Annotated in this window: 57 protein-coding genes and 1 tRNA gene (1 of these 58 cut by a window edge); 31 read left to right on the top strand and 27 right to left on the bottom strand. The window is 65.1% G+C overall.

From position 1 onward, the window contains the following. The 4 genes from DBV14_RS16485 to DBV14_RS16470 all read left to right on the top strand — a co-directional run. On the top strand, positions 1-1,450 hold the 3' portion of the coding sequence (locus DBV14_RS16485) for an ATP-binding protein (protein WP_124460238.1). 881 nt of this gene lie to the left of the window's left edge; only the last 1,450 of its 2,331 coding nucleotides appear in the window; its start codon lies beyond the left edge, outside the window; its stop codon occupies positions 1,448-1,450. Positions 1,451-1,546: 96 nt separating this feature from the next. Further along, positions 1,547-2,248 (top strand): response regulator, encoded by a 702-nt coding sequence (locus DBV14_RS16480; RefSeq protein WP_124460237.1) that lies wholly within the window; start codon positions 1,547-1,549, stop codon positions 2,246-2,248. Between the two features lie 26 nt (positions 2,249-2,274). Beyond that, positions 2,275-2,350, top strand: a tRNA-Phe gene (locus tag DBV14_RS16475). Between the two features lie 151 nt (positions 2,351-2,501). After that, positions 2,502-4,238, top strand: a complete 1,737-nt coding sequence (locus tag DBV14_RS16470; RefSeq protein ID WP_185546033.1) for a site-specific integrase — start codon at positions 2,502-2,504, stop codon at positions 4,236-4,238. Between the two features lie 190 nt (positions 4,239-4,428). Here the strand turns inward: DBV14_RS16470 and DBV14_RS16465 are convergent, their stop codons facing one another. Continuing rightward, on the bottom strand, positions 4,429-5,130 hold the full coding sequence (locus DBV14_RS16465) for a hypothetical protein (RefSeq protein WP_124460236.1): 702 nt from the start codon (positions 5,128-5,130) through the stop codon (positions 4,429-4,431). 294 nt (positions 5,131-5,424) lie between these two features. Further along, on the bottom strand, positions 5,425-5,679 hold the full coding sequence (locus tag DBV14_RS16460; RefSeq protein ID WP_260397079.1) for a helix-turn-helix domain-containing protein: 255 nt from the start codon (positions 5,677-5,679) through the stop codon (positions 5,425-5,427). Positions 5,680-5,784: 105 nt separating this feature from the next. Between DBV14_RS16460 and DBV14_RS16455 the strand changes: the two genes are divergently transcribed. Further along, a complete protein-coding gene (locus DBV14_RS16455; RefSeq protein ID WP_124460235.1) occupies positions 5,785-6,168 on the top strand; it encodes a hypothetical protein in 384 nt (127 codons plus the stop codon). 176 nt (positions 6,169-6,344) lie between these two features. Here the strand turns inward: DBV14_RS16455 and DBV14_RS16450 are convergent, their stop codons facing one another. Continuing rightward, complete coding sequence (locus tag DBV14_RS16450) at positions 6,345-6,932, bottom strand: recombinase family protein (protein ID WP_124460234.1); 588 nt, start codon at positions 6,930-6,932, stop codon at positions 6,345-6,347. Positions 6,933-7,194: 262 nt separating this feature from the next. Here DBV14_RS16450 and DBV14_RS16445 point away from each other — a divergent pair, with 262 nt between their 5' ends. Then, on the top strand, positions 7,195-7,584 hold the full coding sequence (locus tag DBV14_RS16445) for a hypothetical protein (protein ID WP_124460233.1): 390 nt from the start codon (positions 7,195-7,197) through the stop codon (positions 7,582-7,584). 253 nt (positions 7,585-7,837) lie between these two features. Here the strand turns inward: DBV14_RS16445 and DBV14_RS16440 are convergent, their stop codons facing one another. Next, on the bottom strand, positions 7,838-9,361 hold the full coding sequence (locus DBV14_RS16440; protein ID WP_124460232.1) for a hypothetical protein: 1,524 nt from the start codon (positions 9,359-9,361) through the stop codon (positions 7,838-7,840). Between the two features lie 628 nt (positions 9,362-9,989). On the opposite strand from DBV14_RS16440, the gene DBV14_RS16435 reads away from it, so the two are divergent. From DBV14_RS16435 to DBV14_RS16425, 3 genes are all read left to right on the top strand, one after another. Further along, positions 9,990-12,527 carry a class I SAM-dependent DNA methyltransferase gene (locus tag DBV14_RS16435; protein ID WP_260397078.1) on the top strand — a complete coding sequence of 846 codons (2,538 nt, stop codon included), beginning with the start codon at positions 9,990-9,992 and terminating at the stop codon, positions 12,525-12,527. Positions 12,528-12,776: 249 nt separating this feature from the next. Beyond that, positions 12,777-13,007 (top strand): DUF6538 domain-containing protein, encoded by a 231-nt coding sequence (locus DBV14_RS34215; protein WP_369008193.1) that lies wholly within the window; start codon positions 12,777-12,779, stop codon positions 13,005-13,007. Positions 13,008-14,193: 1,186 nt separating this feature from the next. Then, a complete protein-coding gene (locus DBV14_RS16425) occupies positions 14,194-14,421 on the top strand; it encodes a hypothetical protein (protein WP_124460230.1) in 228 nt (75 codons plus the stop codon). A gap of 37 nt (positions 14,422-14,458) precedes the next feature. On the opposite strand, the gene DBV14_RS16420 is transcribed toward DBV14_RS16425, so the two are convergent. Continuing rightward, complete coding sequence (locus DBV14_RS16420) at positions 14,459-15,223, bottom strand: helix-turn-helix domain-containing protein (RefSeq protein ID WP_124460229.1); 765 nt, start codon at positions 15,221-15,223, stop codon at positions 14,459-14,461. 66 nt (positions 15,224-15,289) lie between these two features. On the opposite strand from DBV14_RS16420, the gene DBV14_RS16415 reads away from it, so the two are divergent. The 3 genes from DBV14_RS16415 (at position 15,290) to DBV14_RS16405 (ending at position 17,415) form a co-directional block, all read left to right on the top strand. Beyond that, positions 15,290-16,156, top strand: a complete 867-nt coding sequence (locus tag DBV14_RS16415; protein ID WP_185546032.1) for a sulfite exporter TauE/SafE family protein — start codon at positions 15,290-15,292, stop codon at positions 16,154-16,156. Positions 16,157-16,275: 119 nt separating this feature from the next. Beyond that, positions 16,276-16,620, top strand: coding sequence for an H-NS family nucleoid-associated regulatory protein (locus tag DBV14_RS16410; RefSeq protein ID WP_124460228.1), 345 nt, complete (start codon positions 16,276-16,278; stop codon positions 16,618-16,620). A 63-nt stretch (positions 16,621-16,683) separates the two neighbouring features. Next, positions 16,684-17,415, top strand: a complete 732-nt coding sequence (locus DBV14_RS16405; protein ID WP_124460227.1) for a glutathione S-transferase — start codon at positions 16,684-16,686, stop codon at positions 17,413-17,415. A 15-nt stretch (positions 17,416-17,430) separates the two neighbouring features. On the opposite strand, the gene DBV14_RS16400 is transcribed toward DBV14_RS16405, so the two are convergent. Beyond that, positions 17,431-17,928 carry a hypothetical protein gene (locus DBV14_RS16400; RefSeq protein WP_124460226.1) on the bottom strand — a complete coding sequence of 166 codons (498 nt, stop codon included), beginning with the start codon at positions 17,926-17,928 and terminating at the stop codon, positions 17,431-17,433. A gap of 100 nt (positions 17,929-18,028) precedes the next feature. On the opposite strand from DBV14_RS16400, the gene DBV14_RS16395 reads away from it, so the two are divergent. Both DBV14_RS16395 and DBV14_RS16390 read left to right on the top strand, forming a co-directional pair. After that, positions 18,029-18,949, top strand: a complete 921-nt coding sequence (locus DBV14_RS16395; RefSeq protein WP_124460225.1) for a LysR family transcriptional regulator — start codon at positions 18,029-18,031, stop codon at positions 18,947-18,949. Then, positions 18,946-19,497, top strand: a complete 552-nt coding sequence (locus DBV14_RS16390; protein WP_124460224.1) for an RNA 2'-phosphotransferase — start codon at positions 18,946-18,948, stop codon at positions 19,495-19,497. Before DBV14_RS16395 ends, DBV14_RS16390 begins: the two co-directional genes overlap by 4 nt. A gap of 7 nt (positions 19,498-19,504) precedes the next feature. On the opposite strand, the gene rsmI is transcribed toward DBV14_RS16390, so the two are convergent. Further along, positions 19,505-20,461: a 16S rRNA (cytidine(1402)-2'-O)-methyltransferase gene (gene rsmI, locus DBV14_RS16385; protein ID WP_124460223.1), complete on the bottom strand. Its 957-nt coding sequence runs from the start codon at positions 20,459-20,461 to the stop codon at positions 19,505-19,507. A gap of 44 nt (positions 20,462-20,505) precedes the next feature. Between rsmI and DBV14_RS16380 the strand changes: the two genes are divergently transcribed. The 3 genes from DBV14_RS16380 to DBV14_RS16370 all read left to right on the top strand — a co-directional run bounded on the left by DBV14_RS16380 (position 20,506) and on the right by DBV14_RS16370 (position 22,399). Further along, entirely contained in the window at positions 20,506-20,880 is a 375-nt protein-coding gene (locus DBV14_RS16380) for a YraN family protein (RefSeq protein ID WP_124460222.1), read from the top strand. Between the two features lie 86 nt (positions 20,881-20,966). After that, positions 20,967-21,611, top strand: coding sequence for an SIS domain-containing protein (locus DBV14_RS16375; protein WP_124460221.1), 645 nt, complete (start codon positions 20,967-20,969; stop codon positions 21,609-21,611). Further along, positions 21,608-22,399, top strand: a complete 792-nt coding sequence (locus DBV14_RS16370; RefSeq protein WP_124460220.1) for a BON domain-containing protein — start codon at positions 21,608-21,610, stop codon at positions 22,397-22,399. Before DBV14_RS16375 ends, DBV14_RS16370 begins: the two co-directional genes overlap by 4 nt. Before the next feature lie 163 nt (positions 22,400-22,562). Here DBV14_RS16370 and DBV14_RS16365 read toward each other — a convergent pair whose 3' ends face one another. Further along, a complete protein-coding gene (locus tag DBV14_RS16365; RefSeq protein ID WP_124460219.1) occupies positions 22,563-23,471 on the bottom strand; it encodes an NAD(P)-dependent oxidoreductase in 909 nt (302 codons plus the stop codon). Positions 23,472-23,568: 97 nt separating this feature from the next. Here DBV14_RS16365 and DBV14_RS16360 point away from each other — a divergent pair, with 97 nt between their 5' ends. Both DBV14_RS16360 and DBV14_RS16355 read left to right on the top strand, forming a co-directional pair. Then, positions 23,569-24,051: a MerR family transcriptional regulator gene (locus tag DBV14_RS16360; RefSeq protein WP_124460218.1), complete on the top strand. Its 483-nt coding sequence runs from the start codon at positions 23,569-23,571 to the stop codon at positions 24,049-24,051. Positions 24,052-24,109: 58 nt separating this feature from the next. Next, positions 24,110-25,660, top strand: a complete 1,551-nt coding sequence (locus DBV14_RS16355; protein WP_124460217.1) for an MFS transporter — start codon at positions 24,110-24,112, stop codon at positions 25,658-25,660. A gap of 24 nt (positions 25,661-25,684) precedes the next feature. On the opposite strand, the gene DBV14_RS16350 is transcribed toward DBV14_RS16355, so the two are convergent. Beyond that, positions 25,685-26,821: a PilT/PilU family type 4a pilus ATPase gene (locus tag DBV14_RS16350; protein WP_124460216.1), complete on the bottom strand. Its 1,137-nt coding sequence runs from the start codon at positions 26,819-26,821 to the stop codon at positions 25,685-25,687. A gap of 30 nt (positions 26,822-26,851) precedes the next feature. Continuing rightward, entirely contained in the window at positions 26,852-27,895 is a 1,044-nt protein-coding gene (locus tag DBV14_RS16345; RefSeq protein ID WP_093247214.1) for a type IV pilus twitching motility protein PilT, read from the bottom strand. A 52-nt stretch (positions 27,896-27,947) separates the two neighbouring features. On the opposite strand from DBV14_RS16345, the gene DBV14_RS16340 reads away from it, so the two are divergent. After that, positions 27,948-28,649 carry a YggS family pyridoxal phosphate-dependent enzyme gene (locus tag DBV14_RS16340; RefSeq protein ID WP_124460215.1) on the top strand — a complete coding sequence of 234 codons (702 nt, stop codon included), beginning with the start codon at positions 27,948-27,950 and terminating at the stop codon, positions 28,647-28,649. A 12-nt stretch (positions 28,650-28,661) separates the two neighbouring features. On the opposite strand, the gene DBV14_RS16335 is transcribed toward DBV14_RS16340, so the two are convergent. From DBV14_RS16335 to DBV14_RS16270, 14 genes are all read right to left on the bottom strand, one after another. After that, the gene (locus DBV14_RS16335; protein ID WP_124460214.1) at positions 28,662-29,402 is read right to left on the bottom strand and encodes a sulfite exporter TauE/SafE family protein; all 741 of its coding nucleotides are present in this window, start codon (positions 29,400-29,402) and stop codon (positions 28,662-28,664) included. Between the two features lie 10 nt (positions 29,403-29,412). After that, the gene (locus tag DBV14_RS16330; protein ID WP_124460213.1) at positions 29,413-30,003 is read right to left on the bottom strand and encodes a malonic semialdehyde reductase; all 591 of its coding nucleotides are present in this window, start codon (positions 30,001-30,003) and stop codon (positions 29,413-29,415) included. Next, positions 30,000-30,857: an alpha/beta hydrolase gene (locus tag DBV14_RS16325; protein WP_124460212.1), complete on the bottom strand. Its 858-nt coding sequence runs from the start codon at positions 30,855-30,857 to the stop codon at positions 30,000-30,002. Before DBV14_RS16325 ends, DBV14_RS16330 begins: the two co-directional genes overlap by 4 nt. A 7-nt stretch (positions 30,858-30,864) precedes the next feature. Continuing rightward, positions 30,865-31,758: a 4-hydroxy-tetrahydrodipicolinate synthase gene (gene dapA, locus DBV14_RS16320; protein ID WP_124460211.1), complete on the bottom strand. Its 894-nt coding sequence runs from the start codon at positions 31,756-31,758 to the stop codon at positions 30,865-30,867. Between the two features lie 36 nt (positions 31,759-31,794). Continuing rightward, entirely contained in the window at positions 31,795-32,601 is an 807-nt protein-coding gene (locus DBV14_RS16315) for an ABC transporter ATP-binding protein (protein ID WP_260397076.1), read from the bottom strand. Continuing rightward, on the bottom strand, positions 32,598-32,999 hold the full coding sequence (locus tag DBV14_RS16310; protein WP_124460209.1) for a VOC family protein: 402 nt from the start codon (positions 32,997-32,999) through the stop codon (positions 32,598-32,600). Before DBV14_RS16310 ends, DBV14_RS16315 begins: the two co-directional genes overlap by 4 nt. A 60-nt stretch (positions 33,000-33,059) precedes the next feature. Beyond that, the gene (locus DBV14_RS16305) at positions 33,060-33,827 is read right to left on the bottom strand and encodes an ABC transporter permease (protein ID WP_124460208.1); all 768 of its coding nucleotides are present in this window, start codon (positions 33,825-33,827) and stop codon (positions 33,060-33,062) included. A gap of 75 nt (positions 33,828-33,902) precedes the next feature. Continuing rightward, positions 33,903-34,433, bottom strand: coding sequence for a VOC family protein (locus DBV14_RS16300; protein WP_221621892.1), 531 nt, complete (start codon positions 34,431-34,433; stop codon positions 33,903-33,905). Between the two features lie 11 nt (positions 34,434-34,444). Then, complete coding sequence (locus tag DBV14_RS16295) at positions 34,445-35,464, bottom strand: ABC transporter substrate-binding protein (protein WP_124460206.1); 1,020 nt, start codon at positions 35,462-35,464, stop codon at positions 34,445-34,447. Between the two features lie 69 nt (positions 35,465-35,533). Then, a complete protein-coding gene (locus DBV14_RS16290) occupies positions 35,534-36,472 on the bottom strand; it encodes a fumarylacetoacetate hydrolase family protein (RefSeq protein ID WP_124460205.1) in 939 nt (312 codons plus the stop codon). Positions 36,473-36,745: 273 nt separating this feature from the next. Next, positions 36,746-37,432 carry a GntR family transcriptional regulator gene (locus DBV14_RS16285; protein WP_124460204.1) on the bottom strand — a complete coding sequence of 229 codons (687 nt, stop codon included), beginning with the start codon at positions 37,430-37,432 and terminating at the stop codon, positions 36,746-36,748. Positions 37,433-37,523: 91 nt separating this feature from the next. Continuing rightward, positions 37,524-37,991: an Lrp/AsnC ligand binding domain-containing protein gene (locus DBV14_RS16280; RefSeq protein ID WP_124460203.1), complete on the bottom strand. Its 468-nt coding sequence runs from the start codon at positions 37,989-37,991 to the stop codon at positions 37,524-37,526. Positions 37,992-38,149: 158 nt separating this feature from the next. Further along, the gene (locus tag DBV14_RS16275; protein ID WP_124460202.1) at positions 38,150-38,608 is read right to left on the bottom strand and encodes a hypothetical protein; all 459 of its coding nucleotides are present in this window, start codon (positions 38,606-38,608) and stop codon (positions 38,150-38,152) included. Positions 38,609-38,789: 181 nt separating this feature from the next. After that, positions 38,790-39,122 (bottom strand): DUF4148 domain-containing protein, encoded by a 333-nt coding sequence (locus DBV14_RS16270; RefSeq protein WP_124460201.1) that lies wholly within the window; start codon positions 39,120-39,122, stop codon positions 38,790-38,792. Between the two features lie 285 nt (positions 39,123-39,407). Here DBV14_RS16270 and DBV14_RS16265 point away from each other — a divergent pair, with 285 nt between their 5' ends. From DBV14_RS16265 to DBV14_RS16250, 4 genes are all read left to right on the top strand, one after another. After that, the gene (locus DBV14_RS16265; RefSeq protein WP_124460200.1) at positions 39,408-40,682 is read left to right on the top strand and encodes a Glu/Leu/Phe/Val dehydrogenase; all 1,275 of its coding nucleotides are present in this window, start codon (positions 39,408-39,410) and stop codon (positions 40,680-40,682) included. 52 nt (positions 40,683-40,734) lie between these two features. Beyond that, the gene (locus tag DBV14_RS16260; RefSeq protein ID WP_124460199.1) at positions 40,735-41,256 is read left to right on the top strand and encodes an alpha-ketoglutarate-dependent dioxygenase AlkB; all 522 of its coding nucleotides are present in this window, start codon (positions 40,735-40,737) and stop codon (positions 41,254-41,256) included. A 134-nt stretch (positions 41,257-41,390) separates the two neighbouring features. Next, the gene (locus tag DBV14_RS16255; RefSeq protein WP_124460198.1) at positions 41,391-42,017 is read left to right on the top strand and encodes a nucleoside/nucleotide kinase family protein; all 627 of its coding nucleotides are present in this window, start codon (positions 41,391-41,393) and stop codon (positions 42,015-42,017) included. 88 nt (positions 42,018-42,105) lie between these two features. Then, positions 42,106-42,795, top strand: a complete 690-nt coding sequence (locus DBV14_RS16250) for a DUF2242 domain-containing protein (RefSeq protein ID WP_124460197.1) — start codon at positions 42,106-42,108, stop codon at positions 42,793-42,795. Between the two features lie 27 nt (positions 42,796-42,822). On the opposite strand, the gene rocF is transcribed toward DBV14_RS16250, so the two are convergent. Then, the gene (gene rocF / locus DBV14_RS16245; protein WP_124460196.1) at positions 42,823-43,743 is read right to left on the bottom strand and encodes an arginase; all 921 of its coding nucleotides are present in this window, start codon (positions 43,741-43,743) and stop codon (positions 42,823-42,825) included. 10 nt (positions 43,744-43,753) lie between these two features. Continuing rightward, positions 43,754-45,802, bottom strand: a complete 2,049-nt coding sequence (locus tag DBV14_RS16240) for a prolyl oligopeptidase family protein (RefSeq protein WP_124460195.1) — start codon at positions 45,800-45,802, stop codon at positions 43,754-43,756. Between the two features lie 180 nt (positions 45,803-45,982). Between DBV14_RS16240 and DBV14_RS16235 the strand changes: the two genes are divergently transcribed. From DBV14_RS16235 to DBV14_RS16205, 7 genes are all read left to right on the top strand, one after another. Beyond that, on the top strand, positions 45,983-47,725 hold the full coding sequence (locus DBV14_RS16235; protein WP_124460194.1) for a wax ester/triacylglycerol synthase family O-acyltransferase: 1,743 nt from the start codon (positions 45,983-45,985) through the stop codon (positions 47,723-47,725). 137 nt (positions 47,726-47,862) lie between these two features. Beyond that, positions 47,863-48,420 carry a hypothetical protein gene (locus DBV14_RS16230; RefSeq protein ID WP_124460193.1) on the top strand — a complete coding sequence of 186 codons (558 nt, stop codon included), beginning with the start codon at positions 47,863-47,865 and terminating at the stop codon, positions 48,418-48,420. Between the two features lie 52 nt (positions 48,421-48,472). After that, on the top strand, positions 48,473-48,997 hold the full coding sequence (locus DBV14_RS16225) for a phasin family protein (protein WP_124460192.1): 525 nt from the start codon (positions 48,473-48,475) through the stop codon (positions 48,995-48,997). 23 nt (positions 48,998-49,020) lie between these two features. Next, positions 49,021-49,656: a TetR/AcrR family transcriptional regulator gene (locus DBV14_RS16220; protein WP_124460191.1), complete on the top strand. Its 636-nt coding sequence runs from the start codon at positions 49,021-49,023 to the stop codon at positions 49,654-49,656. Between the two features lie 92 nt (positions 49,657-49,748). After that, positions 49,749-50,522, top strand: a complete 774-nt coding sequence (locus DBV14_RS16215) for a triacylglycerol lipase (protein ID WP_124460190.1) — start codon at positions 49,749-49,751, stop codon at positions 50,520-50,522. 116 nt (positions 50,523-50,638) lie between these two features. Further along, positions 50,639-51,268 (top strand): hypothetical protein, encoded by a 630-nt coding sequence (locus DBV14_RS16210; RefSeq protein WP_124460189.1) that lies wholly within the window; start codon positions 50,639-50,641, stop codon positions 51,266-51,268. A 103-nt stretch (positions 51,269-51,371) separates the two neighbouring features. Then, a complete protein-coding gene (locus tag DBV14_RS16205) occupies positions 51,372-52,016 on the top strand; it encodes a hypothetical protein (RefSeq protein WP_124460188.1) in 645 nt (214 codons plus the stop codon). Positions 52,017-52,050: 34 nt separating this feature from the next. Here DBV14_RS16205 and DBV14_RS16200 read toward each other — a convergent pair whose 3' ends face one another. Further along, positions 52,051-55,278: a bifunctional cytochrome P450/NADPH--P450 reductase gene (locus DBV14_RS16200; protein ID WP_124460187.1), complete on the bottom strand. Its 3,228-nt coding sequence runs from the start codon at positions 55,276-55,278 to the stop codon at positions 52,051-52,053. Positions 55,279-55,567 lie beyond the last annotated feature (289 nt).

Genomic DNA, 55,567 nt, shown 5'->3' with positions numbered 1-55,567 from the left:
ATACCAGGAGCGGGCGCTCGCACGCGAGGGGTTGCGCCGCATGTACATCGGCACGCTCACGCTGAGCCTGTTTCTCGCCGTGTTCGGCGCGGTGCTGCTGGCCGTGCTGTTTGGCAACCAGCTGGCGCGGCCGTTGCTCGTGCTGGCCGATGGCGTGCGCCAGGTGGCCGCCGGCGACCTGCGGCCCACCGCGGTGCTGCAGGGCAAGGACGAGCTGGGCGGGCTCACGCGCTCCTTTGCCGTGATGACCCAGCAGCTGGCCGATGCCCGTGGCGCGGTCGAAAAAACAATGGACCAGCTGGACGCCGCCCGCGCCAATCTGCAGACCATTCTGGACAACCTCACCTCGGGTGTGATCGTGCTCGACGCCAGGGGCACCGTGCTCTCCACCAACCCGGGTGCCACCCGCGTGCTGCGCGCCCCGCTGGCCGCCTACGAAGGGCAGGCGCTGGTCGACGTGCCGGGCCTGGCCGACTTCGGCGCCAAGGTGCAGCAGCAGTTCGACGAGTTCCAGGTCGAGCGCATGCAGCACGGCCTCGACCATTGGCAGCACGCCTTCGAGCTGCATGCCAGCGGCAACGACCTGCCGCAACAGGACAGCGCCATCAACATCGTCGCGCGCGGGGCCGAATTGCCAGGCGCCGCGCGGCTGCTGGTGTTCGACGACATCTCCGAAATCGTGTCGGCCCAGCGCGCGCAAGCCTGGGGCGAAGTGGCGCGCCGGCTGGCGCACGAAATCAAGAACCCGCTCACGCCCATCCAGCTATCGGCCGAGCGGCTCGAGATGAAGCTCTCGGGCAAGGTCGCGCCGCCCGAGCAGGCCATCCTCGTGAAGTCGGTGAAGACCATCGTCGACCAGGTCGATGCCATGAAGCGGCTGGTGAACGAATTCCGCGACTACGCGCGACTGCCCGCGGCCGACCTCAAGCCGGTCGACCTCAATGCCTTGCTGGTCGACGTGCTCCAGTTGTATCACGCCGACAGCCTGCCCATTGCGTTGCGCTCCGAACTCGACGAGCGCTGCCCGCCGATCCGCGGTGACGAGCAGCAGATACGGCAGGTCATTCACAACCTGTTGCAAAACGCGCAGGACGCAGCCGAGGCCGCCGCAAGCGGCACCGGCAAGGCGGGCGAAGTCGTCGTTCGCACGCGGCTCGGCGATTCGGGCCAGCGCGTTCGCCTGACCGTGCAGGACAGCGGCCCCGGGTTTGCCGAGAACATTCTCAAGCGCGCCTTCGAGCCCTACGTCACGACGAAAACAAAAGGTACCGGTTTGGGCCTTGCCGTCGTCAAGAAGATTGCCGACGAGCACGGCGCGCGCATCGAGCTTTCCAACCGCGTTGTCGACGGGGCTGTGGCAGGTGCGCAAGTCTCGCTATCATTCGCGCTGGCAAGCGAGTCGCGCGCAGCGGCCGCTCACACCGAAGATTCGAAGTCTTCCGCCGCCTGAGCGCGAACGAACGATCCGTCATTCGTTCAGGCGATGGACGGGCCAGCGGACCCTATCTACCTTTGCAGACACCAGCGCATACAACAAGCAGCACTCATGGCAAACATTCTCGTGGTCGATGACGAGCTGGGCATCCGGGACCTGCTCTTCGAAATTCTCAATGACGAAGGCCACAACGTGGAGCTCGCGGAAAACGCCGCCGAAGCCCGCGCGGCCCGGCAACGCGCGCGGCCCGACCTCGTGCTGCTCGACATCTGGATGCCCGACACCGATGGCGTCACGCTGCTCAAGGAATGGTCCACTGCCGGCCTGCTGAGCATGCCCGTCATCATGATGAGCGGGCACGCCACCATCGACACCGCCGTCGATGCCACGCGCATCGGCGCCTTCGCGTTCCTCGAGAAACCCATCACGCTGCAGAAGTTGCTCAAGGCGGTGGAGCAGGGCCTGGCCCGCGAGAGCGCACGCCGCGCTGCCGCGGGCGTGGTGCCCGCGCCAGGCGGTGGCACCACGCCCACCGCCATCACGACCACGGGCGACAGCCTGCTGATGGCGTCGCTGGCTTCGGTGCCTGTGCCCGATGCCGGCCCGCAGTCGACACAGAGCTTCGACCTCGACCGCCCGCTGCGCGATGCACGCGACGGTTTCGAGAAGGCCTACTTCGAATTCCACCTCGCGATGGAGAACGGTTCGATGACCCGCGTGGCCGAAAAAACCGGCCTCGAGCGCACCCATCTTTATCGCAAGCTCAAACAACTTGGTGTGGATCTTTCAAGAGGGCGCAGAAGCGCTGTATAATTTAGGGCTGCACACAATGCAACCGAGGCCCGGTAGCTCAGTTGGTAGAGCAGCGGATTGAAAATCCGCGTGTCGGTGGTTCGATTCCGCCCCAGGCCACCACTCTTCTAAGCCCTTGATTCTTAACGGAATCAGGGGCTTTTCAGTATGTGGCGCCTTGCTACCCGCTTGATTTGGTACACCAAGCAGGTACACCGTGGCATCTACGCTTCATAGAATCGGCGGCGCATCAACTGTTCGCCGACGCTCGTTCATGGCCCAGCCGTTCAAGTCCCCGACTGGGATCTATCAGTTGCGCCGCAAGGTGCCGCCCGAGTTGCGATCTGCGCTCGGTCACGAGTACAAGAGATCGCTCAAGACCCGCGATCCGTACGAAGCGAAGACGAGATTTGCCGAGGAGTGGGCGAGATCGGACGATGCTTTCGCGCTCGCTCGGGCGCAATCAGACGGTCTCGATGCGCTGGGCGAACGAGACATCCAGCAACTGGCCGCGCGATGGTTTCGCTCGGAGCAGCAGAAGCTCGAAAACACAGGTGACTTTCCGTCATGGCTCTTCGAAGCCGAGACCTGGGTCAACGAGCAAGGCAACCAATACCAAGAGTACACGCGCCTTGTCAGTGCCAGGACGGCGTTGAATGAGGGGCTCTTGGAGGAGGAGGACTTCGCGCGTGACGTGAAGCGCAATGTCGCCCAGACGTTGAAAGAGAGCGGCATGCCGATGCCAGCAGATGCTCGCCTGCATGCGCGCCTCGTTCTCGCGTTTCGTGAGCATTGGCTCAGGCTTTCGGAGCTTGCATCGCAGCGTTACGAAGGCAACTGGACGGTCCAACCTGATGTTCTGCCACATGAGCCGCTGACGGTGGAAGCCAAGCGGAAGGCATCGAAGCGGCAAACGAAACTGCTTGATCTTTTCAAGACCTACGGCGCCGACAAGAAGCTCAACGATGGTGACACGCGGGGCGTTCGCAAGACGCTGGACGGCTACGAAGCAACGCTCAAGCAGTTCATCGAACTCTGTGGCGATCTCCCTATCGAGAAGATCAGCCGCGAGACTGTTCGTGAGTACCGAGCCTACTTGGCGCAATTGCCCGCGAAGGGCGACGGCATCCGCAAGCTATCGGCAAAACAATTGATCGCGAAAGCGGAAGCCGAAGGGCTGCCCAGGGTCTCTGCGCCGACCATCCGAAACAAGCTGCGAGCCTTGTCCGCTGTGCTCAGTCACGGTGTGAGGTTGGGGGTGCTTGCGGAAAATCCGGTCATCGCAGGCGGCATTGGCAGAGCCGCAGCCAAGGCCGCTGGCAGTCGCGGCGCTGCATCACGGCGGCGCAAAGATTACACCAAGGACGAACTGCGCAGTATTTTTACGAGCCCGATTTTTACTCAGGTTGATTGGTCTGCGCCCCGTGCGGATTTTGGTCGAGCGTGGTATTGGATGCCGCTGCTGATGTTCTACACGGGGGCACGGCGCGAAGAGCTGGCGCAACTCGCCGTGAGAGACGTGCTGACCAGGGAAGGGATTCCCTGTTTGAGCATCCTGGCGATGCCGGATGACGATGACGCAGATCGAGGAGTGAAGACGGAAGGGAGTCGGCGGATGATTCCGCTTCATCCTGATTTGGTTGAGCGAGGATTCCTTGAATATGCGCAAAGTGTCCCGGCAGGTGGGCAGTTGTTCCCCAAGCTCAAGCCAAGTCCAGCCGGTTTTTACGGCGCAAACTTCGGTAAGCGCTGGGCAGCATATTTGCGCGACGTTGTGGGCCTAGATACTTCAGTTAGCCCTTCGCATGGTTTCCGCCACACATTCAAAACGCTATGCCGAGAGGTGGGCATACCGGAGGACGTACACGATGCGATCACCGGTCATGCCGGGGCTGGGATGGTGGCGCGTGACTATGGGCAAATGCCGCTGGTGCGTATGGCCGCCGAAATCGCTCGCTACCCATCGTTGGATGTGCTGGAAGACAGCGTGCAAGAAATCCAGGGACTGTAGCTTCAAGGCTCTGGCCGGAGTGGCACGGCGCGCATTGACTGCGCGAGCGGCGAGCAAAGGGTGTAAGTCGGCGGGCGCGTACGAGTGAACGTGCTTTCTCTCTTATAGGTGGTCCCGTTTTAGGGGGAGGTCCAATGTCGGCCTTTTCCTGCGGACGCAGACTGGATATGGAGCAAATGACCTGACTGTCTCAAGCGCCGAGATCGCGCAGTTGTTTGATGGTGACGATGATCCTTTGGGTTGTCGGATTGATCTTCCACGCCCTTTTGTTAATGAGAACAGTGTCTGCCGTTAGGGTGATGGTCGCTTTGATCGATAGGCCATCGCCCTGGCGGCTTCGATAAAGCTGCACAGCCTCGCGATGCAGCTTTCTTAGTGTGATGCCCCGTTTCACTTCAATTTCGTTGAACGGCGCGGGGGCATTCCGTACCGCTTCTCGAATTCTTGGCAGTAACCACGCTGGCGTGGGCTTTGTCCAGTCCTTGGGTGCGCCCACACCAAAATACTTCTCAACGTGCTGCCGTATTGCTGTCTGGGTTGAGGCTGCCCCTTCTGGAGAAAGGATTCGCTGAACGATTGCCCGGTTGGCCATGCGAGTCGCGCCGCTGGATTCCGGCAGCACCACGGTCGTTGTCGCAGCCTTCAGCCCGGCGAATTTGACGGGGTTTGCGGTGACGACCTCTTTGATCGCCGCATCTGCAACTCTCTGCAGCTCATTTCGTAGCTCACGCGCTCGTGAGATGACCTTGGTTCTTGTCGCTTTTCGCTCTACCTGAGAGGGGGGAGGCGGCGCAGCGGAATGCTCCTCGATGTCTTCGCCCCAAGCGAGCGACACAATATTTTCGAGGTTCGTCTGCTCGGAAGGCTCCGGCTGCTTGTTGCGATGATTCAAGATGAGCACTCCATACCATTTCCCTCTCATTCCCTTTAGATAGGGAAGGGGAATTTTTACTTTTTTGTCTTTGTCCGAACACGGAGCATGCGCATCCCCGTAGTTGCGAGGAACGACATTGCTGCTCTCCTCTTTCAGGTCTACCGACCCAATCCGCGAGCATCTCTCCCAAGGAAAAGGCTTCAGGCTGCGTCCATTGCTAAGACACCAAGCTTGCGGACCCCGCTCCTGGGGTGATGCCTGCACCTCATGCATTGATCGCAGTTGGTCCTCGCAAGCCCAGGACGTCGGGGCTTATCTGACGGGATCAACGCAGCGCATCAGTTCGGACGGCAAAACTTCAAGAGCGTAGGCGATGCGCGTGATGTTGTTGAGCGAGACGTTTCGCTCGCCGCGTTCGACCGAGCTGATGTAAGTCGTATGCAGTTCCGCTCGCTCGGCCAAGCCTTCCTGCGTGAACTGGCGCGCCTCCCGCAAAGCTCGCATTGCTGCGCCAAACGCGACTTGCGCTTTCTCTTTGGATGGCGGTTTGGCGAAGGTCCGATGCACGCATGGAGTCTTGCCACGCTTAGACTATGAGTACACAGACTATGAGTCTGATTTGTGGCAAACTGTCTCAGCGCAGGATTGCGGCGCGCCATCTGGAGAGGTTGAATGAAACTGCTGGACCGAGTGGCCCTGACTGTGGCTCTTGGGCGTCTTGCTTCGATTTTCGAAGGCCTCACTGCGATGCCAGACAGTGCAACGCTGCGTCGGTCCGGCTTCCGGTGCTTACCCATGCACGGCCAACTCAGGGCGGCACGCTGGATCGGCAGGCTCGCACGGCAGGACAAGAATGAAGTCACACGAGTCCTGCTCAGAGGTGTAAGACAAGCCAACCGCAATCGTCGGACCCCAGCGCTTGAGGCGAGACTTTCGTTACTTGATGCGCTCGCAGCCGAGGGTCTAGCGGTCACCATGGAGGACTGGATGCGGGACGAGTTCGGCGTCAGCATCAGCCAACGCGCCGCCGCTGCGATCCAGGCCCCCTCTGCTTGATCGATTTCGCACAGATCTTGAAAACCGAGGACAAACAGTCACGGGAAGGCCCTTTTTCGCCCGTTTGGCGCATGATCTGGAGAGGTGGGTGCATCCCCGGGGCGAGTAAGTGCTGCGCGCCTCTATCGCTCAATCTGAGGCCTTGGTGCCTGCTCATTTCGCAACGCCTTCACCCTCTAGGCAGTTGGGCCTACCGCATCCCTTATTCGCATGATGGTTTGCCTACTGGTTCCGAATTCCCGGGCGAGTGCTGCGACGGAGTCGCCGGCCTTGACCCGCTGGCGCACTTCTTGGCTCTGAAGCTCCGATAACGAAAACGGACGGCCCAGGGCCTTTCCTTCGGCTTTAGCGCGTGCAAGCCCGGCCTGCGTTCGCTCTACGAGCAGATCACGTTCGAACTCTGCAACGGCTGCTATGACACCCATAGTCATTTTGCCTGCCGGGCTGGTCAGGTCCACGCCGCCCAGCGCCAAGCAGTGCACGCGAACGCCCATCCCGGACAGCCCCTCCACTGTCGCCCGCACATCCATCGCATTCCGCCCTAGGCGATCCAACTTCGTGACCACCAGTACGTCGCCATCCTCCAGTTTGTTGAGCAATTGACAGAAGCCCGCCCGCTCAGCCGCTGCTACGCTCCCCGACACCGTTTCCGCAATAGTTCGTGAGGCGATAACGTTGAAGCCGGCCGCCCCGATCTCCTTTACTTGGTTGTCAGTGGTTTGATCGGCAGTGGAGACGCGGCAGTAAGCGAAAACACGGGACATGACGGGGTGTGATGTTCGTTAAGGGTGTCCGAATCATCTGAGGTGTCCGTAAGTATGTCAAGCTAGATTTTGGACATGCCTGAAGGGGCTGTCCGTATACGGTCGTTTTTGGACTCCACCGTCAGAAAAATGAGACCGACCGTCTACCATCTGGAGGAAGCCGAGTTTTTCACGAGGCGCCCAATTGCGAGTCAGCTTGGAACAAGAGATATCGCCCGCTGTAACTTCGAAAATGCTTGGAGATGCCGGGGAGCATTACGCATTGAGCCAGTTCACCTTTGCGGGAAAGCCGGCGTCGAAGATGCCGGACGGTTGGGCGGGCTATGACCTTGCAGTGGAGTCTGGCTTCGGACTTGTTCGTGTGAGTGTCAAGACCAGGAAAGAGGGCGCGAAGTGGAAGGCTGGCAGCTGGTTCATCTTTGACGAGCGGCTTGAATGTGATTGGCTGGTCTTCCTGTTCTTGCCTATGAAAGGCGGCGTCCGCGCATGGGTGATGCCCTTTGACGTTGCGCGAGAGTTCGGCAATGCGCCCACGGCCAGTCGCAAGGACCCGCATAACCGCGATGTTTCTTTTGCGAAGCTCAATCGTGCGCCGCTTGCGAAATACGAGGGTAACTGGGGGCTCAATCGCGTCGATGCTGCCACGACCTAACAATTTTGGCCCGGGCTTTCTTGCTGCGAGCGCGTCCAACCGCAGCCGAAAGTTGGAAAGGGAAGGTCGGCGGAATTCCGTGATGGCTAGGGCGGCGAGGGGGTAGAGGGGGCTCCCTGCAATGATTTGGAGGAGGAGTCCTCCTGCACAAATCTATTTCATTTTTTCGCCGCTAGGTACAGTGTCGGCCGATGCAATTTTCACCGGCCAGTGGGTCCTGTGGCCCTCGACTTCTTGATGCCCATCTGTATTGCTAAACCTGCTTCCAAGGCTCGGCCAACCCTGCCATCCGATCGCCTTTCGCCAAGGCAACGACAGATCCATCGTCAATGCCTAAAAGGCCAGGTGACGTAGTCGGTACGGGGAGCATGCTCTGGGTTAAGCGAAAAAAGACCAAGGCATCTCCGTGCAATGCATCCGCTGCGGCATCAAGCACTACCTCTCCTAGTCGCGACATGTGGTTTGGTTCGCCGGGCCGATATTCATTGGCATCATGGACCTCCACAACCCACACGAATTTCGGCAACTCTGCTGTCCGGTATATCACCCGTGCCCCATCGTCGAGCTCAGCGCATCCTTTAGCCCATTCCCGAAATGCGTGCCGAGTACAGAGATAAGTACGAGTGACTAGTGGCGGAAGTTGAATGTTGCCTTGGAGTGGGGCTGCGACAAATGCGGGAAGCCAAAAATCCAATGCCACAATGGCTTGCGGTAAAGCCTCGGCAGCTGACATAAAAACACCGTCCGGAAGCGGCACCATCAAGCACACAGTTTGATCGAGCGCGTAATCGGTCGTGCCCGCCGCTGCAGTCCTGGGCAAGTGCAGGTATGGCCCTTGATTATCGTTATGGATGATTAGTCCGGTCGGATTCGTGCCTTGATGCGGCGCGGGCGTTAAGCCAATCCCGACGACGACGTGTCCGCCAGTATTAGGGTTCATCAGTAAAGTCACAACCGGCAAACCAGACTCGATGTATGGCTGCGCTTTTTCGATGACTACTGCTGGATCTGCCGGGGCCGGTGGGGCAGAAATAGAAATAACCAAAGGATCATGACTTGTGGACCGGATGGCCTCAAGCATTTGGGCGACAGTTAAGCCTTGTCGGCCTGGGAAAACTCTGTTTAGCGCTGTATATTTAGTCGCAGCAACCGTAAGTTCGGCAGGAGAGTATGCGGAATTTCCTGCTCTTCGGCGCAAAGTTCTTAGCGCCATCCAGATGCTCGCTTGGGCACATGCACCCACCGCGTTGTCCTGTTGAAGGTATGGCGTTCCTTGCACCTCAAAGGATGCGCCGGCTATATGCACTGGAAAATTATCTTTGCATATCGCCGGTGCTTGAGGCGTATCTACGACGATAGTGGCTCCGACGGGAGCATGTCGCAGCGGTCGTAAAGTGGTGAAGCCAAGATAGCAGTCGGCTTGCGCTGCCGCGGCGTCAATGTAGTTGAGTACCACTTGGGCCGGGTCTGCGCCGGCGGTCGCTATGGGCGCAGGGCAGCTAAACGCATGAACCCTAACGCAAACCCGAGGCACTGCGCGCTGTTGCTTCGAGTAGAAGGCATCATGCTCTTCTATGAAATCAGGATCGCGGACTCCTTGCTGTATCAGCAGGGACTGCGCGCCAGCGTTAATGAGATGTTGTAGGAGAGCTGACCATTGCTGAATAGCAGGCTTAGCGAGCGCAGTGGCAATGAGGCCCGATGCGTCACCGAGTAGAACTTCAGGAGCGGCTAGATCAGCAGGACTGAACGAAACAATGCGATAACGGAGGGGCATAGCCCCATTGTTACAGATGTCTCGCCTATTAGCCCAAATGTAGTGCGAGTACGTCGGCGGGCACTGAGCGCTCTGCGCGACGCGCTTCAAGTACATCGTCGATGACTTGTGCAGTCAGCTCGTTGCCCATTCGGCCGGCGAGTGCTGGCGGGATTTCCACTGCTCGACCAACATGCTCACTCGCGAGACGCACGACGGTGCGGAGGTCTTCAGTCAGGCCTTGTACGCCGGCCATCTTGAGCGATAGCACTAGTGACATGTCGAGGACTCCATTTTTGGAAAAAGCCTTAGATTATAGCACGAAAAATCAGCTTAGGCATTGCCTAGCTCTTCAAGTGGACGGTAGCACACGCTCATCGTGCGTGCAATAGGCCATTACGGACGTTTTTCATGAAAAAAGCTGTTCGTGCATACAGCTCCCGTGACCGTCTGCTTGGACCAGGCTCGTTAAGCCCCACCTTCCTGCATGGGCGTAGCTTGTACTCCCCCGGATTCGGGAAAGCGTATGAACGACTCCGAAGCCACCAACGTTCGAGGGTGACTGATTTTTTGTCGTGCCTTCCAAATCACAAGATACATTGGAAGGTTTGGGCACGATTCGCCCGACCGGCTCACAGATTTCACAAAGATGGCAACGAAAAAATACAAGGCCCTTGTCTCGGCGCCCGCCGAGAGCGAGGTGGATGCTTATCACTTCATCCGCGCAACACTAAAGGAACTGGGGTGGAGCCTTCGCAATCCCTCGCGTTACAGCGAGGGACAAGTGTGGACGCAGAACCAATGCTTCGAGCATCCCCTGTTGAAGGAGGCTCTGAACTTGCTCCGCCCCGAGAACATTGTGAAGCTCAGCGAAACCAAGGTTTGGGTGATTGAGGCCAAAAGTACCAAGCCCCTTCTTGCCAAAGCGTTGAGAGAGGCAGAAGAAGATTATGCGAAGGCGATCAATAAAAAAACTAAAGGCATAAAGGCAGTCCTGATTAGCGGCGTCGCGGGTAATGACGGCGCAGGGTATGACGTGCGATCTAAATTGCTCGTTAAAGGAAAATTCGAAACGGTCACCATCAACGGCATTGAGGCCACCGGCCTTCTTGATCCAGCCACTGTCGATGCGCTGCTTGAGAGTGGAAACCCAAACATCGCGGACTATCAGGTTAACGAGTCTCTTTTCCTCAAAACAGCCGAGCAAATTAATGCGACGCTGCATAATGGTGGGATTAACAAGAATGATCGATCACGAGTGATGGCCGCGTTGCTGCTGGCACTTGTAGAGACTTCATCGCTTGATTTGGACGTTGAGCTGCCAGTGCTTATTGGGGATATCAATAATCGCACCGACTCAGCACTGCGGCGGCACGGAAAGCGTGAGTTTCACCCTTTCGTGCGAATCGAGTCACCTACCAATTCAGACAGCCATGTCAAATATAAGGCTGCAATTGTTCGGACGATTCAGCAGCTCCAAAATCTCAATATCAAATCCGCGATGAATTCGGGCACGGATGTGTTGGGGAAGTTCTACGAAGTATTCCTTCGATACGGAAATGGCGCAAAGGAAATAGGGATTGTACTTACTCCGAGGCACGTAACTCGATTTGCTGTTGACACAATTGGCGTGTCGGCGAATGACATTGTTTTTGATCCGGCATGTGGGACTGGCGGATTTCTGGTGGCGGCCTTTGACCATGTGCGTGAGCGTACCAAAGGCGCCAGACTGGATAAATTCAAACGTTTTGGCCTGTTCGGAATCGAGCAAGAGTCCGCTATAGCCGCGCTCGCGATTGTCAATATGATCTTTCGCGGAGACGGGAAGAACAACATTGTTGAAGCTAATAGCTTTAGCAAATTTTTAGCCCGCGACACGGTCGAGGGACACGCCACAGCGCGGTATGTAAAGGAGCCAGTAAGGTCGGGGGACGAGCCGGTTACTCGCGTATTCATGAATCCGCCTTTTGCGTTGAAGAAGTCTGACGAGCATGAGTGGAAATTCGTGGAAGCTGCCCTCAAGTCGATGGCTGATGGAGGCTTATTACTGGCGATCGTCCCAATGTCAGTCGTTTCAGAAGGTGGCAGCGCAGGTGCTTGGCGACGACCATTGCTGGCAAGCCATACTGTAGTGTCGGTGGTAAGCCTGCCGGAAGAATTGTTTTATCCTGTGTCCGTCCAGAGCGTTGCGATTGTCCTTCGAAAGGGCATCCCACATGATTTACAGGTGCCTGTGATGTGGGCCAGAGTTACCAACGATGGTTACCGGAAATCGAAGGGTAAGCGCTATCCGATTCCCGGCACCAACGACTTAGACATACTGCAGCCAAAACTTCGTGCGTTTATTTCTGACCCACGCTTGGCAGTGCCGAGCGAACCCGAACGCCTTAAAGTCGCGCCAATTGACTTTTCAGATCCAATTCTTGAACTGTCGCCGGAGGCGTACTTAGATAGTTCAATTCCATCGAATGCAGAGCTCAAGCTTCGCCTTGATCGGCAGGTGCGTGACAATATTGCGGCTTTCGTTGCTCTAGATCTTCGCAGTGACAGCATAGGCGAAAAGGCAATCATTAGCCGTGCAACTGCCTCAACTACTGCCTCTTTCACATTTCCAACCTCTCGCGCCAAGTTTAGAGAGTTCGCTCTCGGCGACCTCTTTAATCTTTATGCCGGCACGTATCACAATTTGAATGAGCTAGACGAGGGGACTGTTCCGGTAGCTTCGTGTGCAGATGGGAATAATGGGATTGCCGGCAACTTCGACGTGCAGGCCTCGAACAAGTATTCGCACGCGATGACCATCGCATTTAACGGTAGCCCTCTTACTGCAAAGCTGCATCCTTATGAATTTGGTGCAAAGGACGATGTCGCTGTCGCTGTGCCAAATAATGTAGAGGACACTCCGCTTCCTCCGGAAGCCTTGATCTTCATACAGGCGCAGATCAATTCCGAACGCTGGCGATTTTCCTACTACCGCAAGTGCTTTCGAGCGAAGCTTGGACGAACTACCGTAGAGCTACCGTGTTTAAAAAATGGCAGCTTGGATGTCGCATACATGGTTAATGCCGTGCGCGCCCAACCTTTCTGGTGGTTTTTGGGCCCAAGACTGACCCCTTGGGCGACGATGATCCCTGCGCCTGAAGTCGCTAGGACCGCCTCTGTTGGCGAAGAGGCTGAGATCGATTGACGGCGTTTCCCTGAAGGGGTGGCTTGGAATACGTACACCAGTTTGGTACACTATGCGCGTTCGATTTCAGAAAAAACCTAATCAAATCAACGGGCTAGCAAGGCTGTGAGCGTGTCGGTGGTTCGATTCCGCCCCAGGCCACCAAATCAAAAGCCCTTGATCCTTCCCGGATCAAGGGCTTTTTCGCTTCTGGGACGGCTTTGCTGTCCACCGGGCTGCCCGGACAGGTGCGCCGTCGCCCCTCGCTTCATGGACCCGCCGGCCGTTCGGCGGCTCGTCGCCGGCTTCCCCATGGCTCAGCCATTCCAATCGACAACGGACATCTATCCGTGGCGCCGCACGGTGCCAGCTGCGTTGCGCACCGCACTGAGCCGTGAGCACAAGAGATCGCTCAAGACGTGTGATTCATCCGAAGCAAAGGTGAGATCTGCCAAGCAGTGGACGGACATCGAACGATGCCGTTGCGCTTGCTCGGACTGAGCCCCAGAAGCTCGAAGCGCCAGGAGACTGCGTTCAAGGGGCACGCGAAGCCCAGGCACGGGTCGATGGATGAAGGGAGATCAATACGTCGTACGCAAGCGGCCAAGGACCCTTCACAGGCGTTGGATGAGGGCATCGCGAGGAGCAGAGGTGGCGCTGTTCTGCATGCGCATCAGAACGTGGTCACGCGGGCGCATTGTGAAGCGCCACGACACGGCCTCACAGCCCCCGCAGGGCTCGCGCAGCTGTGGCCGAGCACCATGCCCACAAGGGCAACGTCACCACGCGTACGGCCCTGCAGTGCTCACTGATGCTCTACCAACAGCACACACGGCGCACCTTGTGCCGATGACGATGCAGGCCGTCCAAGTCCTGCAAGACATCCCTCCACTGATCGAGCCTGCGAGCAGATCTTCCGCCGCATGGCGAAGCGCCAAGAGAAGACGCGCTGCATGCGCGGCAACACGCTCAAAAGGGCGTTGCACACGCTCGACCAAGACGTGAAGGACGAAGCTCCAGAGATGGCTTCCGAGTCACCGCACACACGTCTGTTCGAGACATCACACAAACACAAGAAACGTGTGAAGGATATGGCCTCTCTCTCTCCCATGTGCCACCCATCCCGCGACCGGATTCCAAGCCCATTCACTCGCCCAAAGAGACATCGCGAAGCGCCCGTCACCCCAACCTCACCCCGCACTTCTTATCTACTTATTTCTCTTATTAAAGATAGTAGTAGTAGATAAGGGTAAACCCGCGCTGTGGATAGCGTCGTTTTTTCCTTACGGGACAACGACTTGTCGTGCCTCTGCTGCTGTGCGTACCTGCGCTTTTCGACTGCTCCCGAAAATGGAACAACATTCACGAAGTTGTTTCCTCTGTGGACAACATCACACTTGTGCCGAAACTGTCCCCAGAGTTGTCGACTGTGTGGACAAGTTCGACCAAGCCGAACGCCCTCCGAGTGCCTCGGCGCGTTCGGGTAAAGTCGGGGCTCCCCTTCGCCGCGTTTCCGCAGCAGGCGGGACCCTAGATTCGTCGGTACTCTTGTCGGTACTGTTCCGCGTTGAACTTGCAAGAGCTCGACATCCATGCGGCCCGTGACCGGTATTTGCATTCCTGGCGACGCACCACATACCAAACCGGAACCTCTCGAAGGCTTCCGGTTTTTTTCCTTTGCCCACCCATGACGGAGTTGACTGATCTGGACGAGGCCAGCCTCGCAGCGCATGCCGCCGAATGGCGTCGCCGAGCCTTGCGCGGCGAGAAGCAGGCGCGCGGGATTGCGCATGCCCTCGAAACCGAAATGCGGCGGCGCACCGGGGACTCGATCCTCCCCACGCAGGGCGCCGACCTCGACACCCGCCCCCTGGCGTTGCGCCAGGTCAAGCGCCCCTGGTGGAAGTTCTGGTGAGCAGCAGCAGCAGGCTCGCGGCCTGCCGCGCGCGGTTCTACGACATTGCGAAATGCGAGGGCGGCCGCCCCAGCGTCTTGCGGAACATCGTCGAGAACGCCCCCGGGCTGTCGTAGCCCAGGTCCAGCGCGACGACGGTCACGGTCTGCCCCTCGGCGAGCCGCGACAGCGCGATCAGCACGCAGGCGCGTTGCCGCCACTTGCCGAAGGCCATGCCCACCTCGAGGCTGAAGCGGCGGCTGAAGGTGCGCTCGCTGACGTTCAGCCGCGCGGCCCACATCGCCGGCGTCACATGGATGTCGGGTTGCCGAAGAAACGCCACGCAAAGTGCCGCAAGATCCGGCGCGCGGGGCAGGGGCACATGCAGCGGCAGTGCCTGCGCGCGCGCCACTTCGTGCAGCACGAGGCGCATCAGCGCACCGTCGCGTCCCTGGCGCTCGTAGACGGCCGGCAACTCGATCGCTTCCATCAGTAACTGGCGCAGCAGCGGCGACACGTTCAGCACCTCGCACTGATCGCCTTTGCGCGGTGCGGCACGCGGCTCGATGTACAGGCTGCGCGTGCTCACGCCCAGCATGCGCACGCGATGCGGCTTGCCGGCCGGAATCCACACGCCGCGTTGCGGCGGCACCACCCAGGCGCCGTCGTCGGTGCCCACCTCCATCACGCCCGTCGCGCCATAGAGCAGTTGCGCGCGCCGGTGGCTGTGCGTGTGCAGCAGCGTGTCCGACGGATAGTCGGTGCCGATGGCCAGCACCGGCCGGTCGACGGCATCCACGGAATCGAGCGAAATGTTGCGCATGATGGGCCGAAGTCGATTGGCTGAAATGAAAACATTATTGGCCTGCATGCGCAAGCAAGCCAATCGATGCAAATCTATCGTTGCAGCTTCTTCAATGCCTTCAGGAGGCGCTTCGTGTCGCTCTATTTCGTGCTCGCCGGCTTCGGTTGCCTGGCGGGCGTCACCACCGTGCTGTTCGGCTTCGGCGGCGGGTTCGTGGTGGTTCCCTTGCTCTACCGGGCGTTGATCGCGGCACATGGCGCCGACAGCGCCGTGGGCCAGTCCGCCATGCACATCGCCGTCGCCACCTCGACCTGCGTGATGATCGTCGGCGCGCTGCTCGCCACGCGGCGGCATCAGCGCGCGGGCACATTGGACTGGGCGCAGATCCGTCCGCTGCTCGGCTTCATCGGCATCGGTGCCATCGTGGGCGCCGCGGCAGCCGTCGCGGCCGACGGTGAATGGGTTCGCTGGGCATTCGTCGCATACCTCGGCGCGACGATCCTCGACTGCCTGCTTCGTCCCGGCTTCCTGACGCGTGCCGCACCGGCCATGGTGCGCCCGTCGTCTCGCGCTGCCACCGCATCCGGCAGCCTTGCCATCGGCTTCATCGCGGCGTTCCTGGGCGTGGGCGGCAGCGTCATGACGGTGCCGTTGATGCGCCGCCGCGGCATCGACATGACGCGCGCGACGGCCATGGCCAACCCGCTGTCGCTGCCCGTGGCGCTCGCCGGCACCGCGACCTACATGGCGCTGGCCTGGCGCTCCACGGCTTCGCTGGAAGGGTGGCACATCGGCTATGTGGACGTGCCCGCGTTCGGCGCGCTGGTCGTGGGTTCGCTGGTCGGCATTCGCGCCGCCGCGCCGCTCATCGGCCGTCTTCCGGACCGCGTGCACACCTGGGTCTACCTGGCGTTGCTGCTCGCCGTGCTGGCCGGCATGGCGCTGCGCTGATCGGCTCAAGCCGAAGATGTCAGGTTGGTAACAATATGCACGCCTTCGTTAATCATTGCCGACAAAGGGCCTGTCGTGTGTATAAGCAGCGCTAGCCCTCTAACGACAATGACTCAAGCATGACAAAGACTTACCTCCAGGTACAAAAGCAGATCGCCCAACTCCAGAAAGAAGCGGACACGCTGAGAAAGAAGGAAGCGGCCGGCGTGCTGGCCCGTATCAAGGAAGCGATTGCGGTGTACGGCTTCACGGCCGAGGAATTGGGAGTGGGCGTGCGCAAGACCAGGGCTGCGGCAGCTCCGGCCGCCAAGCGCAAGGGTGCGAAGAAGGCGGGCGCGAAGGCCGCGTCGGCGCCCCGCTTCAAGGATGACCAGGGCAACGTGTGGGGTGGCCGTGGTCCGCGCCCGGCGTGGTTCAAGGCCGCGCTCGAAAGCGGCAAGACGCCCGCGGACCTCGCCGCGTAGTCGAAAGCCGACGCTTCGGCCAGATCGGTTGCGGGGCCTCGCGGGTCCTGCCACCATGGCCGAATGCTTTCCTACCAGCTCCATTACTGGCCCACCATCCAGGGCCGCGGTGAATTCGTGCGCCTCGCGCTCGAGGCGGCCGGCGCCGACTATGTCGATGTCGCGCGCCTGCCCGCGTCCAGCGGCGGCGGCGAATCGGCACTGGGCCGCCGGCTCGACGACCCCAACAACGCGCGCCCCGCCTTCGCGCCGCCGTTCCTCGTCGATGGCGACATCGTGGTGGGGCAGACCGCCGCCATCCTGCTGTACCTCGGGCCGCGGCTCGGCCTGTCGGGTGTTGGAGAGTCCGACGGGCTGTGGACCCATCAGCTGCAGCTGACCATTGCCGACGTGGTGGCCGAAGCGCACGACACGCACCATCCCATCTCGACCGGCGCCTACTACGAAGACCAGCGCGACGCGGCCATGCAGCGCGCGCGGGCCTTCCGTGAAGAGCGCATACCGAAGTTCCTGAACTGGTTCGAGCAGGTGCTGCAGCGCAACCCCGCGGGCGACCTGCACCTGGTCGGCGACACGCTCACGTATGCCGATCTTTCTCTGTTCCAGCTGGTGGACGGCCTGCACTACGCATTCCCCAAGGCCACGGCACGGGCACTGGCCGCGACGCCGGCGGTCGGGAAGTTGCACGCCAACGTCAGGCGCCGCCAGCGCGTGCACGACTACCTGCAGAGCCCGCGCCGCATCGCGTTCAACGAAGACGGGATCTTCCGGCGCTATGCAGAGCTGGATGGCTAGCACTTCGGGCGCCGTTCAGTTGACCAGCGCCGCCGCGTCCTTCCAGGCTGGCAGCAGCACCAGTCCAGCCTCCGTCACCGGCTTGCGCTGCGGGCCGAACAGGTAGCGGTTCGGCACGATGCCTTTCAGATGGCCCAGCACATCGCTGCGGTCGTCGATGAAGTGCGTGATGCCCAACTCGCGGCAATGGTCGGCCTTCTGCGGGCGTTGCAGGCAGAAGCGCAGGTTGGCGGGCGCCATGCCCGTGCGTTCGAAGAAGCGGTGGTGCAGCAGCCATGCACGGCTCTTGGCCTGCACGCTCGGGCCGCACTTCGAGACCAGCCAGACACGGCCTTCGAACCTGTCGACCAGCGGCGCGACGGCATCGAACATGCCTTCGTAGGGCGGCGTGTCGAGCGCATCGGCCATCGAGCCCCCGATGAATGCAGTGTCCCCGCCGTTGGCGCCTTCGGCCGCGATCAGCACGCGGCCGATGTCGATGCCGAGCCGGGGAATGTTTTTGGTGTTTTCCATTTCTTGCTCCTTGTTTGTGTGTTCAAGCAGGCGAATCGTAGAAACGAAGCTCATCACCAGGAACTACTGATATTGGATGTGCTATCCATAAAATGGATAGATGAACATTCCCCGCACCAACCTCGACGCGCTGCAGTCGTTTGCCGTGTTCGCCGACACGCTGAACTTCAGCGAGTCGGCGCGCCTGCTGCACATCAGCCAGCCGGCGCTGCATGCAAAGGTGCGCAAGCTCTCCGAGCAACTCGATGCCAAGCTCTATCTGCGGGTCGGCAGCGCGCTGGAGCTCACCCGCACGGGCGAGCAGGTGGCACGGCACGCGCGCGAACTGCTCGCGCTGAACCGCAACTTCGTCAAGGGCATGGAGGCGGGCAGCGACAGGCCAGCGGTCACGCTGGCGGCGGGCGAGGGCGCGTATCTGTACCTGCTGGGCAAGGCGCTGTCGCAGTTCTCCGGCTCCGGTGCCTCGCCGCACCTGCAGTTGCTCACGCGCAACCGCGACGAGTCGATCCAGGCGGTGCGGGCCGGCCAGGCGCAGCTGGGCATCGCGCCGCTCGGCGCGGTGCCATCAGATCTGCATGCCGTGCGTCTGACGACGGTGGGGCAGGTGCTGGTCGTGCCGCGGGCGCATGCGTTGGCTTCGCGCAAGTCGGTGCGGCTGCGAGACCTGAAAGGCGCGCAACTGATCGTGCCGCCGGCTGGCAAACCGCATCGCGAACTGTTGGGCCGGCTGCTGCAGGCCGAGTCGGTGCCGTGGCAGCCGTCGCTCGAAGCCAATGGCTGGGAGCTGATGCTGCGCTTCGCCCAGCTGGGTTTTGGCCTTGCCGTGGTCAACGCGTGCTGCCGCATGCCCAAAGGGCTGGTGGCGGTTCCGTTGCAGGGCTATCCACCGCTCGAATACCACGTGTTCCGTTCGGCCGACAGGCCGCCGGCGGCCCATGTGCAGCGGCTGATGGACGCCCTGCTCGCGGAGGGCGATCACTGGCAGGCCGCCCTGCGGCCGGCTGGAAGGAAGGCACCATGAACCCCGAAGACGCGAGCAAGTTCATCGCCTACGTGCTGCGGCATGCGCCCGAATCCATCGGCCTGGCACTTGATGCGGAGGGCTGGGCCGACATCGATGCGCTGGTGGCGGGCGCCGTCGCCAGCGGCCGCGGCCTGACCCGCCCGGACGTCGTGCACGCGACGGTGTCGGGCGCGAAGAAGCGCTACGAGCTGTCGGGCGATGGGCAACGCATTCGCGCGCTGCAGGGTCATTCCACGCCGCAGGTTCAACGCAGCTTCGAGCCGGTGGTGCCTCCCGTGCGGCTCTTTCATGGCACGGCAACGCGCTTTCTCGAAGCCATCCGCTCGCAAGGCCTGTTGCCCGGCACGCGGCAGCACGTGCACCTGTCGGCCGACGAGGCCACTGCCGTGCAGGTGGGGCAACGCCATGGCAAGGCGCATGTGCTGTGGGTGGATGCGGGCCGCATGCATGCGATGGGCCACGCGTTCCATCGCGCGGAGAACGGTGTCTGGCTGACGCAGGCCGTGCCGCCGGAGTTCCTGTCCGAGCCCGGCGGGGCGGCGTAGCGCCGGGTTACTCGCCGTCGGTGTCCGGCGTGTCGTTGCGGATGCGCAAGGCCGTTTCGTAGAGGGCGTTGCGCGGCGATCCGCTGATCTCCGCCGCGAGCCGCACCGCCGTCTTCACGGGCAACTCGGCCAGCAGCAGGCGCAGCACGCGTTCGCCTTCCGCGCCGCCATCGCCGGCCACCGCCACGGGATGCAGCACGAGCGCGAATTCGCCGCGCGTGCGGTCGCGGTCGGCCGCGAACCAGTCGGGCAGGGCGCTGGCGGCCACGGTCGCAATCTCTTCGAACTGCTTGGTGAGCTCGCGGCCCACGGTGATGCGGCGTTCGCCCAGCGCCGCGAGTGCGCGTGCCAGGCTTTCGATGCGGTGCGGTGCCTCCAGCAGCACCACGGCGCGCGGCTCCTGCAGCAGCGCCTGCACGGCCGTGTCGCGCTCGCCGGCCTTGCTCGGCAGGAAGCCCGCGAAGACGAAGGCGCTGCTGGCGTTGCCGTCGCCGCCATCGGCCACCAGCCCGGCGGCGCCGATCAGCGTGGTGACGCTGCTGGCGCCCGGCAGCGGCAGCACGCGCTGGCCCGCCGCGCGCACGGCGGCCACCAGCCGCGCGCCGGGATCGCTCACGCCGGGCGTGCCGGCGTCGCTGACGTAGGCAATGCGCTCGCCTTGCGACAGCCGCGCCACCACGGACTGCGCGGCTTCGGCCTCGTTGTGCTGGTGCACCGCCAGCAGCCGGGCGCCCGGTCGGTCGATGCCGTAGGCGCGCAGCAGGCTCTGCGTGTGGCGCGTGTCTTCGCAGGCGATCACGTCCACCAGCTGCAGCACGTGCAGCGCGCGCAGCGTGATGTCGGCCAGGTTGCCGATGGGCGTGGCCACCACGTACAGCGTGGCCTGCGGATAATGCTGCGCACCCGCGGCGTCATGCGCGGCCGCGAGGGCGGCGCCGAAAGAAGCGGGTGCGAGTGAAGCCAATGGGTTTCTCCGAAAAAACAGACAACAAGAAGACGGCAGGGAGCATGAAGACCACCACAACGAAGCATCGTGGCGATGCGGCGGAAGACGCCGCGCTCGACCATCTGAGCCACGCCGGCCTGGTGCTGGTCGCGCGCAATTATCGAACGCCGGGCCGCGGGGGCGGCGAGATCGACCTGATCATGCGCGATCCGCGTGGCCCTGATGGCGGCACGCTGGTGTTCGTCGAGGTGCGCCAGCGCAGCACCGGCACGCACGGCGGCGCGGGCGGCAGCATCACCGGGCTGAAGCAGCGGCGCATCGTGTTCGCCGCGCGGCACTACCTGGGCCGGCTGCGCACCGAGCCGCCCTGCCGTTTCGACGTGGTGCTGGTCGAGGAGAAAATCACCTGGTTGCAAGCTGCCTTCGACGCCGGCTGACCCGCTGCATGCGGGAACTGAAGCGTTGCTGAAGGCTCCACAACTCACACGTCTTGTTTCACAACCCCCAGTTATCATCCCGCCACATGCTCGAGCAACGTATTCAGCAGCACTTCATCGACAGTGCCGACCTCAAATACCAGACCGGACCGGTCCTCAGCAAACCCATCTCCCAAGCAATGCAGGCCATCCTGGCCTGCGTGACCAGCGGTGGCAAGGTGTTGGCCTGCGGCGCCGGTGTGTCGGGTCTGCTGGCGGCGCAGTTCGCCGCGCAGTTCGTCGGCCGCTTCGAACGCGAGCGGCCCGAGCTGGGCGCCATCGCGCTGCCCGGCGACACCACCGACCCGAATGCCGACAGCGCGGGCGCCATCGATGCCGACCGCTTTGCCCGCCAGGTGCGCGCGCTGGGCCAGGCCGGCGACGTGCTGCTCGCGCTGAGCGCCAGCGGCCAGTCGGCGGCGGTGCTGGCGGCCGTGATGGCCGCGCATGAGCGCGACATGACCGTGGTCGCATTGCTCGGCAACGCCGTCTCGGGGCCGCCTTCGGCACCGGGCGCGGGCAGCAGCGGCACCGGCGGCGTCATCGGCCGCGCGCTGCGCGAAACCGATGTCCAGATCAGCGTCCCGCACGAGCGTGCGGCGCGCATTCACGAAGTCCACCTGCTCGCGCTGCATTGCCTGTGCGACGGTGTGGACGCCCAGCTACTCGGAGAACAGGAAATTTCCTCATGACCATGACGACGACACCGATCCAGCGTTTCGCCATTGCACTCACCATGGGTGCCGCACTGGTCGCCGGGCTTTCCGCCTGCGTGCCGCTCGTGGTGGGCGGTGCCGCGGTGGGCGTGGGCCTGCTGGCCACCGACCGCCGCAGCTCGGGCGCCCAGCTCGACGACCAGGGCATCGAACTGCGTGCCGCCGCCCGCGTGCGCGACATGGCCAACGACCAGATGTACGTCAGCGTGACCAGCTACAACCGCCAGGTGCTGCTGACCGGCGCCGTGGGCAGCGACGCCGACCGCCGCCGTGTCGAAGAAACCGTGCTGCGCGTGGACAACGTGCGCTCGGTGGTCAACGAACTCACCATCGGCACGCCCAGCACCTTCCAGGACCGCTCGAACGACCTCTACATCACCGGCAAGGTCAAGGCCTCGCTGCTCGATGCCAAGGACATCTTCGCCAACTCCTTCAAGGTCGTGACCGAGCGCGGCGTGGTCTACATCATGGGCATCGCCACCCGCCGCGAGACCGACCGCGCCAGCGAAATCACGCGCAGCGTGGGCGGTGTCCAGAAGGTCGTGCGCGTGGTGGAGATCGTCAGCGAATCCGACCTCGCCAGCCAGGCCCAGCCCGGCGGCAACAGCGCCCCCGTGACCTCCTCCGCCCCCGCCACTCCGGCCCCGCCGCAAACCATTCCGGCATCGTCGTCGCGCGTCCCGCTTCCGCCGATGGCGCCCCTGCCATCTGGCGGCGCCCCGACCCAGCCTGCCGGCAGCGCAACGACAACCCCCGTCCGTTAATCGATAGCGGACCACGAATCACGGCCGGCGCAGCCCGGCCCCTTCGTGAAACACCGCGGAACCGGCTCTGCCGGGCCGCGGGTGTTGCCCCGGTAGGGGGTTGGCGTAGCGACACGAAGTGCGCAAAGCCTGGGGGCGAGCCCTACTTCGCTGGGGGCGAGCCTTACTTCAGTCTGGTGATGAGGCTGGAGGTATCCCAGCGCTGGCCACCGGCCTGCTGCACGTCGGCATAGAACTGGTCGACCAGCGCCGTCACAGGCACTCGTGCGCCATTGCGCTTGGCCTCGTCGAGCACCAGGCCCAGGTCCTTGCGCATCCAGTCGACCGCAAAGCCGTAGTCGAACTTGCCTTCGATCATGGTCTTGCCGCGGTTTTCCATCTGCCAGCTCTGGGCCGCGCCCTTGCTGATGACGCCCAGCACCGCATTCATGTCGAGGCCCGCGCGCTGGCCGAAGGCAATGGCCTCAGACAGGCCCTGCACCAGGCCCGCGATCGCGATCTGGTTCACCATCTTCGCGAGTTGGCCGGCGCCGCTCTCGCCCAGCAGGGTGACGGCACGTGCAAACGCGGCCGCCACCGGCTGGATGCGCTCGAACACCGCCGCCTCGCCGCCGCACATCACCGTCAGCGCGCCGTTCTGCGCGCCAGCCTGGCCACCGGACACCGGCGCGTCGATGAAGTGCAGGCCCTGCGCCCGCGCTGCCTTCGACAGTTCGCGCGCCACGTCGGCCGAGGCGGTCGTGTGGTCGACCAGCACTGCGTCCTTCTGCATGCCGGCGAAGGCGCCGTCGTCGCCCAGCACCACCGAGCGCAGGTCGTCGTCGTTGCCGACGCAGCAGAACACGATGGTGGCGCCCGCCGCCGCTTCGCGCGGGGTGGCGGCGTGGCGGCCCGGCGGGCCGAACTCGGCGGCCCAGGCCTGCGCCTTGGCCGGGGTGCGGTTGTAGACCGTCACGCGGTGGCCGGCCTTGGCCAGGTGGCCGGCCATGGGCCCGCCCATGACGCCGAGGCCGAGAAAGGCCACCGTCTGCGCGGGGATGGATTCGTAGGTTCGGGTGTTGATGCTGCTCATGGAGCAAGAGCTTAAAGCCATTCGGCGACAGGCGGCTACAGGTGCGATGGCCCAAACCTGTACGTGAACGTACAGGTTTGGGTAGAATGGCTTCGTCATGACCGAAACCAGCCCCGCAAAAACCATCACCGTGCGCGATGCCGCCGCGCGGCTCAAGGTCACGCCGCGCACGCTCAAGTACTACGAAGAACTGGGCATCGTGGTGCCGGTGCGCAGCGAAGGCGGCTACCGCCTGTACGAGCCGGCCGACCTGGCCAGGCTGGGCCGCGTGCTGCGCATGCGCTCGCTGGGTTTCTCGCTCGCGGCCATCACCGCGATGCTGCAGCAGCCCATGGAAGTGCCGGCCGAAGGCGGGCGCCCGAGGCTGTCCAACGCTTCGCTGAAGTCGCTGCGCGACACGCTCGGCGAACAGCTCGCCGCGCTCGACGAGCGCGTGGCCCAGGTCCGCCGCGAACTCAAAGAGGCCGCCGCGCTGCAGGCGCAGTTGCGCCGCGACCTCGACTACGTCGAGCGCCGCCTGGCTGGCGAGCCGGTGGAAGAGGCGCTCGAGCAACGCCGCCGGGAGCGGCCGGCAGCATGAGCGCCGCCCGGCCGCCCTTAGGCGCTCGCGCCGCAGTGCGCAGCACGGAGGCTGCCGAATGACCTCGCCGGCCCTGGGCTGGCGTCCGCGCGGCATTGCCGCGGCGGCGCTGCTGCCCTGGGCTATCGGCCTCGTCACGGCCATCGACTATTTCGACAACGCCCTGTTCGCCTTCTTCGCGAGCTACATCGCCGGTGGTGTCAGTGCCTCGCCCGACGAACTGGTATGGGCCTCGAGCGCCTATGCGCTGGGCGCCGTGCTCGGCATCCTGCACCAGCATGCGTGGGTCGAGCGGCTGGGCTACCGGCGCTACCTGGCGATCTGCATGTTCGCCTTCGCGGCCGGCGGCGTGGGCGCGGCGCTGTGCGACAGCTCGACGCAGCTCACGCTTGCGCGCGCGGTGCAGGGCTACTTCGTCGGCCCGATGCTCGGCGCCTGCCGCATCCTGATCCAGATCGGCATTCCGCCGGCACGGCGTGCCAAGGCGCTGAAGGCCTTCATGGTGCTGATCGTCTTCAGTGGCGCCATGGCGCCGATCGCGGGCGCCTTTGTCGTCACCCACTTCGATTGGCGCTGGCTGTTCGCGAGCACCGCGCCGGCCGCTGCGCTGATCGGCCTGCTGGTGCTCTGGACCCTGCCCGACATCGGCGACGTCGAGCCGCACGAGCGCACCGAGCCGCACTACCTGGCCTTCCTCGTGTTCGCGCTGGCGCAGGCAGCGCTGCAGGTGGTGCTGACGCGCTCGCACTTCGAGCTGTTCGGCGGCTCGCCGGCCTTGATCGGCCTGACGATCGCGGGCATGGCGGGGCTCGCATGGTTCGGCTGGCAGCAATGGCAACACCCGGCGCCGCTGGTGCGGCTGCACGCGCTGCGCAGTGCCTCGTTTCGCGTGGGGCTGGCGCTGTACGTCGTCTACTACTACCTGTCGACGGGCTTCAGCTACCTGCTGCCGCGGCTGATGGAAGGCGGGCTCGGCTTCACCGTCGGCAACACCGGCTACTTCACCGGCGCGATGTCGCTGGCGACCGGCCTGCTGGTGTTCGCCTACTTGCGCTACTCGGGGCGGCTCACGCGCAAGAAGTGGCTCATCGTCATGGGCTTCGGCATTGCGGCGTTGGCGGCGTGGCTGCTGTCGCGGCTCACGCCGCAGGCGGGGCGCGAAGCCCTGCTGCTGCCGCTGTTGCTGCGCGGGCTGCTGATGCTGTTCGTCGTGCTGCCGGTGGCCAACCTCACCTTCAAGCCCTTCGCGGCCGAAGAGTTCGCGCACGGCTACCGGCTCAAGAACCTGGTGCGGCAACTCGCTATTTCATTCGCAACGTCGAGCGTGATCGCGCTGCAGCAGCACCGGTTGGCGCTGCACGAAGTGCGGCTGAGCGAGTCGGCCAACCCCGCCAACACCAGCTTCATGCAGGCGCTGGAGTCGCTCACCCACGGCTTCGCGGCAGCCGGGCATTCGGCGGGCGAGGCGCATGCCATGGCGCTCGGCACGCTGTGGCGCACGCTGGAGCAGCAGGCCACGTTCATGGCCTCGCTCGACGGGTTCACCGCAATGGCGGTGATTGCGCTGGCCGCCGGCGTCTTCGCTGCGTGGCAGCGAAAGATCGACTAGGGCGGACCAGCCGGCGCGGTCCGTTCAGACGATCGCGAAGTGCTCGGTGCCCGCCGCCAGATCGGTGCTGCGCGCACGCTGGCTGTTGAGCTTGATCTGCAGGCGCAGGTCGTTGGCCGAGTCGGCGTTGCGGATCGCGTCGTCGAAGCTGATCGAGTGGCTCTCGAACAAATCGAACAGCGCCTGGTCGAAGGTCTGCATGCCCAGGTTGCGGCTCTTGCGCATGATCTCCTTGATCTCGCCCACTTCGCCCTTGAAGATCAGGTCGGCAATCAGCGGCGTGTTCAGCAGCACCTCGACCGCGGCCACGCGGCCCTGGCCGTCTTCGGTGGGCACCAGCCGCTGCGACACCAGCGAGCGCAGGTTCAGCGACAGGTCCATCAGCAGTTGCGCGCGGCGCTCTTCGGGGAAGAAGTTGATGATGCGGTCGAGCGCCTGGTTGGCGCTGTTGGCGTGCAGCGTGGCCATGCACAGGTGGCCGGTCTCGGCGAAGGCCACCGCGTGCTCCATGGTTTCGCGGTCGCGAATTTCGCCCATCAAAATCACGTCGGGCGCCTGGCGCAGCGTGTTCTTGAGCGCGGCTTCCCAGCTGTCGGTGTCGATGCCCACTTCGCGCTGCGTCACCACGCAGTTCTTGTGCGGGTGCACGAACTCGACCGGGTCTTCCACCGTCACGATGTGGCCGTAGGAGTTTTCATTGCGCCAGTCGATCATGGCGGCCAGCGTGGTCGACTTGCCCGAGCCCGTGGCGCCCACCAAAATGGTCAGGCCGCGCTTGGTCATCGACACGTCTTTCAGCACCTGCGGCATGCCCAGGCCGTCGATGGTCGGCAGCTTGGCGGGAATGGTCCGCAGCACCATGCCGACCTTGCCCTGCTGCACGAAGGCGTTGACCCGGAAGCGCCCCACGCCGGTCGGCGAGATTGCGAAGTTGCATTCCTTGGTGCGCTCGAACTCGGCCGTCTGGCGGTCGTTCATGACCGAGCGCGTCAGCGCCAGCGTGTGCTGCGCGCCCAGCGCCTGCTGCGACACCTTGGTGACCTTGCCATCGACCTTGATGGCCGGCGGAAAGTCGGCGGTGATGAACAGGTCGCTGCCGTTGCGGCTCACCATGAGCTTGAGCAGGTCGTTGATGAACTGGCTGGCTTGATCGCGTTCCATGATGTCGTTGCTCCGAAGGGCTGTAGTGGATCAGCCAGGGAAATTCTCGGGGATCTTGGCCTTGCCGCGGGCCTCTGCAGCAGAGATGGTATTGCGGCGCACCAGGTCCGTCAGGTTCTGGTCGAGCGTCTGCATGCCCGAGCCCTGGCCGGTCTGGATGGTGGAGTACATCTGCGCCACCTTGGCCTCGCGGATCAGGTTGCGGATGGCCGGCGTGCCCAGCATGATCTCGTGCGCCGCCACGCGGCCCTGGCCGTCCTTGGTCTTGCACAGCGTCTGCGAGATCACCGCCTGCAGCGACTCCGACAGCATCGCGCGGATCATTTCCTTTTCTTCGCCCGGGAACACGTCGATGATCCGGTCGATGGTCTTGGCGGCCGATGAGGTGTGCAGCGTGCCGAACACCAGGTGGCCCGTTTCGGCCGCGGTCATGGCCAGCCGGATGGTTTCAAGGTCGCGCAACTCGCCCACCAGAATGGCGTCCGGGTCTTCGCGCAGGGCGGAGCGCAGCGCGTTCGAGAACGACAGCGTCATGGGGCCCACTTCGCGCTGGTTGATCAGGCACTTCTTCGACTCGTGCACGAACTCGATCGGGTCTTCCACCGTGAGGATGTGGCCGTACTCGTTTTCGTTGAGGTAGTTGACCATCGCGGCCAGCGTGGTCGACTTGCCCGAGCCCGTGGGGCCGGTCACCAGCACCAGGCCGCGCGGCTTGAGCGCCAGTTCGCCGAAAATCTTCGGTGCGTTCAGTTGCTCCAGCGTGAGGATCTTCGAAGGAATGGTCCGGAACACCGCGGCCGCGCCACGGGCCTGGTTGAAGGCGTTCACGCGGAAGCGCGCGAGGCCGTCGATCTCGAACGAGAAGTCGACCTCAAGAAACTCTTCGTAGTGCTTGCGGTGCGTGTCGCTCATGATGTCGTACACCATCGCGTGCACGCCCTTGTGGTCGAGCGCATCGACGTTGATGCGGCGCACGTCGCCGTTCACGCGGATCATGGGGGGCAGGCCGGCCGACAGGTGCAGGTCGGAGGCTTTGTTCTTGACGCTGAACGCCAGCAATTGGGTAATGTCCACGGGGCTCCTCGGCTCGAGTTCGGTGACGTTTTGATACGATTTTTGGACGATTATGACGATGATTGGCGACGATCTCCAGCAAGTAAGGAACCGGATTGCGCAGGCGTGTGTAACGGCCGGGCGCGACGCGGCCGGGGTCCGGCTGCTGGCGGTGTCCAAGACCTTCGGCGCCGACGCGGTGCGCGAAGCGCATGCGGCGGGGCAGTCGGCCTTCGGCGAGAACTATGTGCAGGAAGGGCTCGACAAGATCGAGGTCCTTGCCGACCTGCGCGCCACCCTCGAGTGGCACTGCATCGGCCCTCTGCAGAGCAACAAGACGCGGCCCGTGGCGGAACACTTCGACTGGGTGCACAGCATCGACCGGCTGAAGATCGCCGAGCGCCTGTCGGCCCAGCGCCCGGCCAACCTGCCGCCGCTGAATGTATGCCTTCAGGTTAATGTGGACGGCGGCGCCAACAAGTCCGGCGTGACGCCCGACGAGGCCCTGGCATTGGCGCAGGCTGTGGCTGCCTTGCCACAGCTGCGGCTGCGCGGGCTCATGGCGATCCCCGAGCCGGCGCCCGATTTCGCGGCGCAGCGCGAATTGTTCCTGCGGGCGCATGCGCTCTTCGAGTCGATCCGCAAGGCCGGCATCGAGCTCGACACCTTGTCGCTGGGCATGAGCGCCGACCTTGAAGCGGCGATCAGCGCGGGCAGCACGATGGTGCGGGTGGGCACGGCCATCTTCGGCGGGCGGGCGCGCAAGCCGGCCTGAGTCCCCCGCGCTTCAGCGCAGGAAGAACAGCCCGCTCATCGTCAGGCCGGTGGCCACGATGCCGCGCCGCAGCCAAGCCACGGGCAGGCGCCGCGCAATGCGTGCCCCCGCATAGCCGCCAAGCAGCGCGGCGCCCATCATGACCGAGGCCTCGCGCCATGCGATGAGGCCGCCCCAGGCATAGAGCGACACCGCGATCAGCGTGAGCAGCGCCGACACCTGGTTCTTCAGCCCGTTCATCGCGTGCAGGTTCTTCTGGCCCAGCAGGCCGAACAGGGCCAGCAGCAGGATGCCCAGGCCGCCGTTGAAGTAGCCGCCGTAGGCCGTGACCGCGAACACGCCAAGCATGGCCGGCACGGGGCGCGCGGCCTCCGGCTTCTTCGGCATGGCCAGGCGCGGCCCGGCCATGAACAGGAAGGTCGCCAGCAGCAACAGCCACGGCACCACGCGGCGGAAGGTGGCATCGGGTGTCAGCAACAGCAGCACGGCGCCGGTGCTGCCGCCCAGCAGGCACAGCAGGCCGAGCGTCAGGGCCGACAGGCCGGGCGGCGGCGCGGTGTCGGCGCGAAAACCCCAGGCGCCCGCGATGTAGCCGGGCAGCAGCGCCAGCGTGCCGGTGGCATTGGCGCTGACCGCCGGGATGCCGGTGAGCACCAGTGCCGGCAAGGTCAGGAAGCTGCCGCCGCCGGCCACCGCGTTCAGCGCACCGGCGACGAAGGCCGCGACGACCAGCAGCGTCGTGTCGAAAAGCATGGCGCGGACCTCAGGCGAAACCGCAGGCTTCGTCGAACGACAGGCGCGAGTGGCGCCCGAACAGCATGGCCGGGTCGCCGTGGCCCAGGTTGCACAGGAAGTTGGTCTGCACCGTGGTGCCGGCCCAGAAGGCCTTGTCGAGCGCCTGTGCATCGAAGCCCGACATCGGCCCGCAGTCGAGCCCGATCGCGCGCGCCGCAAGGATGAAGTAGCCGGCCTGCAGGCTCGCGTTGCGGAATGCGGTGAGTGCCGCATGGGCTTCCTTGCCGGGCCCGGAGAAGTTGTCCTGCATGGCCGGGTTGTGCGGAAACAGGCGCGGCAGCTCGCGGTGGAAAGCCGTATCGAAGCCGATGATGGCCGTGACGGGCGCCGTCATCGTCTTCTCGACATTGCCGGGCGACAGCAGCGGGCGCAGCCGCTCGCGGCCCTCGTCGGTGCGCACGAACAGCACGCGCATCGGCGAGCAGTTGGCCGAGGTCGGGCCCCACTTCACCAGCTCGTAGACCTGGCGCAGCTGCGCCTCGCTCACGGGGCGCGGCAGCCAGCCGTTGTGGGACCGGGCCTGCCGGAAAAGGATGTCGAGGGCGCTGTCGGAAATCATGAAAAAGAAGAAGCGGAGGTGGTCGTGTCGAAGGACTGCATCAGGCGCAGCGCGGCCACGGCGATGGCGCCATCGGGCCGGGTCAGTGCGTCCAGGATCGTGAAGTGGTCGAGGCCGGGGCAGGCGACGTGGCCCGCATGAACGGAGCGCCAGCTTTCGCGGATGGCGTCGAACTGCGCGTGAAAGCCCGGGTTCTCGTCGCCGCCGAGTGCGGTGTGCAGCGGTGCCGCGGTGAGCGGCTTCAGCAACGCGGGGCTCAGTGCCGGCACGCTGCGCGGCGTGAAGCCCGTGGCCTCCACCACCGAAGGCACCTGCAGCAAAGGGCGCAGGTCGTACAGCGCGCTCACGCACACCGCGGCGGCAACGCAGGGCTCGGTGGCCAGCAGCATCGCCGCCAGGTGGCCTCCGGCCGAATGTCCACATGCGAACAGCCGGTCGGCGGGCGCGTCCCACTCTGCGTGATGCACGGCAAGCCATGCCGCCGCGCGGCGCACTTGCGCGACGATGGTTTCCACGTCCACCGCGGGGCACAGCGCGTAGTTGACCACCGCCACCGCATAGCCGGCCGCGGTGAACGGCGGCGCGACGTGGGAGGCATCGGACTTGTCGAGCGAGCGCCAGTAGCCGCCGTGGATGTACATCAGCGTGCCGCGCGGGCGCCCGGCGGGCAGGAACAGGTCGAGCCTTTCCATCGCATGCGGGCCGTAGGCAATGTCGAGCCGGCAGGGCGCGCTGTTGCGTACCGCGGCCGACGCGCGCGCCCAGCCATCGAAGATGCGCTGGTAGTGCGGAATGGCAAGGCGCGCGTTGTACAGCCGCTCGCCTTCCGGCAGCGGCGTGGCGTCGGTGGCCATGTATTGGCTACACGGTGGCCGCGATGCGCGTCACCACGGCCGCGAGGTCGGCGCGTGCCTTTTCGGGCAGGGCCGCGACGGGCGGGCGCGTCGGCCCTGCACTGCGGCCCGCGAGTGCCATGGCCTCCTTGATGACCACCGGGAACGAGCCCCAGGCCCATGCCGCGCGCAGCGGCGCGAACACGTTCGACAGGCGCAGCGCCTCGTCGTGGTTGCCGGCGCGCAATGCGTCGTACATGCGCACCATGAGCTCGGGAAACACGTTGGCGGCCGGCGAGATGGTGCCTTGCGCACCGTGGAACATCATCGACAGCGCGATGGTGTCGCGGCCCGAGAAGAGCAGCGCGGGGCGCGGCGCGGTCAGCAGGTATTCGATCGACTGCGTGAGGTCGCCGCCCGAGTCCTTCATGCCCACGATGTTGTCGGCCGCCCGCATGCAGCGCGCGAGCGTGGCCGGCAACACGTTGACGCTGGTGCGCGGCGGGTTGTTGTAGAGCATCACCGGCAGCTTCGTGGCCTTGGCCACTGCGGTGTAGTGCGCCACCAGCTCGTCCTGCGAGGGCTGCACGAAGTAGGGCGTGATCACCAGCGCCAGGTCGGCGCCCATGGCCTCGGCTGCCTGCGTGAGCGCAATGGCCTGGCGCGTGGTGGCCCCGCCGGTGCCCGCATAGAGCGGCACGCGGCCATCGATGGCGCGCATCGACAGTTCCAGCAGGCGGATGTGCTCCTCGGTGTCGAGCGCGAAGAACTCGCCCTGGCTGCCGGCCACCGAGATGCCGTGCACGCCGGCCTGGATGTAGCTTTCGATCAGCTCGCCCACCCGGGCTTCGTCGAGCCGGTGGTCCGCGGTGAAGGGGGTGGCCATGGCCGGCACGACCCCGTGGAATTTCGATGTGTTCAAGAAAATGGCTCCGGAAAATTGAAGTCGTCGGGCGTGTCAGTCCACGCCCATCAGGTGGCCCAGTTGCACCACGTAGTGGCCGAAGGCGGCCGCTTCCTTGGTGGTGCGCGGATCGCGCGGGCGCGGCAGGTCGATGCGGATGTCCTCGATCACGCGGCCCGGCCTTTCGGACATCACCAGCACGCGGTCCGACAGGAATACGGCCTCCGAAATGCTGTGCGTGATGAGGATCACCGTCTGCCGCATCTCCTGCCACAGGCGCAGCAGCTCCACGTTGAGCTGGTCCCGCGTGAGCGCATCGAGCGCGCCGAAGGGCTCGTCCAGCAGCAGCACCTTGGGGCGCATCACCAGGATCTGCCCGAGCGCAGCGCGCTGCCGCATGCCGCCCGAGAGCTCGTGCGGATAGTTGCGGCGGAACTTCTCCAGCTTCAGGATCGGCAGCAGTGCCTCGACGCGCTCGTCGATGTCTTTCCTGGGCAGCTTGCGCACTTCGGCGGCCAGGCGGATGTTGGCCTCCACGGTTTCCCAGGGCAGCATGTTGTGCGTCTGGAAGACCACGCCCACGTCGTCGGACATGCGCGTCTGCGAATGGTCGAGCACGCGCACGTCGCCGCCCGCATCGGGCTGGATCAGCCCGGCCACGATGCGCAGCAGGGTGCTCTTGCCGCAGCCGCTCGGGCCGAGGATCGAGACGAACTCGCCGCGCGGCACGCTGAAGTCCACCTGCTCCAGCGCACGCACGCCCTGGCGCGTGTCGAAGGTCTTGGCAACCTTGCTGACGCTGATGGCCGCGACGCCGGCCTGCACCGCGGCCTCGCCGGTTGCAACGGCGCCAGGTTTCACTTCTTCGCTCCGACCCATCCGCCTTCGGAGATGTCGAACACCACGCCGTCGAGGTCGCGAAACTTCATCTCGTAGTAGAGGCTCTTCTTGTCGTGCGGCAGGTCCATGAAGAAGGTGCCGCCGTTGTCCTCGATGGCCTTGCGCTGCGCGTCGAGGTCGTCGCACCAGAAGCCGAAGTGGTGCGTGCCGATCCAGTCCTTGCCGCGTTCGAGGCCGGCTGCTTCGTCGGTCTTGTAGTTCAGCAGGGCCAGGCAGATGGTGCCGTCCGAGAGGTACACGCCATCGGCGATGGGCGAGTGCGTGGGCTCGACGATGGTGAGCCCGAAGACTTCGCTGTAGAACTTGGCGGCCTTGTGCGGATCGGGAACCGCGACGGCGATGTGACGTAGTTTGGCCATGGGAATGTCTCCTGGAGTTGAAATAAGAAAAGAGAAAAAAGGGCGCACGGCGGGGAAGGCTCAGAGCCCGCGCCACCAGATGCGCTTGGCGGCCAGCTCGACCAGCACGTAAAGCAGGCCGGCGACCACCGAGATCACCACCAGCGCCGCGAACAGGTAGTCGGTGCGCGCATTGGCGTTGGCTTCGAGGATCAGGTGGCCGAGCCCGCGCTCGGAGCCGACGAACTCGCCCACGATGGCGCCAATGACGGCCAGCGGCATCGCCGACTTGCAGCCGTCCATGATCGACGGCAGCGCCGAGGGCACGTACAGGCGGCGGAAGGTGGTCCAGGCCGGCGCGCGTATCGCGCGGAAGTGCTCCACCAGGTGCGCCGGCGTGCCGGCCAGTCCGCCCATGGTGGCAATCACCACGGGGAAGAAGGCGAACAGAAAAGCCATCAGGATCTTCGAGGTGTCGCCGTAGCCGAACCAGATCACCATGAGCGGCGCCAGTGCGATCTTGGGCAGGCCCTGGAACACGACGATCAGCGGATACAGCATGCGCCGCACCAGCGGCACCGCGTGGATGGCCAGCCCCAGCAGCACGCCGCCGAACGCGGCCAGCGCAAAGCCGGCCAGCACTTCCTGCGTGGTGACCCACGACTGCGCGAGCAGCGCCATGCGGTTGGTCCACAGGCTGTCGAGCACCTGCGACAGCGGCGGCAGCAGGTAGCGCTTGATGCCGAACAGGTCGACCGATTTTTCCCACAGGACGGCCAGCACGATGAAGAGCAGCGCGGGGTCGGTGAAGCGCCGCCAGGCTTCGGAACGCGGCAGGGGTTGGTTCATTTGTCTTGTCTCCGGATCTCTGTCTTTTTTGTCTTCTCTGTCTTCTGGTCTTTTGCGGGGCCCGGTGCGCCGTGCTCAGCGCCTGGGGCCCCATTCGGGCGGCGGCACCACGAACTTGTCGAAGTGCCACTGGTCGAAGGCCGCAAGGTCGTTCTTCCACACGCGCGGCGTGTAGGGCTGCGCGGGCGTGACTTGCACCATGTCCGCATAGAACTCGCAGTAGTTGCCGTCGGGGTCCTTGAACACCAGGAACAGGTTCTCGCCGGGGCCGTGCTTGCCGATGCCGCGCACGATGTCCACGCCTTTCTCCTGCAGGTAGCGCGCGGCCTCCTCGATCTCGGCGAGCGAGCCGAGCTGGTAGGAGAAATGTTCCAGCCCCGGGCGGCCGGGCACGTAGGTGGCGCCGTGCTGCGGATCGCCCGGCGGGATCTGCGCGAGCGCCAGGTCGTGGTGGTCCTGGCCGCAGCGCAGGAAGGCCATCTGGTCCTCGATGTGGTCGGACACCTCGAGGCCGACGATCTCCGTATAGAAGCGCACCGAGGCCTGCAGGTCTCGCACGTTGAGCACGACGTGTCCCAGGCGTTGGGGGCGGGGGCGGTTGGGCATCGACGGTTCCTTCATGGCGTGAGCAGTTCGTTGGTGTAGGTGTCCTGCGGCTTCACCTTGCCGTTCAGGCCGAAGGCCTTGTCGACGAACTGCACGGTGGCGCGCATGCGGTCTTCGCGCAGGTAGCCCAGGCCGTTGGCCTTGGCCTGCGGGTCGACCAGCAGGTCGCCCATGTCCTTGATCTGCGCGAGTGCCACGGCACGGTCGGTGGTGGGGAAGGCCTTGACCATGAGGTCGGCCGCCTTCTCGGGGTTGGCCAGCGCATAGGCGTAGCCGCGGTACGAGGCACGCAGGAACTTCTTCACCACCTCGGGCCGCTTCCTGATGACGTCCTCGCTGGCCGCGAAGCCGCTGCCGTAGGCATCGAGCCCGAAGTCGCTGTACTCGATCCAGCCGAGCGTCACGCCGGCGGCGTTGGCCTGCTTCTGCGTGACGGCGCGGTTGCTCGCGCGCCAGCACTCGGCCAGGTCGATGCGGCCTTCGATGAGCGATGCATCGACCACTGCCGGGTCCATGCGCAGCAGCCGCACGCTGTCCTTGGGCTGGCCGTTCTGCTCCAGCCACGCGGGCACCACGTTGTGCACCGGCGAAGCCGAGCCGCCGCCGAGCACCAGGCCCTTCATGTCGGCCGGCGTCTTCGGCTGGTGCCGCTTGGTGTCGAAGCAGATGCCGGCCGGCCAGCGCGTGTTGAGCGCGCCGATCATGCGGATCTTGCCGCCGTTGGCGCGGTTGAGCACCAGGCTGATCGGGTCGACATAGCCAAACTCGAACTGGCCCTGGTCGAGTTCGTTGGCCGTGCGGTTGCCGCCGTAGCCACGCACGATGGTGGCGTCGAGCCCGAGTTCGCGGAAGAAGCCCTGCTCCTTCGCGACGATCACGCCGACGGAACTGCCCTGCGGCAGCCAGGCCATGTTGTAGGTGATCTTTTCCTGCGCGACGGTGGGGCTCGCGGCAACGAGCAGCGACGCCGCGGCAATGCCCGTCAGCGCGCGCGCCAGGGCGGCGGCGAATCCTCTGCGAGGTGAGTGCATGTTCTTGTCTCCATACGTTGTTGTCGTTCTCTGAAAGAAAAGGGGCCGGGCGGCCCCCGGTGCCGGCGCTTAGACGCGCTCTGCTTGCACCTGGTTGGACAGCCGTCCGATGCCTTCGATGCTCGCGACCAGCTTGTCGCCCGCATTCAGGTAGACGCCGCGGCCCATGCCCACGCCGGTCGGCGTGCCGGTGGCGATCACGTCGCCGGGCTCCAGCGTGACGATGGTCGACAGGTAGGCGATCTGCTCGCGCACGGTCCAGATCATGTTGGCCGTGCTGTCCTGCTGCATCGGCTCGCCGTTGACGTCGAGCCGCATGTTCACAGCCTGCGGATCGGGGATCTGCCAGGCCGGCACCAGCCATGGGCCGATGGGCGCGAAGGTGTCGTGGCACTTGCCCTGGAACCAGTCGTGCTTGAACGGATAGTCGCCACGGATGTTGAGGTCGCGCGCCGAGATGTCGTTGACGATGGTGTAGCAGGCCACCGCGTCGAGCGCGTCTTCGACGGACACGCGGCGGCAGCGCTTGCCGATGACGGCCGCCAGTTCCACTTCCCAGTCGAGCTTGCTGGTCTCGGGCGGCATCTGGATGGTCTCGCCGTCGCCGATGACGGTGTTCGACAGCTTCAGGAACATGTACGGCTTGCTCTGCGACTTGGCTGCCAGCACCGTGCCCATTTCGTTGGCGTGCGACGCGTAGTTGGAGGCCGCGCAGAAGATGCGGTTGGGAACGTAGGGCGCGGCCACGGCCGAAGCGCCGCCTTCCACGGGACGGATCGCACCCGATGCCACGAGCGATGCGGCCACCGGCGTGGCGTTGCGCAGCCAGGCCTGCGCCGTGGCCCAGTCCCGAAGCATGGCCTCGACGCCTCCCGAAAGCCAGTCCGGCGAGGCGGAGGGCAGGCCTGCGGCCAGCGCGGCTTCAAGGTCGTAGAGGCGGTTGTCGATCACCAGGGCGGGGGCGAGCCGGTCGGCGCGGCGGTAGGTGGCAAGAGCGATCCAGGACATTCGAGGTCTCCATTTATTGATTGAACGAAATCCGCAAACTGAATTTTGCACTCAGTATCTGCAAATTGTGTGCAATTTTATGTTCTGGTGTTCAGGGGCGTCAAGAATTTGTCGTTCAAGCCGAAAGCCGGGCGTGCAAGGGCCCGCGCGAACGCGCTCCCGGGAGGCCCGGTGGATGGGAGGCGAAACAGGGGAGGGCGCAGGCGTGCGCGAAGAGCGCCCGTGGGACGCCATGCGCTGGAGTGCGGGGTGCCGGGCATGCGCCGGCGGGTGTCAGGCGGCTGCGCCGGAGGACGTGCTTCTGGCGTCGTTGCCGAAGTGCTGCAGCACGTTCATGGCCGAGTTCGCGGCGTGGCTGTGCATGGCCGCGGCGGCGGCGTCGCCGTCGTGGGCGAGCAGCGCCGTGACCAGCGCCTCGTGCTCGACATGGGAATGCTGCAGGCGGTTCTCCGCCACGAAGAAGCCGCGCGAGCGGAATGGTGCCAGGCGTTGCCGCAGGCCGAGGGCCAGGTCTTGCAGGGTCTTGTTGCGGGCGCCGGCGTAGATGAGGGCGTGGAATTCCTCGTTGAGCTCGGCATAGGCCTTGGCGTCGCCCTCGGCGGCCGCCTTGGCGGCTTGCTGGTGCACGAACTCGATCCGCTTGCGCTCCGAGGGCGCCGCCCGCAGCGCGCACAGCTTGGCGCACAGCGCCTCGATCTCGCCCGAGGCCTCGAACAGGCCGTCCAGGTCGGCCGGCGCCATGGCCGCAACCGAGAAGCCGCGCCGCGGCAGGTGCTCGACCAGGCGGGTCGACGCCAGCTGGCGCAGTGCGTCCCGCACGGGGCTGCGCGAAACGCCGAAGCGGGTGGCAATCGATTGTTCGTCCAGGCGTTCGCCGGGCTGGAAGCGGCGAAGCACGATTTCTTCGGCAAGCCGGTCCGAAATCGTCTGGGAGAGCGTTTTTCCGGGCTCGTTTTCCATGGGGAATGCTTCTTGGGCGCGACAGCCATCGTCGCAACGGCCGTCAAATTGTCGACAATATTTTATTGTCGCATACAACTTTCGCCGAAAGTCACAGCCCCAGCGGCAGCCTCGCGCTGTTCTTCACTTCTTCCATCACCGCGTAGGTCCGCGTTTCGCGCACCCCCGGCAACTGCCACAACACGGTGCCGGCGAACTCGCGGTAGGCGGCCATGTCGGCCATTCGGGTCTTGAGCAGGTAGTCGAAGCCGCCGGCCACCATGTGGCATTCCATGATCTCGTCGCGCACGTGCACCGCGGCCTTGAACTGGTCGAACACATTGGGGGTGGTGCGGTCCAGCAGCACCTCGACGAACACCGTGAAGCCGCGGCCCAGCTTGTGCGGATCGAGCCGCGCCTCGTAGCCCTGGATGAAGCCGTCGCGCGTCAGGCGCTGCACGCGCGCCAGCACGGCGGTGGGCGAGAGCGCCACCGCCTCGGCCAGCTTGAGGTTGGTGATGCGCCCGTCCTCCTGAAGAATCTTCAGCAGGCGGAGATCGATGCGGTCCAGGTCGAGCATTGGAGGATTATCCGGCTCGCCCATCGATTCATTGCAGAAGATGCGGCCTATGGACTCAGGCCATAGGAAATAGAACCAAGGAAGTGCCGCAGGCTTACCCTTTGCGTGCCTGTCGGCTCTTTCCTTGCACTTTCAGCGTCAGCTTCCAGCGGCCGGTCTCAGCGAACCGTGGTCTGCGACGGGGCCGCGGCCTGCTGGCTCTTCAGCTGGTCGACCAGCGCGCCGTACGCGGGGCTGGCAAGCAGCCGCGAATATTCGGCAGCCGCCTGGCGGTAGCCCGGCTGCGACATGTCGGCACCGGCTTCGCCGTTCTGCTTGGCCGCAAGGCCCGACTGGATCCACAGTCGCGTGTCGGCCGCCACGGCGGCGCGGGTGTTCGCCGACACCACGGCGGCCTGCTGCGAGATGCCGTCGGTGTAGCCCTGCGTGGGCGAAGTCTTCAGCCACTGCTGCGCGTCGGACGTCACGGCGGCGCGGGTGGTCGACGAGGTCATCGGCACGGGGCGCGGATCGCCTTCGGCATAGTTGCCCGCAAAGCTCGGTGCCGCGAACACGCCCAGCAGGGCTGCAACGGTGGCGGTGGTCAGGAGGCGGGTGGTGGTGGACGACTGCTTCATTCTTGAATCCTTGGTAGTTGGTTGATGAGTGAGTGATCGGTGATTGGTTGGTGAGCTCACTTTAAAAAACGGACCTGTGCGATCGATAACCCGTTGATGACAGTTTTGTTATCTGCGGGATGCCCGGCGAATGGGGCTCGACGGACATCCCTTGCCTGCCCTTTTCGCCCTCAGCCCGTGCCTAGCGTTCGCCCGACGGGATCGTTCCCGCGCGCATCGCCTTGATGGCCTCGGCCTCCACCGCCTCGCGCGTGGTGGGCTGCCCGGCGCGCGAGGCCGGCCACGGCGCGCCGCGGCTCACGGAATTCCAGGCGGGTTGCTTTTGCGCCGTTTCGAGTTCGGCGACCACCTTGTCGCGCGACGGTTCCTGCCGCAGGTGATCGGGGTAGCGCGTCACGCCCGCCTCGGTCGGGGCGAAGTGGAATTCGCCGGCGGCCGAAGCGGCCAGCGGCGCCAGCGCGGCGGTGAAGGCGGCCGCGGCAACGAGCGGCATGAAGAGTTTGCGGTGCAGCATGTTCTGGATCTCCTTGGGTTGTTCGCCGGCACCACATGGCACCGGCCATGCCGGCTCGGGCCGGCATGCCTGGTCAATCTAGGAACCCGGAGCGTCGGCAACCGGACGCCGCGATTACATCGGCGCAATGCAGTGGCAACGCGGCTTCAATGCGAGCGCGCGGCAGCGCCGCATTGCGCCAACCAACGCGTCTTGCATAACCGCCAGCGCGGCGCGCATAAGCCATGGCGCGACGGGCGGTAGAGGTCTATCGTTACGGCCACCCGTTCAACCAAGGGATCTCTCATGAGCGAAAAACTTTCCTTCGTCAATCCGACCGCGAACAGCCCGTGGGGCACCTACCTGTCGCAGGTCGATCGCGTCGTGCCGTACCTCGGCCCGCTGGCCCGCTGGGTCGAAACCCTCAAGCGCCCCAAGCGCGCGCTGATCGTCGACGTGCCCATCGAAATGGACGACGGCACCATCGCCCACTTCGAGGGCTACCGCGTACAGCACAACATGAGCCGCGGCCCGGGCAAGGGCGGCGTGCGCTTCCACCCCGACGTCACGCTCGAAGAAGTGATGGCGCTGTCGGCCTGGATGACCATCAAGACGGCCGCAGTCAATTTGCCGTACGGCGGCGCCAAGGGCGGCATCCGCGTCGACCCGAAGAAGCTCTCGCTGCAAGAGCTCGAGAAGGTCACGCGCCGCTACACCAGCGAGATCGGCATCATCATCGGCCCGCACACCGACATCCCCGCGCCCGACGTCAATACCAATGCCCAGATCATGGCGTGGATGATGGACACGTATTCGATGAACGTTGGCGGCACCGCCACCGGCGTCGTCACCGGCAAGCCGCTGCACCTGGGCGGCTCGCTGGGCCGCGTCAAGGCCACCGGCCGCGGCGTGTTCGTCACCGGCCGCGAAGCCGCGCGCCGCCTGGGCATGGACCTGCGCGGTGCGCGCATCGCGGTGCAGGGCTTCGGCAACGTGGGCTCGGTCGCGGCCGAACTGTTTGCCGAAGCGGGCGCCAAGATCGTCGCGGTGCAAGACCACACCGGCACCATCGTCAACACCAACGGCCTCGACCTTTCCAAGCTGATTCCCATCGCCAACAAGGAAGGCGTGGTCGCCTTCAAGGCCGGTGGCGACATCGTGCCGAACGAAGACTTCTGGAACGTTGCCTGCGACATCCTGATCCCGGCCGCACTCGAAGGCCAGATCACCGCCGAGCGCGCGCAGAAGACCACCGCCAAGCTGGTGCTCGAAGGCGCCAACGGCCCCACGGTGCCGACCGCCGACGACATCCTCGCCGAGCGCGGCGTGCTGGTGGTGCCCGACGTGATCTGCAACGCCGGCGGCGTGACGGTGAGCTACTTCGAATGGGTGCAGGACTTCTCGTCCTTCTTCTGGGACGAAGACGAGATCAACGTGCGCCTCGACCGCATCATGATGAACGCGCTCAACCAGATCTGGGACACGGCCGACAAGCACAAGATCACGCTGCGCACAGCGACGTATGCGGTGGCTTGCGAGCGCATCCTGATGGCGCGCCAGGAACGCGGCCTGTACCCCTGAAAGGGGCGCGTTGCGAAAGGGGGGCACCCCGGTCGCAGTATCCTGCGGGCCAATGAACAGCCCGCCGATTTACCTCAATCCCACGTTCGTCGCCTCGCCCGATGCCCTTCTCGAATGGCTCAGGGTCGCAGTGAGGTGGGACGAGCGCATGAAGGCGCGCAAGACGGCAAGCTTTGGCGTGCCGTACAACTACTCGCAGATCAGCTACGAGGCGGTGCCCATGCCTGTCGAGCTGGAAGCCTTGTGCGACCAGATCGACGCCGAACTCGGATTTCGGCCCAACAACTGCCTGTTGAATCACTACGCTGACGGCGCATCGTCGATGGGGTTCCATTCGGACTCCAGCGAAGCGCTGGCTCCCGGCACCGGAGTTGCCATCGTGTCGGTCGGCAGCACCCGGTCGATGGCGTACCGCAGCAAAGCCGACAGCGCCCTCCGGTTCGACTGCCCGCTGGTTCACGGGTCGTTGCTGTACATGTCGGAGGCCGTCCAGCGGGACTGGCTGCATGCGATACCCAAGGCCGAGAGTGTGGGCGAGCGCATCAGCCTGACATTTCGTTCGATCCTGAAATGAAGTCGACGCGGCGCCTTGTGCGCTATCGTCGGCGAGGTGTCTGCATCTTTCGTCGGTGCCGAAGAGATCTCTTCGGACTGGCGAGTCCACCGCGAAATCCTGCCTGAGTGGCATCTTCCATCGAGATCATTTCCATGAACACTGTTGGCGCGGCGGAGAACGCTCGTATTCAAAACCTGCTCGCAGACGGGCGACGCAAGCTGCTGGGCCTGGTGGGCGCGCCGGGCGCTGGCAAGTCCACGGTGGCCGAAGCAATCCGGCGATCGCTGGGAGACCGCGCGCAGGTCGTCCCCATGGACGGCTTTCACCTGGCCAACGTCGAGCTGCAACGGCTCGGCCGCGCCGACCGCAAGGGAGCTCCCGACACCTTCGACAGCGCCGGCTACGTGGCGCTGCTGCAGCGGCTGCGCGAGCAGCGCCCCGATGGCAACATCGTCTACGCCCCCGAATTCCGCCGCGAGATCGAAGAGCCGATTGCCGGTGCCATCGCCGTGCTGCCGTCGACCCAGTTGGTCATCACCGAAGGCAACTACCTGCTGCACGACGCCGGCCCCTGGGCCGGTGCGGCGGCCATGCTCGACGAGGTCTGGTACGTCGACATCGACGATGCCGTGCGCGAGCAGCGCCTGGTGCAGCGCCACCAGCAGTTCGGCCGCAGCGCCGAAGCGGCGCGCGACTGGGTGGCCAGCACCGACGCGCCCAATGCGCGGCTGATCGCGGCAACGCGGGCGCGTGCCCACCACGTGCTGGCCTGGTCCTGAGAATTTCCGACGGGCGGCAGGGAACGCCGGCGCGCGGCCGCGCTCGAAGCCTTGCCGGCACAGGTCGCCGGTTAGCATTCGCCGCGCCATGCCGACCACGCCACACACCTTCCGCACTTCTTCTTCCGTTCTTCGTTTTCGCACGCCCGTCCTGGTGCTGGGGCTGGTGTCCGCCCTGGTGCTCGCCGGCTGCGGCAGCAGCGCGCGCCGCGTGACTTACGAGCCGGAAGACTTCGACTCCACCACGACCCACACGCGCAATTACGCGGCCAGCGAGGCCCAGACCTGCGAGGCCGCGCGCCGCGCCCTGTTGAGCCAGGGCTACATGGTCACCGCGGCCAATGCCGACCTGGTGACGGGGCGCAAGAGCTTCCAGCCCGCGGCCGAGGTGCATGTGGAGGTCGAGTTCCGCGTGGTCTGCGCGCGCGAAGGCAACGGCAAGAAAGGCAGGCAGAGCACCGTGGCATTTGCCACGGCGCTGCAGGACCGCTACGGCATCAAGAAGGTCAACAACTCGGCCAGCCTGGGCGTGGGCGCGATCGGCTCGCTGTCGCTGCCTTTTGCCGGCAGCGACGATGCGATGGTCAAGGTGGCCAGCGAGACCCTGACCGACGAGCGCTTCTACGACCGCTTCTTCACGCTGCTCGACCGCTTTCTCGAAGGCGGCGGGGCTGATGCTCCGCCCGACATGCCGGCGGCTGAAGCACCTCTCACGCCTCTCACGCCCCCCGTGCCCGCCACCACCTTCCCGGTCGCGCCGTCGCCGAACCGGGGCTGATCGGCCTCTTGCGCCGGGACTGCTTGCTCAGCGCACCAGCGTCGATTTGCCGAACAGGCTCTCGATCAGTTCCACCGCCACCTCGGCCGTCTGGTTGCGCACGTCCAGCGCCGGGTTGAGCTCGACCACGTCGAGCGAGCAGAGCCGCCCGGTGTCGGAGATCATTTCCATGCACAGCTGCATCTCGCGGTAGGTGGGGCCGCCGCGCACGCCGGTGCCCACGCCGGGCGCGATGCCGGGGTCGAGGCAGTCGAGGTCGAAGCTCACGTGCAGGTGCGTGTCTTCGTCCACGTCCTGCAGCGCCTCGATCATGGTGGTGCGCATGCCGTGCTCGTCGATGTGGCGCATGTCGAACACGCTCAGGCCGAGCGTGCGAATGGCTTCCTTCTCGTCGTTGTCGACGCTGCGGATGCCGATGAAGCGAATGGCGTCGTGCGCCAGCGCCGCGCGCTCGCCGCTCCAGCCCGTGAGCACCGCCGGCCCATGGCCCAGCAGGCACGACACCGGCATGCCGTGCAGGTTGCCGCTGGGGCTGGTGGTTTCGGTGTTGACGTCGGAGTGCGCATCGAGCCACAGCACGCGCAGCTTCTTGCCGCGCTTGCGCGCATGCCAGGCCACCGCGCTGATGGAGCCGATGGCCAGGCAGTGGTCGCCGCCCATCATCAGCGGCACGTTGCCGGCGCCCAGCGCGGCATCGACGGCCGCATAGACCGAGCGGTTCCAGACGATCACTTCGTCCAGGTGGCGCAGCCCGTTCGCCGGCGGCGCCCAGGGCGTGGCCGGGCCCGCGAGGTTGCCGCGATCGACGATGCCGTAGCCCTGCCGCGCCAGCGCTTCGGGCAGGCCCGCCACGCGCAGCGCGTCGGGCCCCATGCCGGCGCCGCGCACGCTGGCGCCGATGTCGGTCGGTGCGCCGATCATCTCGAGGGTGACGAGGGTGTTGCTCATGTCCGATCCCCTAGGTGAGGTGGTGCCACAGGTACGCATAGCCCAGCGCATCCATGAAGGCCGATTCCTTGTTGTCCGTCGCCGCGCTGTGGCCGCCTTCCATGTTCTCGTAGAAGCTGCTGTCGTGGCCCAGCGCGAGCATCTTCGCGTGCATCTTGCGCGCATGCACCGGGCCCACGCGGTCGTCGCGCGTGGAGGTGGTGAACAGCGCGGGGGGACAGGCCAGCTCCGGCTTGGCGTTCTCGTAGGGCGAAAAGGTCTGCAGCCAGGCCCATTCCTCTGGCTGGTCCGGGTCGCCGTATTCCGCAATCCACGAGGCACCGGCCGACAGGTGCGTGTAGCGCTTCATGTCGAGCAGCGCCACTTCGCTCACGATGGCGCCGTACAGCCGCGGGTACAGCGTGAGCATGTTGCCCATCAGCAGGCCGCCGTTGCTGCCGCCCATTGCGCCCAGGTGCGCGGGCGAGGTGATGTTGCGCGCGAACAGGTCTTCGGACACGGCCGCGAAGTCTTCGCAGGTGCGCAGCCGGTTTTCTTGCAGCGCCGCCTGGTGCCAGCGTGGGCCGTACTCGCCGCCGCCGCGGATGTTGGCAATGACGTACACGCCGCCCTGGTCGAGCCAGGCGCGGCCGATGCTGCCGCTGTAGCTGGGCTGCAGCGAGATCTCGAAGCCGCCGTAGGCGTACTGCAGCGTGGGGTTCCTGCCGTTGGCGACCAAGTCCTTGGCGGCAATCTCGAAGTAGGGCACGCGCGTGCCGTCCTTCGAGGTCGCGAAATGCTGGCTCACGCTGTAGCGCGAGGCGTCGAAGAAGCCGGGGCTGTCTTTCAGCACCTCGGGCTCGCCCTGGCCGATGGTGCCTATGTAGAGCGTGGTCGGCTGCAGGAAGCCGCTCACCGTCAGGAAGTAGTCGTCGTTTTCGTCCTCGTCGATGCCGCCGGCGTCGATGGTCGAGAGCGCGGGCGCGCCGCCCAGTCCCTTGCGTTCCCACGGGCCGATGCCGTCGGCGGGCGGCGTGAGCACTTCGAGCCGGTTCACCACGTCGTGCATCACGTTGACGATCAGGTGGTGGCGCGTCCACGAATGGCTGTCCAGCGCGGTGGTGTCGTCGGGCTCGAACAGCACGGTGATCTCGCGCTTGCCCGCCATGAAGTCGTCGAAGCGGGTGGCCAGCAGCGAACCCGAGGCATAGGTGGTGCTGCCCACGGTCCAGTCTTCGCGCGGCTCTATGAGCATCCACTCGCGCGTGATCTCCATGTTGGAGTCGTCGGGCACGTCGATCTTGGTGAGCTTGCCGTCGCTGCCGCGCAGCCAGGTTTCGCTTTCGTAGAAGTCGATCTGGCGCGAGACGAAATCGCGCTCGAAGCCCGGCGTGTTGTCGCGGTACGCACTGACCGACATGTCGTCGTGCGCGCCTTCGTACACGGTGACGGCGCTGGCCAGCGGCGTGCCGCGCTGCCATTGCTTCACGATGCGCGGGTAGCTGGAGCTGGTCATCGAGCCGGGGCCGAAGTCGGTGGCCACGTAGAGGTGGTCGATGTCTTTCCAGCCCACGTGGTTCTTGGCCTCGGGCAGCGTGAAGCCGCCTTCGACGAACTGCTTGCGCTCCAGGTCGAACTCGCGCACCACGTCGGCATCGGCACCGCCGCGCGACAGCGAGACCAGGCAGCGCTTGTAGTCGGGGTCGAGGCAGTCGGCGCCGTGCCACACCCAGTTCTCGCCGTCGGCCGCGGCCAGCGCGTCGAGGTCGAGCACGGTTTCCCAGGCGGGCTGCGGCTTGCGGTACTCGGCCAGCGTGGTGCGGCGCCAGAGGCCCTTCGGATGCGCCTTGTCGCGCCAGAAGTTGTAGTAGCCGGGGCCGATCTTGCGCACCATCGGAATGCGCTCCTCCGAGTCGAGCACCTCGAGAATGCCCTGCTCGAGCGCCTTGAATGCGGGCGACTGCGCGTAGGCCTGCACGGTTCGGGCGTTTTCCTGCCGGGCCCATGCCAGCGGCGCGTCGCCGTCGATGTCTTCGAGCCAGAGGTGCGGATCGTCTTGCGAAGGGAGGCTTTGTGTCATGGCCTCAGTGTACGAAGCCCATGTGAAAGAAGCGCCCGCGCACTTTGGCACTACTTGGGGCAAACCCCTGTCGCGCCAGTGCCTTCCCTCGGTGGAAACACTGAAGAAGGCGAGGCCCCCGAACGCGATGCGCACGGTATCCTGCCAATCGGCGCATGCCCCACCAAGGAGACACAACACATGAAACACCTGAGCGGACTTGATGCCACCTTCCTGCACCTGGAAACGCCCGAGATGCCGATGCACGTGGGCTCGCTCAACGTGCTCGACCTGCCCAAAGGCTACAAGGGCGACTTCTACGAAGATGCCAAGAAGTTCATGGCCAGCCGCATCCACCTGGCCGATGTGTTCACGCGCAAGCTGGCGCTGATGCCCTTCGACATGTCCAACCCGGTGTGGGTGGACGACGACGACATCGACCTCGACTACCACGTGCGCCACATCACGCTGCCCAAGCCCGGAACCAACCGGCAGTTGCAACAGTACGTGGCGCGCCTGCATTCGACGCTGATCGACCGCAGCCGGCCCATGTGGGAGTTCTTCATCATCGACGGCCTTCAGAGCGGCCAGGTGGCGCTGTACACCAAGGTGCACCATGCGGGCATCGACGGGCAGGCCGGCGTCGAAGTGGGCAAGGCCATCTTCGACCTGGAGGCCACGGGCCGCGTGGTGAAGCCGCCGCGCTCGCGCCCGCGCAGCAGCGGCTACCAGCTGGGCATGGCCGAGCTCGCCACCGCCGCGCTGCGCAACACGGCGCAGCAGTACGTGAAGCTCTTCAAGATGGCGCCGGCCATTGCGCGCGCCATCGGCGGCCTGGCCAAGCCTGACGAGAAGGCGGCCGAGAAAGACGCCGCCGCCGCACCGAAGAAGTTCAACCTCTTCGCGCCGCGCACCTCGCTCAACGTGTCGATCACCAACCAGCGCACCTTTGCCGGGCGCACCATTTCGCTGGCCGAGACCAAGTTCATCGCCAAGCATTTCGGCGTGTCGCTCAACGACGTGGTCATGGCCACCGTGGCCGGTGCGCTGCGCCACTACCTGGCCGACAACAACGAGCTGCCGGCCAAGCCGCTGGTGGCCGGCGTGCCGGTGAGCCTGCGCGAAGCGGGGGACAACACGGCCAACAACCAGGCCAGCATGATCCTGGTGAGCCTGGCGACCGACATTACCGACCCCATCCAGCGGCTGAAGGCGATCAACGCGTCGTCGAACAGCTCCAAGTCGACGATGAACCGCTTCAAGGCGGTGATCCTCGACGACTTCCCGACCTTCGCCGCACCCTGGCTGGTGTCGGGCATCGCCTCGATGGTGGGCCGCTCGGGCCTGGTCAACCTGCTGCCGCCAGCTGCCAACGTGGCGATCTCGAACGTGGCGGGGGCGCCGTTCCCCATGTACTTCGCGGGCGCGCTCGTCACCTGCTACTACCCGGTGTCGATCGCCAGCCACGGCACGGCCCTGAACGTGACGGTGCAGAGCTACAACGGCCGCATGGACTACGGCCTGATCGCCTGCCGCCGCGCCGTGCCCGACATCACCGAGATCGGCGACTACATGCTGGCCGAGCACAAGCTGCTGATGGACCTGACGCAGAAGCACCCGGCCGCCGCGGGGGCCGTGGCTGCGCCTGCGAAGGCGGCAGCGGCAATGGCAACTGCTGCACCTGCAGCAGAGCCTGCTCCCGCTGCCGCCAAGGCCGCACCAGCCGCCAGGAAGGCTCCGGCGCGCAAGAAGGCGCCAGCCAGTGCGGGTGCGAGCCGCAAGACGGCCGCACCGGTGAAGGCCGCGGCGAAGAAGGCGCCCGCCAAGACCGCTGCAAAGACCGCCATCAAGACCGTGGCCAGGAAGGCCGCGCCGAAGCCCGTGGCCCGCAAGGCTGCCGCGCCGGCCAAGCGCGGCGGGGCTCCCCGGGCCGCCGCGGCATGATCGGCGGGCCGGCCTGCAGAAAATTGGGGCAGTTGGACTAGTTTTCCGACGGTTCTAGTTTTCCAGGCCTAGGCCCTGCGGAAGAAGATAGGCCCATCGCGATTCCCCGCGAGCCCATCAACTTCAAGGAAATCACCATGTCCACCACGCAAACCACCATCGCTTCCGCCGCCATCCACGTCGTCGGCCAGTACAACGACGCAGGCAAGACCCTGGTCGGCGCCTACCGCACCGGCGTGCATCGCCTGCTGGGCGGCGCCGCTTCGCGCTACAGCAACTTCCTGGGCAGCCGCCAGATTCCGCTGGTGAGCGAGCAGGTCAAGGCCAACCTGATCGGCGCGCAAGAAAAGATCAACGGCTTCCTGGCCAACCGCCTGGACATCGACACCAGCCGCATCGTGAACGTGATGGACCGTGTTGCCGCCGGCACCACCAGCGGCATCGAAACCGTCGCCGGCCGCGTGGCCCGCGTCGAATCGCCGGTGGCCACCTCGGTCATCAACGCCCTGAGCGCCGTCAACCAGCCGATCGCCACCGTCTCGGTGCAGATCGCCGACCGCATCGTCGCCGGCACCAAGCAGATCGAAGCCCGCGTGAACGGCGCCGAAGAAGCCAAGCCGGTGCGTACCGTCAAGGCCAAGGCCGCCGTGGCCAAGAAGCCGGTTCGCCGCGCTGCTGCCCGCAAGGCAGCCTGACCCCCGGGGCGCATGGCGCCCCTTTTCCTTTTTCCGGTATCTGGAGCACTGCATGGCGACCCGTCCTGACGAAACTGCAAAGTTGAAGAAGAGGGCGGCGCCTGCAACGAAGGCGCCCGCCGCGAAGAAGAAAGCGGCGCCCCGCAAGGCGGCGCCCGCTGCGGCAAAGAAGGCCGCATCAGCCGCATCAGCCGCCTCCGCTTCGGCTGCACCCGGCAAGGCCGAAGGCCTGCTGCGTGCCGGCCTGAAGGCGCTGGACAACGTGCGCAACGACGTCGCCAAGCGGCAGGCCAACGTGATCGAAGGCCTGCTCGGCATTGGGCAGGGCAAGGTCGATGCGGCGGCTGCCAAGGCGGCGCTCACGCGCGGCTTTCCCAGCCTCGACAGCTTCGGCATCCGCAAGTTCGAAGACGTGTTCGACCAGCGCGTCGCCACGGCCCTGCAGCGCCTGGGCATGCCCGGCGCCGACGAAGTGCAGGCCCTGCGCGACGAGGTGGCGCAACTGCGCGAACGCCTCGCGAAATTCGAGAACCCCGACGCCGGTCTGCGTAGCAACCGCAGCGGCGGCAAACGCTGAGCGGCCCACGGCACACCCCGGTTGTGGCCAGTTCCAACACCACGCGCGATCGCATCCTGCAGGCCAGCCTTGCGCTGTTCAACGCGGAAGGCCTCGCCGCCGTGTCGACCCACAAGATCGCAGCCGAACTGGGCATGAGCCCGGGCAACCTGCACTACCACTTCAAGGCCAAGCAGCTCATCGTCGAGTGGCTGTTTCGGCGCTTCGAGCAGCGCATGGAAGCGCTCAACGGTTCGTCGGCCACCATTGCCGCCATCGACGACCTCTGGCTCGCGCTGCACCTGCGCTTCGAGGCCATCGACGAATACCGCTTCATCTACCGCGACATGGCCTTCCTGGCCAGCGAATACCCGGCGCTCGGGCAGCGCGCGCAGGCCCTCACCGCGCAGAACCTGCTCGCGGCACAGGCGCTGTGCGAAGGGCTGGTGGCCTCGGGCGTGATCGAGACCAGCGCCGAGCAGGCCCGCATCCTGGCGTTGCAGATGGTCTTCACCACCACCTGCTGGTTGTCTTTCGAGCGACTGGTGCCGGGGCGCGATGCGCTGGCGCAGGCCGATCCCGGTTTGGCGGCTTTCTACACGCTCACGCTGGTTTCTCCGTATGTTTCCAGCGAATCGAGGGCTTACCTTGATTACCTGAGGGGCAAATACCTCGGATAAATGACGATGTCGTCCGACGGGAGAGTGCAACCATGGCCCCTCATGCTCGTCCTATAAAACAGAAAACGAAAACCCGAAAGGAAGCCGCCTCCATGACCACCGCCACCCACGACACCATCGCACCTCCTTCGCGCCTGCTGTTGCTGGCCGAAGCCCGTGCCCTCTGGGAAACCGGTGCCGGCATCGCGATGTGGCCGCTGCTGCAGCTCACGCCGCGCGGCGACGGCCACCCCGTGCTCGTGCTGCCCGGCCTGGTGGCCGGCGACGGATCGACGCTGCTGCTGCGCCGCTACCTGTGCAGCCGCGGCTACGACGCCCACGGCTGGGGCCAGGGCCGCAACCTCGGTCCGCGCCAGGGCGTGGAAGACGGCATGGTCGAGCTGCTGAAGTCGCTGTACGAAAAGAGCGGCCAGAAGGTCAGCGTGATCGGCTGGAGCCTCGGCGGCGTTTATGCGCGCCTGCTGGCTTCGTCGTATGGACCCATGATCCGCGACGTCATCACCCTGGGCAGCCCGTTCTCCGGCAGCCCGCGCGCCACCAACGCTTGGCGCGTGTACGAGGGCGTGAGCGGCCAGAGCTCGCACGACCCGCGCCGCATGAAGTTCGTGCAGCCCACGCCGCCCGTGCCGACCACCTCGATCTTCAGCCGCACCGATGGCGTCGTCGCCTGGCGCTGCAGCATCGAGAAGACCGGCCCGCAGTCGGAGAACATCGAAGTCATGGCCAGCCACCTGGGGCTGGGTGCGCATCCGGCGGTGCTGTATGCGGTGGCCGACCGGCTGGCACAGCCCGAGGGCCAGTGGAAGCCCTTCAATCGCGGTCTGCTCGGGCCGCTGGTCTACCCGGACCCCGACCGCGACCTCTGAACCGGGCGACCTGCCCAACCCTCCGCAAGCCGGCAACCGCCGGCTTTTTGCTTTTGGCGACCCATGACTTTCTGCACTTGCCGCCCTGCAGGAGCCATTCGAACAATCCGGTCACCATGAAACCCGACCCGCACCGGATCTATCCGCGCATCGAAGCACTGGGCGGCCATCGGCCGGCGCAGGCACCCGTCGCCTTTCCCTTTGCCGGGAATGCGGGCCTTCTCGTCACTTACGTCACCTACGCCATCGACGAGCCGGCGCACTTCGTCTCGCTGACGCAGGCGCACATGGACGCGCTGGGCCTGGACGCGCACCAGCTCCACGCGCTGGCGATGCGGAACCTGGTGCGCAAGGCGCTGCCGAGCGTGGGCGCGCAAGACCTCGTCATGTACCAGGCTCTGGTGGCGGGCAACGGCTTCGAGGCCAGCATGCTGTTGCTGCCAAGCCTCTGGGAAGTGCTGTCGGAGGGCTTCGAGGGCGAACTGCTGGCGGTCGTGCCCAGCAGCAACACGGTGTATTTCATGGACAGCCGGGGCAAGTGCGAGCTCGCGGGGCAGCAGCTCACCGCCCGCACACGGCTCGGCCTGATGTGCGCGACGGCGGCCGATATCAAGGTGCAGGCCCGGGCGCACGGCCTGTCGGACAAGGTGATGGCGCTGACCCCGGGCGGCTGGCAGATTCGCGGTTCGCTCGACGATCACGCCCTGGTGCTGGGCCACCCGGGCCGCGAGATGCAGCTGCAGTAAGTCACGAAACCGCTGCAAAGCCGGCAGCACCGGCTTTTTTCAAGGAGCTTCATGACTTTCGCACTGGCCGGGCAGAGGGCCCGCCAGAACAATGCGCGGCGTCATGAACTGCCTTCCGCCTTGCATCTATCCCCGCATCACGCGCCCCGATTTCCTCGAGAACGCCGCACCCAGGCCCGGCATTGCGCCAGCACCGGGCGGCCAATACAAGGCACAAACCCCCATTGCCCGCGCTGTCGCCGGAGACATCGACCTTCGTGTGACCTATGCCATCGACTTCCCGACCCAGCGCACCACGCTGACCCACGGGTGCATGAAGCAACTTGGCCTCGATGCGCAAGGGGTGCATGCGCAAGCGGTCGAAAACCTGCATCGCAAGACCAGCCAGAAGGTCGCCACGCAAGACCTGGTCGCCTACAAGGCCCTTGTGACCGGCGACGACCTCGAGGCCTGCATGCTGCTGCTGCCCGACCTCTGGGCAGGGCTCTCGAAAGGCTTCAAGGGGGAGCTGATCGCGGTGGTGCCCAGCAAGAACGCGCTCTATTTCATGGACAGCCGGGCAACGCTGACCATTGCCGGGCAGCCCGTCTCGACCACGACCCGGCTGGCCCTCATGTGCTCGGCCGCGACCCGGGTCAGGGCAGAGGCCGGCGCGCAGGGCCTGTCGGACCAGGTGATCGCGCTGACCCCCGAAGGCTGGAAAGTGCGCGGCACCTTCGGGGCCCACGAGGCGGTGCTGCCTGCCTAGCGTCCGGGTCCGTGGGCACCGCTGGGCGCTGGTTTCAGCTACCGGCCCACACGTCCAGCACGTAGCGCTGGTCGGCAATCATCTTGTCCATCCACGCCGTGCTGTCGTGCCCATGCTCGCGTGCCAGGTCGCTCAGCGTGCGCCGCACATCGGGCTCCATGCGCGAACCGTCGCCGCACACGTAGATCACCGCGCCCGCCTCCAGCAGCTTCCACACGGCCGCGCCCTGCTCGCGGATCAGGTCCTGCACATACACCTTGCGCTCGCCCGAGCGCGAGAACGCCGTGTGCAGCTTCATCAGGCCGCGGTGCGACCAGTCCTTCAGTTCCTCGGCATAGATGAAGTCCTGCGCCGGATGGCGGCAGCCGAAGAACAGCATGGCGTCGCCCAGCGCCTCGCCACGCTCGACCCGCGCGGCGCGCTCCTGCAGGAAACCGCGGAACGGTGCCAGGCCGGTGCCGGGGCCGATCATGATGAGCGGGCGATTCGCGTCTTCGGGCAGGCGGAAGCCCTCGGCGGTGGTTTCGCGAATGACGCCATGCACCGTGTCGCCCGCCTCGGCGCGCGCCAGGTAGTTGGAGCACACGCCCTCGAAGTTGCCGTTGCCCGACAGCGCCGGCGCGCTCACCACGCCGACGGTCACGCTGCAGCGGCCCGGCGTCATGCTCGGCGATGAAGAGATCGAGTAGTAGCGCGGCGACAGCGGCGACAGCATTTCAAGAAACACCGCGAACGGCACCTGGCAGGCGCGGTGTTCTTCCAGCAGCTCCAGCAGCGACTTGCGCTTGTGCAGCACCTCGGCCTTGTACGCGGCCTGCGAAGCCTCGTCGCTGCCCGACAGTGCCAGCAGCTTCGGCTTGGTGAAGGGGCACTCGGTGTAGGCCGCAAGCGTGGCGATCTGCTTGCGCGTGGCCACGTCCTGCAGCTCGACGTAGTCGCCCAGCAGGCGGTCGACCGCAATCACCTGGTCGACCGGCAGCGCCGCCTTGCGGCCCGGCACGGCCGAAAGGCGCACGTGCGCCGAGCGGTCGAAGCCGAAGCGCGCCATGGCCCGCTCGACCTGCGCCGGGCTGTTGCGCGGCACCACGCTCAAGTGGTCGCCGGGCACGTAGTTCACGCCCTCGGGCAGCGTCAGTTCGACGTGGCGCGTGGAGCGGCTGCTTTCGGCATCGCCGCCGGGGCTTTGCAGTTCGCGGTTCTCGAGCACGCGCAACGCCACGGCACCGAGCGCATCGACCAGCGCGTTCTTTTGCGGCGGCGGCAGTTCTTCGAGCGTGTAGAGCGGCTCGGCCTCGGCCGGCGTGTCGGCACCGGCCTTGATGTCGAAGGCCTTTACCAGTTCGGGCCAGAGCGCGTCGCTCCAGTCCTGGAAGGCGCCGTCCATGTCCTCGCGCGCGTCGCCTTCGCCGCGCGGATGCACGCGCGTGGCGCCCAGTGCTTCGAGCCGTTCGTCGATGCGCCGCGGCACGGCCTGGTAGGTGGCGGCCCAGTCGGTGTTGCCGCAGCCGAACACGCTGAAGCGCACGCCGTTGAGCGCGTCGTCGGCCTTGTCGAGCCAGCGGTGGAACTCGGCCGCGTTGTCCGGCGCCACGCCGTTGTACGAGGCGCAGACGATGGCCACCGCGCCGTTGGCCGGCAGCCGCTCGGCATAGTCGTCGAGTGACGCCAGTTGCGTCGAGAAGCCGCGCAGCTCGCCCGCTTCGGCGAGCTGGCGCGCCAGGTCTTCGGCCGTGCCCAGGTTGGAGCCCTGCAGCACCAGCAGCGAGGTGCCGTGGCGTGCCGCCTGCGGCTTGCGCGCCGCCGGCTTGGCCGACGCCGCGAGGGTGGCGGGCGTCGCGCCCGCTTCGCCGTTGCCGCGCGGGCGCGTGGCCGGGTCGCGCAGCAGCGCCTTGATCTTGAAGCCCTCGGGCTTGATGGTCAGCGCTTCCTTGATCTTGAGCTTGTAGTCCGTGTGGTCGACCAGGTTGAAACGCTGCAGGATCATGCCCAGCGTGAGCACCGCCTCCTGCAGCGCGAACTGCCGCCCGATGCACGCGCGCTGCCCGTTGCCAAAGGGCTTGAAGGCATTCACCGGCCGCTCTCGCTCGGCTTCGCGGCTGAAGTGGTCGGGGTTGAATTCGTCGGCGTCTTCACCCCACACGCCCTTGTCACGGTGCAGCGCCAGCGCATGCATGATGACCATGTTCTTCTTCTTGATCGTGTACTGGCCGCCGATGGTCGTGTCTTCCTTGGCGCGCATGGCAATGGCCGGCGCCGTCGGGTACAGCCGCAGCGCCTCCTTCAGCACCTGCATCACGTACTGCAGGCGATTGACCTGCGCATAGGTGGGCTTCTGCGTGGTGTCGGGCCCGAACACGCTGTCGACCTCGGCCTGCGCCTTGGCCAGCGCCTCGGGGCTCTTCAGCAGGAAGTAGGTGGCAAACGACAGCAGGCCGCTGGTGGTTTCGTGTCCCGCGATGAGAAATTCGATGCACTCGTCGCGGATCATCTTGTCGGTGAGCTGCTCGCCGCTTTTCTTGTCCACGCCCGCGATCATGTAGCTCAGCAGGTCGGGCTTGGTGGCAATGTCGGCACCGCTCGCGCGCCGCTCCTCGATGATGTCTTCCACCATCTTGTGCATGAAGCGGATGTCTTTTCGCTGCTGCGCCAGTTCCTTCTTCAGCATCAGCTCTTCGAGCGGCAGGCCGCGGCGGTTCTGCACCGTCTCGAGCGTGCGCACCATCGCATCGACAAAAGGATGAAAGCCTTCGCGGTAGAACGAGTTGAAGCGGTAGCCGAAGCCGCACAGGCCGATGGTGTCGAGCGTGAGCGCGGTCATGTCGCGCACCACGTCCACCTCTTCGTCGAAGTTCAGCCGCTCCCACTTGGTGACCAGCTGGCTCGCGATGTCCAGCATCATCGGGTGATAGGCCTGCATGGCGCGCTGGCTGAAGTTGGCCAGCAGGATGTTGTGCGGCTTGGACCAGGTCTCTTCGTGCGTGTCGGACGTGAAGAGCCCGTGCGAAGCCGCGCGCAACCGTCGCAACGCGCCGCGCGTGCTCTTGTCGAAGCGCGCTTCTTCGCAAAGCTCGTCGACCAGCGCGGGCGACGAGACGACGATCACCGGCATGCCCGGCATGTCGAGCCAGTAGATGCCACCAAGGTCTTGCGCGATCTTCCACATGTCGAGCACGGGAGAGTCGGAGCCGATCGAGAGCAGGTTCCCGACGAAGGGTTTCTTCGCCGGATGCGGGATCGGGTGGAGCGAGTTTTTGCCTGCCATGGGTTGTTGTGCCTTTGGAATGGACCCGCTTCGGATGTCCGGGGTGTAACAACCGGAGTATCCCGACGGCACGGGGGGCAGGCAGGACGGGGTTTCCCTTAGGGGCTTCTGTGGCTGTTGCTTGTGCTTGTGCTGATGCGGTCGTTCAGTTTCATTCGGGGCGACGCCCACGCCGACGGTGTGCTCTGCTCCGCGAATGTCCCCCGCTTCGCTCCTCCTTTATTTCGCTGCGCAGAGCACACCATCCGCGTGAGCGTCATCAGAGTGGTCGTTGATCAGCGGTACACCA

Origin of the sequence: Variovorax sp. KBW07 (assembly GCF_003852515.1) — a bacterium.
Taxonomy (GTDB): domain Bacteria; phylum Pseudomonadota; class Gammaproteobacteria; order Burkholderiales; family Burkholderiaceae_C; genus Variovorax.
Note: the sequence above shows the minus strand (reverse complement) of the source record. Positions and strands in the feature narration are given on the sequence as shown.

Coding starts and splice junctions, on each gene's coding strand:
- DBV14_RS16450 (WP_124460234.1), bottom strand. CDS start 6,932: ATGTCCCGTGTTTTCGCTTACTGCCGCGTCTCCACTGCCGATCAAACC.
- DBV14_RS16390 (WP_124460224.1), top strand. CDS start 18,946: ATGAACCCCGAAGACGCGAGCAAGTTCATCGCCTACGTGCTGCGGCAT.
- DBV14_RS16290 (WP_124460205.1), bottom strand. CDS start 36,472: ATGTCCTGGATCGCTCTTGCCACCTACCGCCGCGCCGACCGGCTCGCC.
- DBV14_RS16455 (WP_124460235.1), top strand. CDS start 5,785: ATGAAACTGCTGGACCGAGTGGCCCTGACTGTGGCTCTTGGGCGTCTT.
- DBV14_RS16470 (WP_185546033.1), top strand. CDS start 2,502: ATGGCCCAGCCGTTCAAGTCCCCGACTGGGATCTATCAGTTGCGCCGC.
- DBV14_RS16330 (WP_124460213.1), bottom strand. CDS start 30,003: ATGATTTCCGACAGCGCCCTCGACATCCTTTTCCGGCAGGCCCGGTCC.
- DBV14_RS16300 (WP_221621892.1), bottom strand. CDS start 34,433: ATGCCCAACCGCCCCCGCCCCCAACGCCTGGGACACGTCGTGCTCAAC.
- DBV14_RS16255 (WP_124460198.1), top strand. CDS start 41,391: ATGAACACTGTTGGCGCGGCGGAGAACGCTCGTATTCAAAACCTGCTC.
- DBV14_RS16285 (WP_124460204.1), bottom strand. CDS start 37,432: ATGGAAAACGAGCCCGGAAAAACGCTCTCCCAGACGATTTCGGACCGG.
- DBV14_RS16375 (WP_124460221.1), top strand. CDS start 20,967: ATGCTCGAGCAACGTATTCAGCAGCACTTCATCGACAGTGCCGACCTC.
- DBV14_RS16200 (WP_124460187.1), bottom strand. CDS start 55,278: ATGGCAGGCAAAAACTCGCTCCACCCGATCCCGCATCCGGCGAAGAAA.
- DBV14_RS16415 (WP_185546032.1), top strand. CDS start 15,290: ATGCAAATCTATCGTTGCAGCTTCTTCAATGCCTTCAGGAGGCGCTTC.
- DBV14_RS16210 (WP_124460189.1), top strand. CDS start 50,639: ATGAAACCCGACCCGCACCGGATCTATCCGCGCATCGAAGCACTGGGC.
- DBV14_RS16435 (WP_260397078.1), top strand. CDS start 9,990: ATGGCAACGAAAAAATACAAGGCCCTTGTCTCGGCGCCCGCCGAGAGC.
- DBV14_RS34215 (WP_369008193.1), top strand. CDS start 12,777: ATGGACCCGCCGGCCGTTCGGCGGCTCGTCGCCGGCTTCCCCATGGCT.
- DBV14_RS16370 (WP_124460220.1), top strand. CDS start 21,608: ATGACCATGACGACGACACCGATCCAGCGTTTCGCCATTGCACTCACC.
- DBV14_RS16340 (WP_124460215.1), top strand. CDS start 27,948: ATGACGATGATTGGCGACGATCTCCAGCAAGTAAGGAACCGGATTGCG.
- DBV14_RS16360 (WP_124460218.1), top strand. CDS start 23,569: ATGACCGAAACCAGCCCCGCAAAAACCATCACCGTGCGCGATGCCGCC.
- DBV14_RS16365 (WP_124460219.1), bottom strand. CDS start 23,471: ATGAGCAGCATCAACACCCGAACCTACGAATCCATCCCCGCGCAGACG.
- DBV14_RS16240 (WP_124460195.1), bottom strand. CDS start 45,802: ATGACACAAAGCCTCCCTTCGCAAGACGATCCGCACCTCTGGCTCGAA.
- DBV14_RS16270 (WP_124460201.1), bottom strand. CDS start 39,122: ATGCTGCACCGCAAACTCTTCATGCCGCTCGTTGCCGCGGCCGCCTTC.
- DBV14_RS16335 (WP_124460214.1), bottom strand. CDS start 29,402: ATGCTTTTCGACACGACGCTGCTGGTCGTCGCGGCCTTCGTCGCCGGT.
- DBV14_RS16325 (WP_124460212.1), bottom strand. CDS start 30,857: ATGGCCACCGACGCCACGCCGCTGCCGGAAGGCGAGCGGCTGTACAAC.
- DBV14_RS16480 (WP_124460237.1), top strand. CDS start 1,547: ATGGCAAACATTCTCGTGGTCGATGACGAGCTGGGCATCCGGGACCTG.
- DBV14_RS16395 (WP_124460225.1), top strand. CDS start 18,029: ATGAACATTCCCCGCACCAACCTCGACGCGCTGCAGTCGTTTGCCGTG.
- DBV14_RS16250 (WP_124460197.1), top strand. CDS start 42,106: ATGCCGACCACGCCACACACCTTCCGCACTTCTTCTTCCGTTCTTCGT.
- DBV14_RS16410 (WP_124460228.1), top strand. CDS start 16,276: ATGACAAAGACTTACCTCCAGGTACAAAAGCAGATCGCCCAACTCCAG.
- DBV14_RS16440 (WP_124460232.1), bottom strand. CDS start 9,361: ATGCCCCTCCGTTATCGCATTGTTTCGTTCAGTCCTGCTGATCTAGCC.
- DBV14_RS16225 (WP_124460192.1), top strand. CDS start 48,473: ATGGCGACCCGTCCTGACGAAACTGCAAAGTTGAAGAAGAGGGCGGCG.
- DBV14_RS16420 (WP_124460229.1), bottom strand. CDS start 15,223: ATGCGCAACATTTCGCTCGATTCCGTGGATGCCGTCGACCGGCCGGTG.
- DBV14_RS16400 (WP_124460226.1), bottom strand. CDS start 17,928: ATGGAAAACACCAAAAACATTCCCCGGCTCGGCATCGACATCGGCCGC.
- DBV14_RS16355 (WP_124460217.1), top strand. CDS start 24,110: ATGACCTCGCCGGCCCTGGGCTGGCGTCCGCGCGGCATTGCCGCGGCG.
- DBV14_RS16205 (WP_124460188.1), top strand. CDS start 51,372: ATGAACTGCCTTCCGCCTTGCATCTATCCCCGCATCACGCGCCCCGAT.
- DBV14_RS16265 (WP_124460200.1), top strand. CDS start 39,408: ATGAGCGAAAAACTTTCCTTCGTCAATCCGACCGCGAACAGCCCGTGG.
- DBV14_RS16215 (WP_124460190.1), top strand. CDS start 49,749: ATGACCACCGCCACCCACGACACCATCGCACCTCCTTCGCGCCTGCTG.
- DBV14_RS16425 (WP_124460230.1), top strand. CDS start 14,194: ATGACGGAGTTGACTGATCTGGACGAGGCCAGCCTCGCAGCGCATGCC.
- DBV14_RS16405 (WP_124460227.1), top strand. CDS start 16,684: ATGCTTTCCTACCAGCTCCATTACTGGCCCACCATCCAGGGCCGCGGT.
- DBV14_RS16230 (WP_124460193.1), top strand. CDS start 47,863: ATGTCCACCACGCAAACCACCATCGCTTCCGCCGCCATCCACGTCGTC.
- DBV14_RS16235 (WP_124460194.1), top strand. CDS start 45,983: ATGAAACACCTGAGCGGACTTGATGCCACCTTCCTGCACCTGGAAACG.
- DBV14_RS16350 (WP_124460216.1), bottom strand. CDS start 26,821: ATGGAACGCGATCAAGCCAGCCAGTTCATCAACGACCTGCTCAAGCTC.
- DBV14_RS16310 (WP_124460209.1), bottom strand. CDS start 32,999: ATGGCCAAACTACGTCACATCGCCGTCGCGGTTCCCGATCCGCACAAG.
- DBV14_RS16380 (WP_124460222.1), top strand. CDS start 20,506: ATGAAGACCACCACAACGAAGCATCGTGGCGATGCGGCGGAAGACGCC.
- DBV14_RS16280 (WP_124460203.1), bottom strand. CDS start 37,991: ATGCTCGACCTGGACCGCATCGATCTCCGCCTGCTGAAGATTCTTCAG.
- DBV14_RS16260 (WP_124460199.1), top strand. CDS start 40,735: ATGAACAGCCCGCCGATTTACCTCAATCCCACGTTCGTCGCCTCGCCC.
- rocF (WP_124460196.1), bottom strand. CDS start 43,743: ATGAGCAACACCCTCGTCACCCTCGAGATGATCGGCGCACCGACCGAC.
- DBV14_RS16275 (WP_124460202.1), bottom strand. CDS start 38,608: ATGAAGCAGTCGTCCACCACCACCCGCCTCCTGACCACCGCCACCGTT.
- DBV14_RS16295 (WP_124460206.1), bottom strand. CDS start 35,464: ATGCACTCACCTCGCAGAGGATTCGCCGCCGCCCTGGCGCGCGCGCTG.
- DBV14_RS16305 (WP_124460208.1), bottom strand. CDS start 33,827: ATGAACCAACCCCTGCCGCGTTCCGAAGCCTGGCGGCGCTTCACCGAC.